This window comes from Leucobacter sp. GX24907, from assembly GCF_053567335.1.
Genome location: NZ_JBSGPD010000004.1, coordinates 1 through 57,671 on the forward strand (window position 1 = coordinate 1; position 57,671 = coordinate 57,671).

The window sequence follows — 57,671 nt, forward strand, 5'->3', positions numbered from 1 at the left end:
ACCATCGCAGGCGTCGCCAGGCCCGTCTGGGCCGGTTGACGCCGATCGAGTTCGAGACCATCATGAACAACGACCTGGCCCTCGCGGCCTGATTAGAACTGTCACCTGTTCCTGCACCAGACCCGCCGTAAAGTCCTCGACGCTTACTACAATGAGGCGATCACTCTCGATGTACTGCAGCAAGAGCTAGAACGTCTGCACTCACAAATCGGTGCTCACTCGAGTGAGTACCGACCTCTCGGTTCTTCCGAGCGCCTCGATCTTGAGGCTCGGGTTGGCCTAGTGAGACGCTACGCGGCTTCCTCGTTGAATGGACGAAGTGCCTTGCACCGGGCCGTCTTTGGCAGCTTCTTACTTCAACGCAGCGAAAATGGAACTCACCTGATCGCAGACAGCTTGGATGTTTGAACATGCAGGGCAGTAACGGTGCTATCTGTTTGGCGAAACGTTCCTTCATGTACGCAGACGAGCCCTGATCAGATCATCGCTCGACCAGACTCCGTAGCAGCGATAGCGGGATAGGCTGTGAGTCAACTAGCGAGGGAAGGAGCGGAGTGGGGAAACGAAACAGGGCCAAGAAGGCAAGGCGAGCCCGATCTAATTCTGCCAAGAGCGTTCCAAAAGATGCTCTCACGATTCAGCTTGGTGAGATGGAGAGCAGTTCGCTCTGGGCGGTGCTGTTCGCTGCAGGTTCCTCTCCTTCCGCTCGTCATCGTTCAGTTTCTATCGGGGTTGCGATCGCCGCTGCGCTCCGAGCTTCGTCCGGACCGGTGCCACAAACAACCTTGCCGACCCCTACCGCGCGGGAACTTATCGACATTGCGGCCCAATCAGCTGGCGTCGGATTTATGCATGAGGACTTTGTGCCCGATGATCCTACCAGGGTTGTCACCGTTCGGGTCGGAGACGAACTGCTGCAATTTATGCCAGGACTCACCGAGAGACCAATAGCAGACCTCTCGCGTGCATTGAGACTTGCTGAAGCCGTAGATTCACGGCTTATCCGCCGCCGACAGTTTGGCGTCCTCAACCTAGTCCGCGTCTGCGTAAAGTACATGGACTTTTGTGCTAAGAATCTACTGTCAACTTGGAAACCGGTACCCGAGATAGATTTTGAGGACGAGGTGACTATCCCGCGAGATGAGCTCGTTGCGGCTCAGCATTTCACTACGTTAGATCCGACTGACCACCTCGATCTCAACGACGCTGATATACGAGCTCTGGAATGGATGACATCCTCGCTTGTCTCAGCGAAGTATCAACTTGAGAGTCCCACAAGCCCTTTTGGAAGGTACGTTCGGTACCGGAATCCGACAACAGGTCAGCCAGATCGCTGGCTGCCACCTATGTATATTCCAGAGATACTTGGGCATGCAACCTCCGAGCTGATCTCGATTCTTGAACGGGACAACTCCGCACAGCGCGCCTTGAGATCGTCCTACGTGCAGCAAGCCCGGCGAGCATTGTGGAGATTCTCGAGCAAGTTGATAGAGCCGCCGCTAGATGGTCGAGACGAGAACCGACGCCTGCTCGGTTCAGACATTCACTGGCTGCTACCGGTGAACCAAACAACGTTCATTGCGGTCTCGATCATCAACATCGATGACATTCCTTCAACTGGAATCACATCGTTCGGCTGCCTCCGACTTGCTGAACAGATTCGACTAGACAGAGCCTCACCCGCTGCTGTTCCGATGGTCGGAGGACAAAGCGGTACCTTGAAACCTGGCGCTCAGGTTTTCCCTCTGGCGATCTTTGCCGGCACCGCACATCTCGCAGCACCTCAGCAACCAGGGTGCGCTGCCGTTTCTCTTGAGGATCTCACCTGGATAGCAGAAACCGCAGATAGCCGAGATGATCTGTTTCAGTTTGTCAAGGCATTGAGTTCCCCTGATCTACCCGAGACCTTCGGCTGGGAAACAATCGACTACTGGGAGTCTTGGCGAGCCAACGGAAAATCCCTCTTCAAAGGAGGAGCGCAGATTTCAGCGCTCTTTGTAGAACCGCATGCTGGTGCCGCAGAATGGGCGCGAGCTTTGGAACTTTCTCCGCTCGAGGTGGCACTACACGGTGCCGGTCTTCCCGCACTTCGCGATACCCAACTAGCAGAGGCTTCTTCTGGCACGGTCGCAAACGTTGGCGTCCTCGATGTGAACGGTGAGTACGATCGTTCTTCAGGTCAGCACGAAGCTCCGGACCTCAAAGGATGGTCGATTTCGCTACTAACGCCTCCGGTAGCTATCGTCAGATCCGACCCGGACTGGCCAGACGAAGGAAAAGCGCGCGATTTCTTGTTCGATACAAGCGGTGGCCTCGTGTTTGGCTTTGCCGCAGTTCGAGACCTTTGGGAAGCGACACACGCCGACGGACAGGTTCAGGGTTATCAACTGTTCCTCGATCTGCTTCCATCGGGAGAGATGACTTCTCAGAACCGATTGGTAACGCATATGCCGATCACCGTGAATCCTGAAATTGACGCGCAGGTTAGCGGTTGCTGGAAATTCCAGCTGGAAGAATTCGTAAAAGAAGCTGATGGGCGACCAGACGCACCAAACAAGCTGACTGCCGATACCCTCTTCGACCTATTGCGACAAGGCGGCATGCCTGCTCCTCAAGCAGAAACACTGCGAGACGCCTGGTTAAATGCGCCGCCGTTCCTGATAGTAGAAACAAAATCTGCGCGCACAGCGCACAACAACCTTCCAAGCCCCTGGCCCCTCAACGGAGCTGACGAGTCGGCAGCAGTCGCAGCCTTTGCGCGCAAACTCCACGATGCAGGAGTCAAACCGGGGCAGTATCGAGGGCGCGAAGCCAACGACCTCGTCAAACAACATCTAGCTCCGGCAGCTCTCGCGAGCTTGACCGAACTCATCAGCGAGCATGATCCGAACTCAGTGATCGTCGCCGGGATGGAACAACTCAATCGTGTCGTCGATAGCAGCATCTCCCAGCAAGAAGACCTAGCAAGAGTCGCTGCCAATCTGAAGACCACCTGGGATCCTCTCACAAGCATGGCGGACTCGGTGCAGGAAATGGTGCAATTACGGCAGTGCAACCAGATCATCGTTGAAGCAGCACTGCGTAACCAAGTGCGTAAGAGTGGGAATCAACCCATCAACCCCCAGCGATGGAGCGCAATGCTTGCCGCTGCGGACGCCTACAACTCGGTCACAACCCTCAGCGAAAAGCTCCACCATCGTGTTGCGCCAGAAACAATCGATATCAGCTCGGCCTACGAACTCACTCTTCAAGATGGAAGCCCCTACGAAGAGGAGGTCTGGCCATTGAATGCCCAAGCGTTGAGCCTCTCTAACGCAAGTCTCCGTTTCGGCAAGAATCAGAACGACCAATCTGATGACAGCGTTCTGGAAGATGAGGTTCTTTCGTCCGCTGCGCTAGAAACAATCGGTGCGACACTTACCGACATCTTTTATGCGCTCATTGCGAGTGCAAAATGGGAAGATTTCGAAGATGGTAGAACCGCGGCGGTAACGACATCAGATGCACTCGTGGACTGGGTGTGCTTAGCGATCGACGCGAAAGAAGAGTCTGAGCGGCAAAGAATTAGTAATGCGATCAGTCTCCTCACTATCACCTCGGACGAGCTGTCTTCAAGCGATTGGAGCCCCTGGTTAACGCGTACGCGGAGACATCGGCTTCTGGTCCAGCCCTTCGTAGGCCTAAGCGAGAAAGAGATTCTTCTTGCTCCTCACTACCTACTTGCATCTCTGAACGTCTACAACAACTACTTGACGCAAGGCATGTTGCCCTGGAGCGAAGCTGCACCGAAATTGCTTGAGGCTGCGCTCGCCGCACGTCGAGCAGCACGCAATTCTGACTTCGAGCGCATACTGGAGCAACATCTTGAAAACCGAGGGTTCAAGACCATTTCGCGGGTAAAGCCCGGAGATCACGCCCGGCTCGGCGTGCCAGCTGTATCGACAGAGATTGATCTCGTATGCGCACGCCCTGGCGAGCGAGTCATTTGGCTCATTGAAGCCAAAGATCCAGCCTCTGTATACGGCATCGCGGAAACCGCGCGTCAGTTGCGGACGTTCTTCCGTGACGCGGAGAGCAAAGGCCGTCTGAAACCCTGTTATGCGACTCAGCTAGCGCGTAAGGAAGCAGAACTACGCCCTCACCTTGGGGCAGTTGCCGCAAGGCTCGAAATGGAGGGCGCACTTCGGGGAGGCACATACGAACTCCGCACGGTATTTGTAACGCGCAACCTCGTTCCGGCTGGATTCGTTGACGAACGCTTCGACGTCCTGTCGATGGATACCTTTTTAGCCGCTATCGACGAGACTTCAGGCGGAGACGAAGCCTTGTAGCTGGATGGTCGTTGAAGACAATAGTTGTGCCAACTGTTCCGTAGAAGTCACCGTTGTTTCAGAGCGAGTGCTCCTCCCCACTGCCACAAGGCCATGCGAGTGACAGTCAACGCTACTGTTCCCGTGCAACAGTCAGGACCGAACTACTGATAATCAACACGGTGGCTTGCTCGGAGCTCATGCTCAAAGCATGGTGAGAGATTGTTGTGGCCCTTGATAGTTCTCATGCCGCATCCAAGATCATGAATTCGGTATGGGAGAACGTCCTCTCGGCCGAATCGGTATCCCGACGGCCTTGATCGCCGTTTTGGCCGCGGCTTGGCTGACTCCAAATCGACGCCCCACCTTGGCAAGAGTCATGCCTCTCTCATAGAGTTTGGCAGCCTCTGCTGCGTCCGCAGGCTGAATCCGTCGATGACGTTCAACGTGCTTGCCTCTCTTGATGAGATGAGCCGCGATTGTGCGGCGATGTGCCCGAAACGTTTGACCAATCTCTTCCATGCTCATGCCGCTCGCGTAGAGCTCGACGACCTGGTCGATCTGGGCTTCAGTGAGGAGAGTTTGAGCTTTCCCAATCGATCTGACGACTCGACCTCGTTCGTCTCGAACGGTCGGTTCGAGGGGGCGCTTGTCCTTCTTGTAGAGGCCGCGCCTCCACCGCGAGACAACGGTTTTCAATGCGGGGGCAAAGTTCTCAAAGTGTCTACTATGGGGCACAAAATTCAGGGCGGAACGCGGAGCGTTTCGCATTTTGTGCCCGGGAGCTTACAAGCTCGCCAAAATTCAGGGCGGAACGCGGAGCGTTTCGCATTTTGTGCCCGGGAGCTTACAAGCTTCCCGAAATTCAGGGCGGAACGCGGAGCGTTTCGCGTTTTGTGCCCGGGAGCTTACAAGCTCGCCAACATTCGGTGCGCCCGCTACTGGGCGGCGCGGAGCGCGACCACAGCGTCGAGCAAGCCGTCGGCGGCATCGCGTTTGCTGCCAGAGGCCGTCGCGATCACTTGGTCGGTGACATCCACGATGTGCAGGGAGTTCTGCTCGGTGTCAAAACCTTCAGTCCAGCCGACGGCGTTCACTGCGAGCAGGTCGACGCCCTTGCGCCGCCGCTTCCGCGCGCCCCGCTCCAAGAGCTCTTCCTCTGACTCGACGGTTTCTGCTGCGAAGCCGACGAGAGTTTGACCAGGGAGGCGACGCTCTACGAGTCCGCGCAGAATATCGGGGTTCTCGACCAGTGTGAGGGTCGGAGCCTCGCCAGGCGAATCCTCTTTACGGATCTTGCCTGCACCCACGTCGGCCACGCGAAAGTCCGCGACCGCTGCGGCCATGATGATGACATCCGCCTCGGCGGCTGAGCGCTCGGCCGCCGCGGCGAGATCGGCGGTACTGCCGACATTCTCGATGCGGATCGCCGGATGCGTCGTCGCTGCATCCAGAACGGCGGATTCGATGTTGGCGGCGAGCAGTACGACCTCGGCGCCGCGGTCGGCCGCTGCGAGTGCGACGGCGACACCCTGCTTGCCACTCGAGCGGTTGCCGATATAGCGCACGGGGTCGATCGGTTCGCGTGTGCCGCCGGCAGAGACCATCACTCGGACGCCGGTGAGATCGGCGGTGGGGCGATCCTGAACAGAACCATCTGTCGCCGACCGCAGCAGACTCTCTGCCGCAGCAAAGATGCCGTCGGGCTCGCTCATGCGACCGGGGCCGCTGTCGTCTCCTGTGAGGCGGCCGCTCTCGGGCCCGATGAAGTGCACTCCGCGCTCGCGCAGCGTCGCAACGTTGTGCTGTGTCGAAGCGTGCTGCCACATCTCGGTGTGCATGGCGGGTGCGACCAGCACGGGGGCGCGTGAGGCGAGCAGGGTCGTGCCGAGTAGGTCGTCGGCCAGCCCGGCAGTCATGCGCGCGAGGGTGTTTGCGGTCGCCGGGGCGATGATCACGAGATCTGCGCGCTGCCCGAGCGCGACGTGCCGTACTTCGGGTACATCCTCGTGCACCGAGGTGGTCACCGGGTTGCGGCTGATCGCCTCCCAGGTCGGTTTGCCGATGAAGCGAAGCGCCTCGTCGGTCGGCACGACATGCACATCGTGGCCGGCCTCGACGATCAAACGCGCGAGCGCGACAGCTTTGTATGCGGCGATGCCGCCGGTGACTCCGAGCACGATGAACACATCACCATCTTCGCACGACTCCCATTCCGCGCTCCGAAGGTGCAGCGGTAGCTCGATCGGGTCCGCCGAGAGTCGCGGCGGCCGCCGGCTACAGGAGGTGGCCGCCGCCAGTCAGCTTCATGCGGTTCACCAGGTTCTTCACATCTTGGGCGCGGCTCTTCGAAGTCACCAGCAGGACGTCGCTCGTATCGACGACGACTACGTCATCCACGCCGACGAGTGCGACGAGCCGGTCGCCTTCCGAGACGACGATGCCGCTCGAGGCGTCCGAGAGCACCTGTGCGCCGTCACCTAACACAGCAAGATCGCTCGAGCGCCCGCGGGTGAGGAGGGTGGCAACCGAGGCGAAGTCTCCGACGTCGTCCCACTCGAAGTGGGCGGCGACGCAGACCATGCGTCCTTCTGCGGCAGCCGGCTCGGCCACGGAGTAGTCGATCGCGATCTTCGGCAGGGATGGCCAGAGGCGTTCGCGCAGGGTCGCGGCCTTCTTGGTGCCCCACGCGGCGGCGAGTTCGCGCAGCGCCTCGACCATCTCAGGCTCTGAGCGGGCCATCTGGTCGAGCAGCACGGAGGCTTTCGCGATGAACATGCCGGCGTTCCAGAGGTAGTTGCCCTGATCGAGGTAGCCCTGCGCCGTCTCGGCATCGGGTTTCTCGACGAACTCGGTGACCTCGTACACGTCGAACGGGGCGATGTCTCCGAGTGCGTCGCCGCAGGCGATGTACCCGAAGCCGGTGGCGGCATGACCCGGATGGATGCCGATCGTCGCGATGAGCCCTCGATCGGCGGCTTGCGCGGCAGTCGCGACGGCGCGCTGGAAGAGAACGTCGCCACGGATCACGTGGTCGGCGGCGAACGAACCGAGGATCGCCTCGGGGTCGCGCAGTTCGAGGATCGCGGCAGCGAGACCGATTGCGGCGGAAGAGTCCTTCGGCTCGCTCTCGGTGACGAGGTTCTGCTCGGGTAGCTCGGGCAGTTGTCGCTCCACGGATTCTCGGTGGGCGCTGCCGGTGACGACCATGATGCGCTCTGCCGGGACGATGCGTTCGAGGCGATCCCAGGTGGCACGCAGGAGCGAGTCGCCGGATCCGGTGAGATCGAGCAGGAACTTCGGTGCCTTGGCGCGTGACAGCGGCCAGAGCCGTGACCCGACCCCACCGGCGGGGATGACACAGGTGAGGCGGTCGAGGGCGCTGCTGCGCGCTGCGGCACTCGACGGCTGGGGCTGAGGAACCTCGACGGGTTGCTGCGCCCCGTGTCGAGGGTCAAAACTGCTGTCGGACCCAGCCTCAAGGGGAGCGGACGATGCGCGATCGGTCATGGTGTCAGCCTAGCCAGCCGTTCCCGAACCTTCGGTGTGTTCTCGGGCTCGTCGGGAGAGCGGAGGGCCGTCGTAGTTAGGTGAGGCTTAGTCTCGAACGTGTTCGAATGGTGCCATAATGGTTGCGCAGCGAATTCCCAGCTTCGGCTACGCGCGCCCAAAACGTGCGCCGGAATCGCAGCGGAGATCGCCGAGCCACCGTTCGGCGCAGCAGGATCTGAGGAGGATGCCCGTGTCAGCCCACACCACGGAGGCCGCTCCTGCGGCTCAGAAACGGAGAGTGCCGGGCGGTACCCTCTACCGCGGCAACGAGGGCATGTGGTCGTGGGTGCTTCACCGCATCACGGGCGTCGCCATCTTCTTCTTCCTGCTCGTGCACGTGCTCGACACCGCACTGATCCGTGTGAGCCCCGAGGCGTACAACGCCGTGATCGGCACGTACCAGACGCCGGTCATGGGAGTCGGTGAGGTCGCCCTCGTCGGTGCGATCGTTTTCCACGCGTTCAACGGCATCCGCATCATCCTCGTCGACTACTGGAGCAAGGGAGCCAGGTACCAGCGAGCGATGTTCTGGATCGTGATCGTGGGGTGGGTCATCGTGATGATCGGCTTCACGCCGCGTCACCTGATCAACGTGTTCGGACACTAGGAGGCAATCGCGATGGCTACGACAATCGATACTCCGCGTTCACAGGCTGCCCCGAAGAAGGGCAACAACTGGGAGAAGTGGGGCTGGATCTACATGCGCGTCTCCGGCGTGCTGCTTCTCGTGCTCGTCTTCGGACACCTCTTCTCGAACCTCATGGTCGGCGACGGCGTCGCCGCGATCGACTTCGGCTTCGTCGGCGGCAAGCTGGCGAACCCGTTCTGGCAGGTCTGGGACGTGCTGCTGCTGTGGCTCGCCCTGATCCACGGCGCCAACGGCATGCGCACGATCGTCAACGATTACGTTTCGCGTCCCGGGGTCGCGAAGGCGCTGAAGGTTGCGCTGTTCCTCTCGGCTGCGCTGCTGATCCTGCTGGGTACTCTCGTGATCTTCACCTTCGACCCCTGCTTGGGCGCCGATGAGTTCCCCGACCTCGTGCTGTCGACTTGCTCGGCGCTGTGACTTTTTGATCGAAGAATAGGAATTCCGTGACTACCAACACGCACCAGGGCGAGGAAGTGACCGTCAAGGACGGTGTCACCTACCACCAGTTCGACGTTGTGATCGTGGGCGCCGGCGGCGCCGGCATGCGCGCCGCGATCGAGGCCGGCCCGAAGGCCAAGACCGCGGTCATCACCAAGATCTACCCGACTCGTTCGCACACCGGTGCGGCGCAGGGCGGCATGGCCGCAGCGCTCGCCAATGTGGAGGATGACAACTGGGAGTGGCACACCTTCGACACGGTCAAGGGCGGCGACTACCTCGTTGATCAGGATGCGGCCGAGATCCTCGCCAAGGAAGCCATCGACGCGGTCATCGACCTCGAGAACATGGGGCTTCCCTTCAACCGCACGCCCGAGGGGCGCATCGATCAGCGCCGTTTCGGCGGTCACACCCGCGACCACGGCAAGGCACCGGTGCGCCGTGCGTGCTATGCGGCCGACCGCACGGGTCACATGATTCTGCAGACGCTGTTCCAGAACTGCGTGAAGCTCGGCGTCAACTTCTTCAACGAGTTCTACGTGCTCGACCTCGTGATTGCGGGCGAGGGCAAGGATCGCCGCCCGGCCGGTGTCGTCGCCTACGAGCTCGCGACCGGCGAGCTGCACGTCTTCCAGGCCAAGTCGGTCGTCTTCGCGACCGGCGGTTTCGGCAAGGTCTTCAAGACCACGTCGAACGCGCACACGCTGACCGGTGACGGTATGGGCGTGGTGTGGCGCAAGGGGCTGCCGCTCGAGGACATGGAGTTCTACCAGTTCCATCCGACCGGTCTTGCCGGCCTCGGCATCCTGCTCACGGAGGGCGCCCGAGGCGAGGGTGCGATCCTCCGCAACGCGAGTGGCGAGCGCTTCATGGAGCGCTACGCCCCGACGATCAAGGATCTCGCACCCCGTGACATCGTCGCCCGCTGCATGGTGCAGGAGGTGCTCGACGGCCGCGGTGCCGGCCCGCACAAGGACTACGTATACCTCGACTGCACCCACTTGGGTGCCGAGGTGCTCGAGACGAAGCTGCCCGACATCACCGAGTTCGCTCGCACCTATCTCGGCGTGGACCCGGTGACCGAGCCCGTGCCGGTGTTCCCGACCGCGCACTACGCGATGGGCGGCATCCCGACGAACGTCCAGGGCGAGGTGCTCATGGACAACGACACGATCGTCCCGGGGCTCTACGCCGCGGGCGAGTGCGCCTGCGTTTCGGTGCACGGATCGAACCGCCTGGGCACGAACTCGCTGCTCGACATCAACGTGTTCGGCAAGCGCTCCGGCAACCGTGCCGCAAACTTCGCAAACACTGCGAGCTTCGTCGATCTCCCCGACGACCCGGCCAAGGAGATCCGCGAGCTCGTCGATCGCTTCCGCACCGGCACCGGCACCGAGCGCGTGGCCGACCTGCGTCGCGAGCTGCAGGAGTCCATGGACCGCGGCGCCCAGGTGTTCCGCACGCACGACTCGCTGACCGAGGTGCTCGGCGTCATTCACGACCTGCGCGTGCGCTACACCAATGTGGGGGTGCAGGATCGCGGGAAGCGCTTCAATACCGACCTGCTCGAGGCCATCGAGCTGGGCTTCCTGCTCGACCTCGCAGAGGTACTCGTCTTCGCGGCGCGTAACCGCAAGGAGAGCCGCGGCGGCCACATGCGCGACGACTTCCCGAATCGTGACGATGAGAACTACATGCAGCACACGATGGCGTATCTCACGGGCGACCCGCACTCGCCGGACCCCGAGGATCACATCAGCCTCGATTGGAAGCCGGTCGTATTCACGAAGGACGACAAGGGCGAGCTGCGATACCCGCCGCTGGAGAGGAAGTACTAAGCCATGAGCACTGCGACAGTCGCCGAGACCTCCACTGGCCCGGGCGCGGCCGCCGATGAGGCAGCTGTGAAGCCGTTCAACGTCACCCTGCTGATCCGTCGCTACGACCCGGAGTCCGGCCGCGAGGCCTACTGGGAAGACTTCGACGTGCCGATGTATCCGACGGACCGCATCCTCGATGCGCTGCACAAGATCAAGTGGGATCAGGACGGCACGCTGACCTTCCGCCGGTCGTGCGCGCACGGCATCTGCGGCTCCGACGCCATGCGCATCAACGGCCGCAACCGTCTCGCCTGCAAGACGCTGATCAAGGACCTCGACATCACGAAGCCGATCTACGTGGAGGCCATCAAGGGTCTGCCGCTGGAGAAGGATCTCGTGGTCGACATGGAGCCCTTCTTCGCCTCGTATCGCGCCGTCCAGCCGTTCCTCGTGGCGAACTCGAAGCCCGAGCCGGGCAAGGAGCGCATCCAAGACATTGCCTCGCGCGAGCGCTTCGACGACACCACGAAGTGCATCCTGTGCGCGGCATGCACCTCGTCGTGCCCCGTCTTCTGGACCGACGGCCAGTACTTCGGGCCGGCCGCGATCGTCAACGCGCACCGCTTCATCTTCGACTCGCGTGACGACAACGCGCAGGTGCGTCTCGACATCCTCAACGACACCGAGGGCGTGTGGCGCTGCCGCACGACCTTCAACTGCACGGATGCGTGCCCGCGCGGCATCCAGGTGACGAAGGCGATCGCCGAAGTGAAGGCCGCGATCCGCACCGGTAAGACCTCGTAAGCGCGCGGGGCCGATGCCCTGCCATACTGCTGACATGCCGACGCCCCGCGATCCAGACACCCAACAGGGTGAGGATCGCGGGGCGTCGTCCGTTCCGACCGCCTGGGGGCGCGCCTGGGATCGTGCACGGAAGTCTCGGCCCATGCGCACCTTCTTCCACTTCACCGACGTCGGCGGGGCCGTACTCGCGGCCGGGATGAGCTACCAGGCGGTGTTCGCGGTGTTCGCGGCGCTCTGGATCGGCTTCAGTATCTTCGGCATCGTGCTGCGCGGGCGGCCGGAGCTGCTCGATTCGCTGGTCGAGCAGATCAATATGTTCGTGCCGGGGCTCGTCGGATCGAGCTCCCAGAGCCCGGTCGTGTTGAAAGATCTGCTGGAGGGCCGTGCGCTCGACTTCGGTACGGTTATCGCCGGTGCCGCGCTCGTCTACGTGGCCGTGACCTGGTTCACCGGAACGCGGCGCGCGATCCGCATCATCTTCGGTCTCGAGGTGCGCGAGTACCGCAACGTGCTGCTCCTGAAGCTGCGCGACCTACTGCTCGGCATCGGCTTCATGGTCGCGATCGTGATCTCTGCCGCGCTGACGGTGCTCAGCTCGGACCTCACGGAGACGGTGGTGTCGTGGTTCGGCGGAGATCCGAACGGGTGGCTGGTCAGTCGCGTGGGCTCGGTGGCTCGCTACGGGGCCATGATCCTCTTCGATGTCGCGGTGCTGACGGCGATCTTCCGGCTGCTGGCAGAGGTGAAGATCCCCCGGCGAAAGCTGCTGCAGGGGTGTCTGCTGGGAGCCGTCGTGCTGTTCGGGATCAAGGTGCTCGGCACGATGGTGCTGAGCGGTACGTCGAACAATCCGCTGCTCGCCTCGTTCGCGGTGATCATCGGGTTGCTGATCTGGTTCAACCTGATTTGCCGTGTACTGATCTTGACCGGTTGTTGGATCGCGACCGGGCTCGACGCCGACAAGGGTGTGGCGGGCGTCGAGGCCGGGTGACTCGAGCCGCTTGCCGAGTCGACATACAGCCTTTTCGGGGCTCGATCTCGTTCAGCGGTGCGCGCGACGAGCCTGCTCGCCGGTGCGGCGCAGCTCGAGCGTTGCCGTCGGCAGAGCGGCAGCGACATCGCCCGCGGTGATGGGGCGCCCGGTGGGCTGCGCGGCTGTCGTGGTCTGCCCCTGCACGACGCCTGCGGCGATGCGAGCCGCGGTGTCGTGCAGGATTGCGGCACTCGCCGCTATGGCGCCGACAATCTCGGGGTCTTCTCGCACGACACGACTGTGCGCGGCGAGCAGCGCCCCGAGCGCGCCCGCGAGCACGTCGCCGGTGCCGGCGGTGGCCAGCCACGGTGTGGCAGGTCCTGAGACGAGACGTTGGCCGCCCGGAGTGGCGGTAATGGTCTGCGACCCCTTGAGCAGCACGGTGACATCGAGCACGCGCGACAGTTCGGCCGCTGCCTCCGCAAGCGACTGCAGTTCGGGCGAACGCCCCTGCCCGCCACGGTTACGAGCGGGCCATCCGCGTGGCCGAGAGCCCAGACCCGCCGCTTGCCAGAGTCGGAGAAACTCGCCGTGATGCGGGGTGAGTACGATCGGTGTCGCAGCCGAGCGGTCACGATCGAGTACGAGCCCCAGGGCCCCCGCATCGAGAACCACGGGCGCGTCGCCGTTCAGCAGCTCGAGCAATGCCCCGCGCTCTCGATCCGAGCGCTCGGCCGCATCCGTACCCGATCCGAGCACCCAGGCATCGCAGCGTCCGTCGCCGAATACGGTCTCGGGTCGAGCCGCGAGCACGGCCGCCGCTGGCGAGGGCAGGCCGATCCCGCTCGACGCATCGGCGTCTTCATGCGGAGGCACGTAGCGCAGCATGCCGAGGCCCGTGCGCCACGCCGCCTGTGCGCCGAGCACAGCGGCGCCCGGATACCGCGCGGAGCCCGTGCGCAGCCCCAGCACGCCGCGCCGGTACTTGTCGTCGTCGGCCTGCGGCAGCGGCATCCAACCGCCTGTGTGCCTGGGTGTCCAGCGCTGCGGAGCGACGCCCACGGTGCCAGCTTCGGTGGAGATGATCGCCGGCCCTGCGGAGCGACGCGCGCGTCGGGTGCCGCTCGGTGTCGTCACGCCGCACCGTCCGAGGCCTGACGCAAGTAGGCGTGCACGGCAGTTTCGAGCGTCGCGAGCGACCGCTCCGCGCTCGCACGGCGCTCAGAGGCGTTGCCCGTGCGGCTCAGCACATCGAGGTAGATCTTGAGCTTCGGTTCGGTGCCGCTCGGTCGAATCATCACGCGGGAGCCATCGGCGAGGTCGTAGCGGAGCACATTCGCGGGAACGGCCGCACGACCAGGGAGGAGTAGGTCGTCGGCGGAGGCCACATCGACGGCGCCGAAACGGCGTGGTGGATCGGCGCGCACCCGTTGAGACAGTTCGTCTGCGGCGACCATCGAATCGAGCCGCACCGTGATCTGCGAGCTCGCGAAATGTCCGAAGCGTTCGGCGGCCTCATCGAGCAGATCCCAGAGCGTGCGGCCCGCGAGCTTGGCCTCGCGAACCATGGCGAGTGCGTCGGCGCTCGCCAGGATGCCGTCCTTATCGCGCAGCACATCGGGGTGAGTGAGATAGCCGAGCGCCTCCTCGAAGCCGAAGACCAACCCGGGAACGCGCGACACCCACTTGAACCCGGACAGGGTCTCGGAATAGTCGAGCCCGTACTCGCGGGCCACGGCGCCGAGAGCAGGTGAGGAGACCACCGTGCAGGCGAGCGCACCCCGTGGGAGCTCGTCGCCGGCGGCCCGCGCCGCGCGAGCAGCGCGTGAAGCACGCTCGGCGGCACGCCAGCCGAGCAGCAGACCGAGTTCGTTGCCGGAGAGCCGCCGATACCCCGAGGCCTCGTCAGGGTGCGGCAGCGCGACGGCGAGGCGATCCGCATCCGGGTCATGCGCGATGATGACCTCGGCGTCGGTCTCGCGAGCGGTGCGGTACGCGAGGTCGAGCGCCCCCGGCTCCTCAGGATTCGGGAAGGCGACCGTGGGGAAGGCGCCATCAGGCTCATCCTGCTCGGGAACCGGCACGACCTCAGGCAGACGGAGACGTTCGAAGACGCGTCGCGCGGTGGCCGATCCGACGCCGTGCATCGCGGTGTAGACCACGCGCAGCGGGGTACCCGCGCCGAGCGGTCGATCGGGTTGGTCAGGATCGCAGGGCCACCCGGCACGCACCGCCTCGGCGCCAGCGGCCACGTAGGCGTCAGCTACCGCCTCGCCCGCGACGATGTAGTCCGAAGAGCGCGGGAGCTCGGACACGGGTGACTCGGCGACTTGGGCGATGCGTGCAGCGATCTCGGAGTCGGCCGGGGGAATGATCTGGGATCCTCCGTCCGCATCCCCGAGGTACACCTTGTAACCGTTGTCGCGGGGCGGATTGTGGCTGGCGGTGATCATCACACCGGCCGACACTCCGAGCTCTCGCACTGCGAACGCGGTCACCGGCGTGGGCAGTGGCCCGGGCAGCAGCGTCACCGAGACGCCCGCGCCGGCCATGATCTCGGCCGCGTCGCGGGCGAAGACGTCGGAGTTCACCCGCCCGTCGTAACCGATCACGACGGAGGGGGAGTCGGTGCGCGAACGCAGGTATTCGGCGAACCCTGCGCTCGTCTGAGAGACGACGACGCGGTTCATGCGGCGCGGGCCCGGCCCGAGCTCTGCGCGCAGCCCGGCGGTACCAAAGGCGAGGCGGCCCGCGAACGCTTCGGTGAGCTCGGCGAGTGCTGATCCTCCGCCCAATGCGCCCTCGGTGGTGTCATCGGAGGAGCCTTCCGCGCTCGCGGGCTCGCCAGCCGCACTCTCCTGCTCGACGCGAGCGATCAGCGAATGCAGCGCCGCTCGTGTTTCGTCGTCGGGATCGTGCTCGGCCCAAGCGCGAGCGACTTCCAGCGGGGCACGGGGCTCAGCGAGCAGGGCGGGGGACCCGGCGTCGGGTGCCGAGGCGGTCTCCGTCATAGCGGTTCTCCTATCGCGAGGGCGATTCATTGTTACGCTACCACCGCGAACGGGCCCGAGAACGAGCAACTGAGATGCCCCTGCCCGAGTGCCCCTGCCCTGCTTACGCGTTCGGCTCAGGCCTCGATGTCGATGTCACGGGTCTCGCTGCCGATGATCAGCGAGACGAGCGTCAGCAGCGCCGCGCCGCTCAGGTACAGACCCACGTAGACGGGGCTCCCGTCTGCCAAACCCCAGAGCCAGATCGCGATGATCGGGGCGAGCGCGGCACCCAGGATGGACGAGACGTTGTACGCAACGGCGGAACCGGTGTAGCGCACGTTCGTCGGGAACATCTCGGGGAGGAAGGCGCCCATCGGTCCGAACGTGAGGCCCATCAGAGTGAAGCCCAGTGCCAAGAAGAACATGACGGAGACGGTGGATCCGCCACCCAGCAACGGCACGAAGACGAGCCCGAAGAGCACAATCGCGGCGGTGACGACGATGAGGGTGCGTCGTCGGCCGAAGCGGTCGGCGAGGGGTCCGGAGACCATCGTGAAGATGCCGAAGAATGCGACGCCGAAGATCAGCATCATCACGAACTGGTTGTAGGTGTATCCGAGCCCGGGCACGTCGGCATCTGCGGGTCGAGTGCCGAAGCTCAGGGTGTACGAAGTCATCAGGTAGAAGAGCACGTAGGTCGCAAGCATGGCCATGGTGCCGTAGACAAGACCTTTCCAGTGGAAGCGGAATGCGTCGGCGAGCGGCATGCGCTTCACCTCACCACGCTGCTTGGTCTGCTCGAAGGCCGCCGATTCGACGAGACGCAAACGTACCCAGAGGCCGATGATGACCATGACGGCGGAGAACAGGAAGGGAATGCGCCATCCCCAGGTGAGGAACGCCTCGGATGGCTGCCCCGGATTCGCCGGGTCGGCGAGTGCGAAGCTGATGGCGAGGAACAGGCCGTTCGCGATGATGAAGCCGAGCGGCGCGCCCAACTGCGGAAAGGTGCCGAACCAGGCCCGTTTGCCCTTCGGCGCGTTCTCAGTTGCGACGAGCGCGGCTCCCGACCATTCGCCGCCGATCGCGAAGCCCTGTGTGAGGCGCATGATGAGCAGCAGCACGGCCGCCCAGAAGCCGATGCTGTCGTGCGTCGGCAGGAGGCCGATCAGGAACGTCGCGATACCCATCGTGAGCAGTGACGCGACGAGCGTGGTCTTTCGGCCGAGGCGATCGCCCAGGTGCCCGAAGAAGATCGCGCCCACGGGACGCGCGAGCATCGCGGCACCGAAGGTCGCGAACGAGGCGAGCAGTGCGGTGGTCTCGTTATCGGACGGGAAGAAGAGGTGCGGGAAGACGAGCACAGCCGCGGTGGCGTATGCATAGAAGTCGTAGAACTCGATGGTCGTGCCGATGAGGCTCGCGAGTACGACGCGGGAAGTCTTGTTTCGCGGGGCAGTGGATGCCGGTGCGACAGTAGATGATGTGGTGGACACAGCTGGGGCTTTCGATTGTGCGGAATCGCTGGCCACCGAGTCGCGGGTGAGGGCTCGACGCGCGACGATGGGCTGCTCCGTTTTATGACGGGAACCCGTTGATTGTACGCCTCATCGCGGCGCATCTCGAATGCCGTTGGGGGAAACGAGCAGTGCGGGGTGATGCAGGTGACGGTGCGGGGTGCGGTGAGTGGGTTCCTGGAACGAGCGCCTGGGCACCTGAGCGCAGGCTACGGATCAGAGCGCGGCGACGATGCGCTGCAGCAGTGCGGCGAGTTTCGGCTCTGCTGCTTTGCCTGCGTCGATGACCTCCTGGTGCGTGAGCGGCTCGGTGCCGAGGTTCGTCGCCGGGTTCGTCACCAGTGTGAGTCCCAGAACCTCCATTCCGGCCTCCCGCGCCGCGATCGCTTCGAGTGCGGTCGACATTCCGACCGCGTGACCGCCGATCGTGTGCAGGTAGCGGGACTCGGCGGGGGTCTCGTAGTGCGGGCCGGGCATCTGCACGTAGACGCCTTCGCGAAGGGTGGGATCGATTCCGCGCGTGACCTCGCGCAGGCGAGACGAGTAGAGGTCGGTGAGATCCACGAAGTTCGCCCCTTCGATGGGAGAGAGCGCGGTCAGGTTGAGGTGGTCGGAGATGATCATGGCATCGCCGGCATTGAAGGCAGGATCGAGGCCGCCGGCGCCGTTCGTGAGGATCAACGTCTGCGCTCCGGCCGCTGCGGCGGTGCGCACGCCGTGCACCACTGCGCGAACCCCGCGGCCTTCGTAGAGATGCGTGCGCGCACCGATGATGAGCGCGTGGCCCCCATTCGGCAGGGCGATGACGCGGAGCGTGCCCGAGTGACCCGGAACGCTGGAGACGTGGAAGCCGGGCACCTGACCCGCGGGAATCAGTGCGACCGTTTCGCCGATGACGTCGGCAGCCTTGCCCCAGCCGCTGCCGAGCGTGAGCGCCAGATCGATGCGTTCGACGCCGCTGAGTCGCAGTAACTCGGTCGCGGCGGTGGTGGCGAGTTCTCGGGGATCGTCAGTAGAGGGCGTCGACGCGTTCATGCTGCCCAGTGTAGGGCGAGCAGAAGTGTGCAGCCGGGAAATTCGAGGGTACCCATGAGGAACGAACGGGTATATATTAGGCGAGTCTCGCCTACATCTGATGTTTCGTCGCTCTAGGGTCTCGGAACCAGAACAGGACTGAGATCCGCCCGCCGTCAGTGCTTTCGCAGTATCAGAAGGAGTCTCCGCATGTTCCTTGCCTCCTTCTTGATCGGTCTTCGAGAAGGGCTGGAAGCGGCGCTCATCATCGGGATCCTCCTCGCCTACGTGACGAAGCTCAGTCGGGTCGACGTCAAGAGGAAGATCTGGCTGGGGGTATGGATCGCCGTAGGCCTGTGCCTCGTGCTCGGCGCCATCTTCACCTTCGGGCGATACGGACTCAGCTTCGAAGCGCAGGAGATCATCGGAGGCTCGATGTCGCTGCTCGCGGTCGCCATGATCACCTGGATGGTCTTCTGGATGATGCAGGTCGGCAGCAAGCTGAAGAGCGAGCTGCAGTCGGGAGTGGATCAAGCCCTCGCCATCGGCACCGGGTGGGCGATCTTCTGGTTCTCATTCGTCACCGTAGCCCGTGAGGGCCTGGAAACCACGTTGCTGCTGTGGGGTTGGGCGGGAGACCTGCTCGCGTTCGCCGGAGCGATCAGCGGCATCGTCATCGCGGCTGTCATCGGCAGCCTGCTCAATCGCGGAGCGCTGCGGATCAACCTCCGACTCTTCTTCTCCTGGACCGGCGTCTTTCTGGTCATCGTGGCCGCCGGCGTGCTGGCCTACGGCATCCACGATCTGCAGGAGGCCGCGGCAATTCCCGGCCCGTTCTCCGGACGCCCGATCACCCCGTCCGACTTCCGTACCGGAGAGGTGCTCACCGGATTCGAGGGGCCGTTCTGGATGGCGGCCTACCCCTTCGGGTGGGCCTTCGATGTCGAGCATCTGATCGCTCCGAGCGGTGCACTCGCCGCATTCCTCAAGGGGATCTTCGGCTTCGTTCCCATGATGTCTTGGCTCGAGGTCACGGTCTGGGCGCTCTACATCGGGATCGTGCTGCCGCTCTTCTTGCGCCAGGTCATGTTGCAGGCTCGGGCTGCGAAGGCGCGAGCGTCGCGTCCGGCACCTGCGTCGGGCTCTGCAACTGTCGGGGATCCTGCACCTGCGTCGCATCTCGCAGCTGCAGATCACGCGCCTGCACATCACGCACCAACCTCACCAGACCCCGGGAAGCGCGTCGCGCTCCCGTCGATCCGATCAACCTCGGAAGAATGACAAGGAGTGAACATTGAATAAGAAACTGCTCGCGACGACTGGCCTCGCCGCAGTCACGGCGCTGCTGCTCGCCGGATGCACGCAGAACCAACCCGATGACAGTGCAGCGAGCGGCGATGCGCTGAGCGTGAGTTCGACCGCCGACGCGTGTGAGGTATCGGCGGCGACCGCCGAGAGCGGCAACGTCACATTCGAGATCTCGAACGAGGGCGACCAGACGACCGAGTTCTACCTGCTCGGCGATGACGGACTGCGCATCGTCAGCGAGAAGGAGAACATCGCGCCGGGAGCGTCCTCGGAACTCACGGTTGCGCTGCAGCCGGGTGACTACTTCACGGCGTGCAAGCCGGGTATGCGCGGCGAGAACGTCGGGCAGGCAGAGTTCTCGGTCACGGGTGATCCGATCGAGCTCGACGGCGACGACCAGGAGCTGTTCGATCAGGTCGTCGTCGATTACATCAACTTCGTGAAGAACGAGGTCGCCGAGCTCGTTCCGAATGTCGAGAAGTTCGCGAACGCGTACATCGACGGCGATGACGAAGAGGCCAAGGAACTGTACGCCGATATCCGCGTGAATTACGAGCGCATCGAGCCGGTTGCTGAAGCTCTCGGCGTACTCGACCCGCGTATCGACTACCGCGAGATCGACTACCTGGCCGAGGCCGACCTGCTCGAAGAGGACGACTCGACCTTCACGGAGTGGCTCGGCTTCCACCGCATCGAGAAAGATCTGTGGACCCCCGACAAGGATGCGGTGCAGCCCGACGGCGTCTCGGCATGGGACGGCTGGGAGCCGTCGACGCCCGAAGAGCGCAAGGTCATCGGCGAGGCGCTCATTGAAGACGTGAACAAGCTGTATGACGAGGTTCACGCCGACAGCTTCATCGAGGATCACCAGATCAATGTCGGCACAGTGTCGAACGGTGCGATCGGCCTGCTCGAAGAGATCGCCGTCGGCAAGGTGACCGGTGAAGAGAACTGGTGGTCGCATTACGACCTCTGGGACTTCCAGGCCAACCTCGAAGGTGCGCGCATCGCGTTCGACCTGGTGGCGCCCATCGCTGAGCGCAAGGGGGCCGAGGGCGAGGAGCTCGTCGCCGAGATCGATGAGGAGTTCGACGCCCTGCAGGCGCAGCTCGGCGAGTACGGCAACCTCGAGGACGGCTTCGTGCTCTACGACGAGGTCTCGAGCGAGCAGCAGAAGGAACTCGTCGCGCAGATCGACGCGCTGCGCGAGCCGCTCTCGAAGCTGACCGGAACCGTGCTCGAAATCGAGGGTTAGGACTCGGGCTGGGTGGTTCCCTGGGGCGTTCACGACGCCCCAGGGAACCACCCTGTGGGTTTGGGCGTCTGGGATTTGTACGTTCAGGGCTCGAGTTTCCAGCGTTCGAATGACTCGAGTTCGAGTGGCTAGGACTCGAAGAGGGACTGGCCGATGTACTGCCCGTCCGAGATTCCTGGTGGTACGACAAACACGGCCGTTCCCGTCGTCTTGAGGTACTCGACGAAGAGGTCGTCTCGGGCCATGTTCTTGTGTACCCGCGCAAAGCGCGCGGGATCCTTCACGAACGCGATGAAGAAGAGACCGGCGTTGAGCCGCCCCTGATCGTCGTTTCCGTCAACGAAGTTGTACCCGCGTCGGAGCATCCGGATGCCGTCGTTGTTCGACGGATGCGCGCGTGCGACGTGCGACCGCTCGTCGATGCTCAGTTGCCCATCGTCGCCCCGCGCCGTGAAGTCGGGTTCGGTGAACTCGTCGCCGCCCGAGAGCGGTGCGCCGTGCCGCTTATCGCGGCCGGTCACCCGTTCCTGCTCGCCGAGCTGCAGACTGTCCCACACCTCGATCGTCATATTGATGCGTCGCGTGATGAGGTAGCTGCCTCCCACGGCCCAGGCGGGACCCTGTTGCTCGTCGATCCAGACGTGCTCGTCGAGCAGCTCGGGATCCTCCGCCTTCAGATTCGCAGTCCCGTCTTTCTGGCCGAACAGATTGCGTGGCGTCTCCTGCGACTTCGACGTCGATGAGGTCCGGCCGAATCCGAGCTGCGACCAGCGCAGTTGTGCCCGCCCGAAGGCGAGACGGGTGAGGTTGCGAATCGCGTGCACCGCAACCTGCGGATCGTCTGCGCATGCCTGAATGCACAGATCGCCGCCCGAGCGCCCGCGATCGATGAAGTCGTTCACCATCTTCGGGAGGTCGGAAAGCTCGGACGGAACTTGCGAGGCGAGGCCGAATCGATCTTCACCCGATTCGGTCTCGAACAGAGTGCGGCCGAGACCGAACGTCAGGGTGAGGCCGGCAGGGGAGATGCCGGTGGCCTCTCCGGTGTCGTCCGGAGGCATGTAGGCGCCGCCGCCGAACGCGCCGTTCACGCTGATCTCGAGCCCCTGAGTCAGGCGGCTCGCCGCGTAGCTCCAGTCCTGCAGCAGCTCGATCAGGTCGTCACGCGTGAGGTCATCGGCGACGTCGAAGGCGGCGAAGTGCATGCGATCCTGCGCCGGAGTGATGATGCCCGATTGGTGTGTCCCGTAGAACGGGGTGACCGTGCCCGTGGCGCCAGATTTGCCGTTGCCGTTGCTGCCCGAGCCACCGTTGTCTCCTGCAGCCCTCGTGCCGAGGCCGAGACCGTTCGTGGACATGACCGCGGCAGTAGACCCCGCGCCCAGGGCGATGCCGGCCGCACCGCCGCCGAACAGTGCGAGCATGCCGCGGCGCGACAGTCCGCTGCTGCTCGGCGGGCTGCTGCTCGACAGACCGTCGCTGCTCGGCGGGCCGCCGCTGCTCGGCAGGCCGTCCCTGCTCGGCTCCGATGCCTTGTCGGTGTCGTCCCGCATCCGGTCTCCTCGGAGTCGTCAGCGGGCGCGCGTCGCACCGCCGAATTTCGGAGAAGTAGGCCGGTGCGTTGTGATCCGCTTGAAAAGAATCGATCTCATGATAGAACATCGGATGATTGGTGGGCTGGGCCTGGTGCGTGGTGAGTGGTGCGTGGTGAGTGGTGCGTGGTGCGTGGTGCGTGGTGAGTATCGTGTTCGCGCCGTGGCGTGTCTGTCGTGTCTGCGTTGCCTCCTTCGGTGCTGGCCCCCGCCCGCTCCGCCCCGCCCGCGCCGCGCCGCGCCGCCCGCGCCGCGCCGCCCGCGCCGCGCCGCCCGCGCCGCGCCGCCCGCGCCGCGCCGCCCGCGCCGCGCCGCCTGCTCCGCCCCACCCGCGCCGCGCAGCAGTTCAATATGGGATCAGCACGTAGATATGACAAAAATCCTGAATTCCGCATATTTACGTGCTGATCCCATATCTACGTGCTGATCCCATATCTAGATGTCGATGCAGCAGATGCCTCTGCGTGTAGAGCAGTCGCGATCCGTTGCGAATGACTATTACTTCGCGAGATGCAGTCCGCGAGCGACCGCGCGGGTGAGGAGCTCGTGAACCTCAGGCCAGTGGTGCATCACCTGCGCGTACCCGACGCGGATCACGGTGTACCCGCACATCCGCAGCTCAGCGTCGTGCCGATTGTCCTTGATCCGCTGAGCATCGACATGATGCCCTCCGTCGATCTGCAGAACGAGACGCTCCCCGATGAGAAAGTCGACGCGGTGCCCGTTCAGCCACACTTGAGAACGGATGGACACCCCGAGGCCTTGCGTTCTGACTCGCACATAGGTTTCTAGTCCTGAATCAGAGAAGGGGTCTGTGGCCTCGAGAACCCGACGTGCACCGGGTCGAAGTGGGAGCTGTTCGAGCGCTTCCCGATCCACGAGTCGTTGGTTGAGCGCCGAATCCCAGGTCGCTACCGCATCCTCGAATGTCTGGCAGCGTGCGACGGCGACCAGCGTGTTCTCGAGCGTATCTGCGAGCGAGAACGGAGTCCTGGGTGAGATCGGTTCGCCGTAGTGCAGGCGTGCTTGAGGGGGTCTTTTCTCTGCACCAGGGCGAGGTACAGCGAAGTGAGGCTGAGCGGGGTCCCTGACCCAGAGCCCGAATCGCGCCGCCTGGGTGATGCAAGTCAGCACCAAACTGTGCCGGGCGGCGAACAGTAGGGCAGGGTCGGCCTCGGGACGACCGATCCAGCCTCGGGCCACTCGGATGAGGCGTCCGGCCCTGACTTCTTGGTTGAGCCGATGGCGCGTAAGGCCAGCAGCCAGGAGGTCACTCGTTCGGGCGATTCCGTTGCCGTCGCGGAGGACTGTTCGGTACATGCTTCAACACTGCGCTCCCCGGTGCACCTTTGGTGGGGAGTCGCGCGATATGTGGATAGATGGCGGCAAGTGCGAGTTGTGAGGCGGAACCCGGGAGTGAGGGGTGGTGTTGGGTGGGTGCGGGTCTGGTTTGGGCCTGGGCGTCGGTGTGATGCAGGGGCGATTTCACGGGGAGCAGCAGATAGATATGGGATCAGCGCGTAGATATGCCAAAAACCGTGAGATTGGCATATCTACGCGCTGATCCCATATCTACGTGTCGGTGAAGTAGCGTTGAGCTCTTTCGCGGGAGCCCCGGGCGTGACGTCCGCTACTCCTGGGACTTCAGCACGCGGTAGCCGCGCCGAGGATCGTAGCCGTGGATCTCGCGAGTGTCGAGCACTCCCATGAAGTCGAGCACCTCAGCCGTGATGACCTGCCCGGGTACCAGCACGGGGAATCCGGGCGGGTACGGCGTGACAAAGCCTGCGGAAACCGGATGCTCACCGCGATCCACCCGCTTGCGCAACTCATTGTGCAGCACGTGCTCGATCGCTCCGCGCTTCTGTCCGAGGAAGAACGCCGGTCGAATATCGCCGTCGGGCAGCCCGTGCTCGGCATCGTATCCGGGGGCGAAGCGGCTGAAGTCTGGCAGCGGCGGCATGACGTCCTCAGGTGGCCCGGTGAGTTCGGGATCGCTCTGCGCACGTTCTTCTTCGAAGCGCTCGGCGAGTTTCACAAGCACCTCGATGAGGTATGCGATCGCACTGCGAGTGGTCCCGATGTTGGTCATGAACAGCACCGTGTTACGGCTGGTCTTGTTGACCTGGATGCCGTAGCGGTTCATGAGGTGCTCATGCTTGAACGTATCGCCGTCGACACCGGTCCGGGTGATCTCGACTGTGATGCGGCTCGGGTCGATGACGAACTCGTCGGTGTCCCAGGCCTTCCACATCTCGGCGAGGCCGTCGCGCAGCGGCATCGGGCGGCCGACCTCGCGGTTCTCCGCAGGGATCAACTCGCGCGACGTGAGTACGCGGTAGGTGCGGCGCAGCAGCGGATGGCGGATGATCGCCTGCGACAGGCTCGTCGCAAGGTCGAGCTGCTGCTGCACGAGCTGAAAGCCCTCCAGCTCCATCTGCCGGCGGCCGAGGTCGAGCGATGCGAGGATCTGATAGTTCGGCGAGGTCGACGTATGCGTCATGTATGCCTCGTGGAACGGCTCCTCGGCATCCCGCACCCAGTCCTGGTCGTAGATGTGGATCATCGATCCCTGACGCAGCGCGGTGAGCGTCTTGTGCGTCGAATGCGTCGCGTAGACACGCAGCCGGGCTTCGGGGCTCGGGATCAGCCGCTCCTCGAGCCACACCGAGTCTTCCTTCGGGGTGCCGTCTTCGTTGAAGAGCCGGGCTTGCTGCGCGCGGTACTCGGCGGCGTGCAGTGACGTCTTGAACTTCGCTTCCAGGTTTGCGGCGGCGGTCATCGCGGTGCGGCGACGCGTCACGGGGTGGAAGGTGGCGAAGGCGAACCAGGCTTCGTCCCAGAGGAAGACGAGGTCGGGTTTGATCGCGAGGCACTCCGCCATGACGCGTTCGGGATCGTAGACGATGCCGTCGAAGGTGCAGTTGGTGAGCGTCACCATGCGTACTTCGTCGAGGCGCCCGGCAGCACGGTAGTCGAGCAGCATCTGCTTGATGCGGCTGAGCGGCACGGCCCCATAGAAGGCGTAGTCGTTCAGCGGGTAGGCCTCGAGGTAGGCGGCACGGCCTCCGGTGAGCATCATCGCGTGGTGGTGCGACTTGTGGCAGTTGCGGTCAACGAGCACGACATCGCCGGGCGCGACGAGAGCCTGGTGCACGATCTTGTTCGCCGTCGACGTGCCGTTGGTGACGAAGTAGCTGTGCTTTGCACCAAAGGCGCGGGCGGCGAGATCTTGAGCCTTCTTGATCGCACCGGTCGGGGCGAGGAGTGAGTCGAGGCCGCCAGAGGTGGCGCTGGTCTCGGCCAGCAGCAGGTTGAGGCCGTAGAAGTCGGCGAGGTCTTTGATCCACTTCGAGTTCATCACCGATCCGCCGCGCGCGACGGGCAGCGCGTGGAATACGCCGACGGGTCGACGGGCGTGGTCTTGGATCGCGGAGAAGAAGGGGGTGTCGTAGAGGTGCGAGACACGGCGGAGCAGTGTCAGATGCAGCTCGAGTTGATCCTCGCGTCGGAAGACGCGGCGGAAGCGCCGAGTGAGCACACCGGCGAGCTCTTCGATGTGCGCACCTGCGACGAGGTAGAGGTCGAGTTCCGGCCGCAGGGAGGCGAGCGTGTCGGCGAGCCCGAGTACGCGCTGCACGGAGGCGAGTGAACTCCGAGATGAGGCCGGATGCGTGCCTGCCGACTCGCGGGCGATGGAGATCGTCTCTTGCAGTTCGCGGCTCAGGCGCTGACGCGAGGCGTCACTGAACCCGGGTCGCACGACACAGGCGAGGATCGTCGGATTCGTCATGACTGCCGCGATCGCGTCTTCCGCTGACGGTACGACCACGAAGTCGTAGATGAAGTCGTCGGCTGCGCTCCGAAGCCGGAGCGCTTCGCCGTGGAGGCCGTCACGGTCGCTTTCGGTGGTTTCGTCGACGACGAGTACCTCGAATCGGGGGCGAGGATCGTTGTCGTCCTGCCATTCGAGGCGCTCGGCTTCATCCAGCTGATCATCTCGGGGTTCGTCGGGCACCGTGTTGCAGCGCAAGCGGTTGACGACGCGGCCGATGCGCTCGAGCGCAGTGTAGTAGTCGCCTTCTTCCAGCAGCTCGCGTACTCCGCGTACGTAGCGCTGCCCGAAGCCGGCCCAGTACATCTCAATCGTCTCAAGGGCACGCAGCGAACGAGAGACCTCGCCGTCGCTCGACAGCACATCGTCGCTGTCGTTGCCGAGCGCAATGCGCTTCACCGCGAAGCGCAGGTACTCCCAGGCATCGCTGCGCAAGCGCCACGTGCTCGCCGGCATGCCCGGGTTCCGTTCGAGCTGAGAGCCCACGGTCGCGCTCGAATGCGCGAGCTCGGGGCGAGAGGTGTCAGGGGTCAGCATCGACTTCGATGTCCTTCCAGCAGCACGAATCTGATCTCCGCGCCGGTACGCGGAGGTTTCCCACCAGTGTAGGCGGCGTGAATGCCGGGCCGGGTATGCCCGGCCGTGGATGACAGCCTGAGGACCTCTAAGATGACAGGTATGGCGAAAGCGAATGAGCGCAAGCACAGAATCGTCGTTCTGGGCGGAGGCCCGGGCGGATACGAGGCGGCTTTGGCGGGCGCCCAGCTCGGCGCTGACGTGACTGTCGTCGAGCGCGAGGGCATCGGTGGGGCGGCCGTGCTCACCGATGTGGTCCCCTCGAAGAGCCTCATCGCGACCGCCGGTGCGGTGCAGGGCGTACGTGATGCGGGCAAGCTCGGCGTGCAGGCCTTCGTGCCGAGCGGCGATGGCAAGCCGGTGCGCCCTGAGATCGCCGTGAACCTCGCCGCGATCAACAAGCGCGTGGTCGCGATGGCTGCTGCGCAGTCGGTCGACATGCTGACCACCTTGGAGCAGGCGGGCGTGCGCGTGGTGCAGGGCGAGGCGCGCCTCGACGGGCCGAACGCCGTGCTCATCTCGACGGCAGCCGACGGTGCGGGCACCGACTTCGACCGCTGCGAAGCCAACACCATCGTTGTCGCGGTCGGCGCACGCCCCCGTGAACTCGACAGTGCGAAGCCCGATGGTGAGCGGATCCTCACCTGGAAGCAGTTGTACGATCTGGGTTCGATCCCTGAGCATCTCATCGTCGTGGGCTCTGGCGTCACCGGCGCGGAGTTCGCGAATGCGTATGCGACGCTCGGTGCTGAGGTGACGCTCGTCTCGAGTCGTGAGCAGGTGCTGCCGGGTGAGGATCCCGATGCCGCCGCAGTGATCGAGCGCGAGTTCGCGAGGCTCGGTATGAACGTGATGTCGAAGTCTCGGGCGGAATCGGTCGCGCGTACCGACGAGGGCGTGCTGGTCACCCTCTCAGACGGTCGCACGGTCGAGGGATCCCACTGCCTGATGGCGGTCGGCTCCGTGCCGAACACGGAAGGGCTCGGTCTCGAAGAGGCCGGAGTGAAGCTCACGGAGAGCGGCCACATTCGCGTCAACAAGGTGGCCAGCACCAGCGTTCCCTCCGTCTACGCTGCCGGCGACTGCACTGACTTCTTCCCGCTCGCTTCAGTCGCATCAATGCAGGGGCGTACCGCGATCATGCACGCACTCGGCGACTTCGTCCGCCCGATCGACCTGCGCAACGTCGCGGCGAACGTCTTCACCCAGCCTGAGATCGCAAACGTGGGGTGGACCGAACGGGCGCTCGCAGATGCCTCTGCGATGGCAGAGCCCTTCACCACGACGATCCCTCTGAACGTCAACCCGCGCGCGAAGATGCTCGGCATCTCAGAGGGCTTCGTGAAACTGTTCGCCTGGAAGGCCTCCGGCACTGTCGTCGGCGGCGTCATCGTCGCCAGCCGCGCGAGCGAGCTCATCTTCCCGCTCGCGCTCGCCGTCGAGCACGGCCTGACCGTTGACCAGGTGGCCTCGGCCTTCACCGTCTACCCCTCGCTCACCGGCGCGATCACAGACGCCGCTCGGGCGATGCACGTTCGATGATCACGCGTCGTGCGCTGCTGCGCGGGGCCGCGGGCATCGCAGGGCTGACGGCGCTTGCAAGTATTGCCGGCTGCTCACCTTCGAAACCGGAGGTCACGCCCTCTGATGACGATGCGGAGGCTGTCGTCGTCGTGCAGGCGGTCGACAACTCCTACGAACCGGCCGAAGTCACCGTGCGAGTCGGAGAAGCGGTGCGCTGGGAGTTCGAAGGCGCTCAGGAACACGACGTCGTCTCGAACGACCGCAGCTTCGTGAGCGAACTCATGGTCGAGGGCAGCTACGTGCATGTGTTCGATTCAGCGGGAGAGTTCCCTTATCTCTGCAGCATTCACCCTGAAATGCAGGGGCTCGTCACGGTCGTCGAGTAGGCGCAGCGATCCTGATCGAATTCAGCCGTTCCTGCTGCGTGGGAGCCGCGTGCACCGTGATCAGCTCATCGGCATCGGCATGCTGTGCGAACGCCTCCAATTGCTCGGCCACGCGATCCGCACCGCCGACCGCGGTGTGCTTCATCATGCCCCGGATCTCGATGCCGGCAGGGCTGTCGTAGAGTGCGAGCGCCTCGTCATGCGTGAGCTCTTGCTCTCGCCCACGTGAGAGGAACGAACGCACACGACTGACCTCGGTGCGCACGAACAGCTCTTCCGCCTCGCGGTCGGTCTCAGCGGCGACGACGTTGATGCCCGCCGATACGTAGGGTTCCGGGTGCTGCTCGCTCGGCACATAATTGTCGCGATAGTGCCGCACCGCCGCAGTCAGCGCCTGCGGTGCGAAGTGCGAGGCGAACGAATAGGGCAGACCGAACTGCGCCGCGAGGTTCGCGCCGAAGAGACTCGAGCCGAGGATCGTGATCGGCACCCGTGTGCCGCGCCCCGGGTAGGCGTTGACTCGTGTGCGGGGGATGTCGTCACCGAGGTACTGCTGCAGCTCGAGCACGTCATTCGGAAAATTCTCGGCATCGGCGTGCGTGCGACGCAGTGCCCGGAACGTCGCCCCGTCTGTGCCGGGCGCGCGCCCGAGACCCAGATCGATTCTGCCGGGATGCAGCTCCGCGAGTGTGCCGAACTGCTCGGCGATGACGAGCGGTGAATGGTTCGGCAGCATGACGCCGCCCGCCCCGAGCCCGATTGTCGACGTGCGTGCCGCAATGTGGGCGATCAGCACGGCGGTCGCACTCGACGCGATCGACGGCATGTTGTGGTGCTCCGCGTACCAGATGCGCCGGTATCCGAGCTGTTCCGCGGTCTGGGCGAGCTCTTCGGAATTGCGCAGCGCAGTCCCGATATCGCCTCCTTCCGGCACAGTCGCGAGATCCAGAATCGAGAGCGTGGGAAGGGTCATACTCCGGTACAACAGGGCAGAACGAGACTGTATTCCTTGTCTTGTCACGCACATGCAGTTCTGCACCGGGTACGTTAGCGTCGTAGTGTGACAGAATCGACGAACCTCGAACCGGGAGACCCTTCATCCAGCGGGATGGAGTCAGGCTCCTCGAGTTGGCGGGGCCTGCGAGGTTCGCGGAGTTCGCTGGTCGACGCGCACCCGGTCACAGCCCCCGTGAGTATCGTCACGACGAATACGACGCCGATCCGCACCGTGTCGACGGCGACCTCGCCGATCTCGATCGTGCCGCCGATGGACGCCGACCTCGCCGCGCTCGATCTCGAGACCGACGACGGCATGCGTGATCTACGCGATGCGCTCAAGCCGTTCTTGATGCCGTACCGCTTCGCGATCGACGAGGTGCGTACGAAGCTGAGTATTCTCCAGGAAGAGTTCCAGGAAACGGGCGAGTACAACCCGATCGAGCACGTCTCCGGGCGGCTGAAGACCGCCGACAGCGTGATTGAGAAAGTGCGTCGACGCGAGGTGCCGCTCGCGTTCGAGGCGATCCGCGAAGAGATCACCGACATCGCGGGTGTGCGAGTGGTCTGCAGCTTCATCTCCGACGTCTATCGCGTCTTCGAACTCTTGACCGCGCACGACGACGTGCGGGTGCACACCATCAAGGATTACATCGCGAAGCCCAAGGAGAACGGCTACCGCAGCCTGCACGTCATCCTCGAGCTACCGGTATTCCTGTCAAGCGGCGCCGTGCACACGTACGTCGAGGTGCAGATCCGCACCATTGCCATGGATTTCTGGGCGAGCCTCGAGCACAAGATCTACTACAAGTACGAGAAGGAAGTGCCCGACAAGCTTCTTGCGGGTCTGCGCGACGCCGCCGAGCAGGCGGGGCAGCTCGACGCGAGTATGGAGTGGCTGCACATCGCGATTCGGGGTGAGGATCGCGGCATGCTGATCCGCCGCTCCTCAGACGCGCTGCTCGCCGCCGAGCGTGAACTCGAGCGCCGCACCCTCGAATACACCGAGCAAGCACGGCGAGAAGCCGAAGAGCGCTAGCCAGTCTCCGGCGGGTAACTAGGTGACTTGATGGGAATGAGGAGGAAGTCCCTAAGGCCTCGATTGTTGCAGCGGTGGAGTCGAAGCGGCGACAGACACGGGTCTGAGTGGGTCCGGTTCGAGGCGGTTGGTTCTTGAGAGCGCTCCTAGAGACTCACGCCTTCCCCGCTCTTCGTTCAGTTCTCGGGGCGTAAAGTGTTCATTTCTAGTATCGCAAAGTGTTTGCTTCTGTAATGGTTGATTACGTCCCCCGTGTTGCCGATGCTGAGCTTGCCGACCTCATGGGGCCGTAGGTGCGGTACTCATTGAGGGTCCTAAGGCATGCGGGAAGACTGCGACCGCTTCGCGGGTCGCTGCCACGAAGTTCGAGATGGATGAAGACGCCACTGCGCGGGCTTCGATCGAGCTGAACTCTGACTACTTGTTCGACCATGTCACGCCGATCTTGTTCGATGAATGGCAGGCGGCACCCGAGCTTTGGAATCGAGTGCGCCGAGCAGTCGATGCTGCGGAGCATCGACGCGGGCTGTATCTACTGACGGGTTCCGCAACGCCAAAAGACGACACGACCCGCCATTCCGGTGCTGGCCGTTTCGGAGTACTTCGGATGCGCCCGATGAGTCTCTTCGAGTCGGTCATTCGACCGGGGAAGTTTCACTCGAAGCACTTCTTGGAGGGGCCACCCAGACCGGGAGGGGCAACGGGATGACGGTTCCCGGTCTCATGGAACGCGCCGTCATCGGTGGATGGCCTGATCTGCTCGACGCCGAGGAGCGGGAGGCGCGCAGCTGGCTATCGGGCTATCTCAAACAGATCATCGAAGTAGACATCCCGTCGTTCATCGGGAGGCGTGATCCGCGCACGCTCGGGCGGGTGCTTGCATCGCTCGCTCGTTTCGTTGCACAGAGCCCCGCGACGCGCACAGTCGCGGCAGATGCTGGTGGGGAGCGCGGACCTGTTGCCCCGGCGACTATCTATAGTCATCTCGATGCGCTTGAGCGCCTGCAACTGCTAGACAACTCTGAGGCCCGGCAGCCTCACATGCGTTCGCGTGCAAGGCTGCGCATGGCCGCAACTCGCTATTTCGTCGACCCCTCAATCGGAACTGCAGCCCTAGGGATCGGCAGCTCGGACCTCTTGAACGATTTGGAAGCCGCGGGGTATTACTTCGAGGCCCTGGTTGTTCGAGACCTACGCATCTTTGCTCAGCGGCTCGGCGGTCGTGTCGATACGTGGCGAGATGAATACGGCAATGAGGTCGATGCACTCATCACCTTGCCCGGTGGTCGTTGGGCTGCTGTAGAAATCAAGATGAGTCAGAGGGAAGTAGACAAGGCTGCGGCTGGCCTACTGAACTTCGTCCAGCGCGTTGATTCTGGGAAACAGGGGGAGCCCGTTGCCCTTATTGTCATCACTGCAACCGGTAGTGCGGGGCGCCGTTCAGATGGTGTGCATGTCGCGCCCATTACCGCACTGGCTCCCTGAACTGTGGCCAACCCTGTGACCGGTTGCGTTACTGACTCGTCTGGAGCAGCGATTCCATCATGCGACCCGCGGCATCCGGATCCTGCATCAGGTCTGCGAAGCCGGGAATGCCGAGCATAGCGACGATGCTGACCGCGATAACCACGACGATGGCGACCACTCCCGCGATGAGCGGCACGAAGAACGTCAGCTTCCGTGCGCGCACTCGCTGCACCGAATAGATCAGCGTCACCGCGTAGAGCGCGAGCGTTCCGATCGCTGAGATCGTACTCATCGTGCCGATCCAAGCCGGCACCGACGCGTCGCTTCCCAGAGCGGTGAGGATCAACTCCATGCTCGCAGGCAGCTGCATCAGCGACAGTGCGTTATACAGTGCACCGAAGCCGCCGATCACCAACAGGATGATCGTGATGATCCGGTCACCGCGGCGGTCATTCTGCGCCGGGACTCCCGCGGCCGAGGCCTGAGCGGCCTGCATCGCACGGGCCTGCGAAGGAGCGAGCGGCTGCGGGGCGTCAGCTCGGTAGGGGGCCGGATCACCGCCTCGGTCTGCGCCCGACGACTGTGCGTGGTGGCCAGCGGAATCCGCGGAGCCCGGCGCGACAGCACCGTTCGAGGGTGAGGCGCTCGAAGACGGGGTACTCGAAGGCGTCGTGCCGGTCGGCGTGGTGCGTGCTGCGGGCGCAGCGGCCTGCGGCAGCTGATTCGCTGCACCCTTGACGCCGAGATTGTGCGGCACTCCCGCGACCGGGCCGGCGGAGGAAGAAACTCCCGACGACGCGTGGGGGCTCGGCACCGCAGCGCGGTCTCCGTAGCCCGTGGCAGGCCGCGAGTCGCCCGAGTCCCGCCCGTCGGCCGGCCGTGCGCCGTCTGGCTCCTGCCCGCTGGGCTCCTGCTCGTCGGACTCCGGCTTCCACTCCCAGCCTTCGGGAGCGTACTCGCCGTACTCCGGGCGGGGGCGGGGATCGTTGCTTTCGCTCATCAGGCGCTCACCGAGCGGCCGGCCGAGCCGAGCTGTTCTGCGGCCTCGACGAGGCGCGCAGCCATCGCGGTCTCGGCGACTCGACCCCACGCGCGGGGGTCGTACTGCTTCTTGTTGCCGACCTCGCCATCGACCTTGAGCACGCCCTCGTAGTTCTTGAGCATGTAGTCGGCAACCGGGCGTGTGAACGCGTACTGCGTGTCCGTGTCGATGTTCATCTTCACGACGCCGTTGCGCACAGCCTCAGCGATCTCTTCGGCAGAGGATCCCGAGCCGCCGTGGAAGACCAGGTCGAGCGGTTTCTCACCGGTGTTGTACTTCTCGGCGAGCCCCGACTGGATATCGGCGAGAAGCTCGGGGCGCAGCTTCACGTTGCCCGGCTTGTAGACACCGTGCACGTTGCCGAAGGTGAGCGCCGTGAGATATCGGCCCTGTTCGCCGAGGCCGAGCGCCTCGACGGTCGCGACCGCGTCGTCGAGCGTCGTGTAGAGCTGATCGTTGATCTCGTGCGAGATCCCGTCCTCTTCGCCGCCGACGACACCGATCTCGACCTCGAGCACGACGTCGATCACTGCGAGGCGGGGGAGCAGCTGCTTCGCGATCTCGAGATTCTCATCGAGCGGGATCGCCGATCCGTCCCACATATGCGATTGGAAGTAGGGGAGACCACCCTGTTTCACCCGCTCCTCGCTCGCGGCGATGAGGGGCATGATGAAGGACTCGAGGTGCTCCTTCGGGCAGTGGTCGGTGTGGAGGGCGACGGTCACGCCGTACGACTTCGCAACCTCTTCGGCGTACTTCGCGAAGGCGAGGGATCCGGCGGTGCGGTTCTTCACGGTGTGGCCCGAGAGGTAGTCGGCGCCGCCGAAGCTGATCTGGATGATGCCGTCGGAACCTGCCTCCTGGAAGCCCTGCAGTGCCGCATTGAGCGTCTGCGAGCTCGAAACGTTGACCGCGGGAAATGCGAATCCGCCGGTCTTGGCGGTGTCCAGCATCGCTGCGTACTGTTCCGGGGTGGCGAGGGGCATCTTCGTGGCTCCTAATACGAGTCGTCGAATCCGGCGTTCGGCCGGTTTGGCTGACAGTCTACGCGGTAGGCTTGCGCTATGACTCAACCTGATTCGCTTGGCAACTGGCAGCCCGACCGCAACCTCGCCATGGAGCTCGTTCGGGCCACCGAGGCCGCGGCAATTCGCGCGACCCCCTTCATCGGGCGCGGAGACAAGAACGCTGCCGATGGTGCCGCGGTCGACGCGATGCGCCGGTTCCTCTCGACCGTTTCGATGAGTGGCACCGTGGTCATCGGCGAGGGTGAGAAGGATGACGCACCCTGGCTGTACAACGGCGAGCGAGTCGGCAACGGCATGGGTGCAGCCTGCGATGTCGCGGTGGATCCGATCGATGGCACTCGCCTGACCGCTGAGGGGCGCCCCGGCGCGCTTTCGGTGATCGCGGTGGCCGACCGCGGCAGCATGTACGACCCGTCGGCGGTCTTCTACATGGACAAGCTCGTCTGCGGACCGGAGGGCGTCGGGGTGGTCGACATCCGCAAGCCGATCGGCGAGAACGTTCGGGCACTCGCCAAGGCGAAGAACATCGACGTCTCCGACCTGCGCGTCGCGGTGCTCGACCGGCCGCGTCACGCACAGTTGATTCAGGAGATCCGTGAGGCTGGCGCCGGCACGCGTCTGCTCATGGATGGCGATGTGGCCGGCGGAGTGAATGCTGCGCGTTTCGATTCGCGCATCGACCTCTGCGTGGGCATCGGCGGCACCCCCGAGGGCATCATCACGGCCTGCGCTGTGAAGGCGCTCGGTGGCGTGATCCAGGGGCGTCTGTGGCCCAAGGATGACGATGAGCGTCAGAAAGCGATCGATGCAGGGCATGACCTTGATCGGGTGCTCGAGGCCGACGATCTGGTCGCGAGCGATAACTGCTACTTCGTGGCGACCGGGATCACTGACGCCGACTTCGTCGACGGGGTGCGGCGCCACGGTCCGTTCGTCCGGGCGGAGAGCGTGGTCATGCGTTCGCACTCGGGCACGATCCGCCACGTCGTGAGCGACATGCTCGCCGACCGCTGGGACTGAGCCCGCACGGCGCTGAGCGCCGCCCCGTCGCAAGGTCGGCGCCCGCGAGGGTAGAGAATCTTACGCAAGAATCGATTCTTGCGTAAGATTCTCTACCCTCGCGGCGTTCGCGGACGGGGCTGCCGGGCGAAGCGTGGGCGGGGCTGCCGGGCGAAGCGTGGGCGGGGCTGCTGGGCGATGCGTGGGCGTGGGCGGCGTTCACGGGCGGGGCTGCTGGGCGAAGCGGGTGCGCGGCGTCGCACTGGTTCAGCTTTCGGCAGGATCCTCTGTCGTGAGCTCCATCGTGGGTTCGGGCGTGGGATCCGGCGCCAGCTCGGCGGCGACGAGCGGGCGAACGGCATCTTCGAGCTGTGACGGTTCAGCGAACTCGGCTCCGTTCAGCGCTCCGATCTTGCGTGCGGTGGGAAGCACCTGACGTTCGAGCGACCCCACATAGGCGTTGTAGCTCTGCACGCCGCGTGAGAGCGAGCGGCCCAGCTTGTCGAGATGACCCGCGCTCACGCCCAGGCGTTTGTGGAGTTCGCGACCGAGTTCGAAGAGTTGGCGAGCATCTGCGGTGAGCGACTCCTGCCGCCAGCTGTAGGCGACAGATTTCAAGATCGACCAGAGACTCACCGGCGATGCGAGGGCGACGCGACGCTCGAACGCGAACTCGAGGATGACCGGATCGGCATCGAGTGCGGCGGAGAGCAAGGACTCGCTCGGGACGAATGCGATCACGAACTCGGGCGAATCACCGAGTGCGGAGGCGTAGTCGCGGTTGCTCAGTTCGATGATGTGGTCTCGGAGCGCTTTCGCGTGCCGCACGATCAGTGCCTTCCGCTTCGACTCCCGAGCTGCGTCGTTCTCCACATCACCGCCTGTTTCGCTCAGATGCTGTGCTTCGAGGTAGGCGTCGAACGGCACCTTCGCATCAATCGCGATGGCCTTGCCACCGGGCAGTTTCACCACAAGGTCGGGGCGCACTGCTCCGTCATCCGTTGCAATGCGCTGTTGCACCTCGAAGTCGACGTGCTCGATCATGCCGGCAGCTTCGATGATGCGGCGCAACTGCGTTTCACCCCACAGCCCACGAGTGTTGTTCGAGCGCAGAGCCGCAGCCAGCGATTCGGCAGTACCGCGGAGTTTCTCTTCCGCCCGAGCCGCTCGCCTGAGCTGCTCGGTGAGTTCGCCGTGATGATTCGCACGCTGCTGCTCGATCTCCGTGACAGTGCGTTCGAGTTTGCCGAGGCTGTCTCGCAGCGGAGCGAGTTGTTGCAGCACACGCTGTTCCTCGCGGTCGAGCGCCGAGCGCTGCTCGGCGCTGCGATGTGCATCGCGCAGGCGCTCAGCGAGCCCCTGTGCTTGAGCCTCGGCCCGTGCGAGGTCCTCGCGCAGCGATCGGGCACCCGCCTCAGCTTCGAGCCTCGCCTGCTGCACTGAGAGCTTGCGCTCACGTGCGGCGAGCATCTGCGCTTCTTGCGCGTTTCGCTGTGCGATCGCACGGACGATGATCGTCGCGGCGACCGCTCCGATCAGCAGTGACACGAGCACAACGATGACGAACAGGGGAGGTGGGATGGACATGGTTCCATCGTGCCATCGAGGTCCGACAAACGACGGTGGCCTCGTTCGCGAGTACTACGCGAACGAGGCCACCGAAGACCGAGCGAGGTCAGAGCACCTTGCTCAGGAACTCCTGCAGGCGCGGGGTCTGCGGGTTGTCGAAGACCTTCTCAGGCGGGCCCTCTTCGCAGACGACGCCATCGGCCAGGAAGACGACCTTGTCGCACACCTCGCGGGCGAACCCCATCTCGTGCGTGACCAGCACCATGGTGATGCCAGTCTTGGCGAGCTCACGGATCACCTCGAGCACTTCGCCGACCATCTCGGGGTCGAGCGCCGAGGTCGCCTCATCGAAGAGCATGATGGCGGGCTCCATGGCAAGAGCTCGAGCGATGGCGACACGCTGCTTCTGGCCGCCTGAGAGCTGAGAGGGCCGAGCATCGGCCTTCTCCTCGAGACCGACTCGTTTGAGCAGCGCGAGCGCCTGCTTGCGCGCTTCGGCCTTCGTTCGCTTGCCCGTCTCGACCGGCGCGAGCATCACGTTCTCTACGACCGACATGTTCGGGAACAGGTTGAAGTGCTGGAACACCATACCGGCGTGACGGCGCACCTCATTGATGTCGACGTTCGGGTCCATGATGTCGTAGCCATCGACCACGACGGTGCCCGCGGTCGGCACGTCGAGCTTGTTCAAGCATCGCAGGATCGTGGACTTCCCCGATCCTGATGGCCCGATGAGGGAGACGATCTCACCCGGGGCCACTTCGAGGTTGATGTCTTTCAAGACCTCGTTCGATCCGAATGATTTCCGCAGCCCCTGCACGCTGATGCCTGCGCCGCTTACGACCACCGGCACAGTTCCGGAGGTGATCTTCTCGTTCACTTGTTCACCTTCTTATCCACGATGTTGGCCACCCAGGTCAGCAGGGTGATCACCACGAAGTACATGATGCCGACGATGATCAGCATCTCGGTCGTGCGGTAGTTGGCCGCGTAGATCTGCTGCGCCTGGTACAGCAACTCGGCGAAGCCGATGGTCAGCAGCAGCGAGGAGTCCTTCAGCGTGATGACGAACTGGTTGATGATCGCAGGCGTCGAGATCTTCACAGCCTGCGGCACCACTACGCGTCGCATCGATTTGCCCCAGCCGAGGCCTAGTGAACGCGAAGCCTCCATTTGGCCCGGGTCCACGGCTTGCAAGCCACCGCGCACGATCTCAGTGAGATACGCGCCAGCATTCAGCGAGAGCGTTGCGACACCCGCCCAGAAGATATTGCCTGTGGCTCCGGTCAACTGCGGCAGACCGAAGTAGAACAGGAACGCCCACACCAGCACCGGGGTGCCGCGGAAGATCGCGACGAAGGTCGAGGAGATTCCGCGCAGGATCCGCGAGGTCGAAATCTTCATGAACCCGAAGATGAGACCGAGCACGATCGCGATCACGAACGACGTGACCGTGATGAGCACGGTGTTCCACAGGCCCTTTCCGAGAGCGGGCATCGAGTCGGTGAGCAGCTGGAAGAAGCCGGGCTTGGCTGCGGTTTCTCCCGCGCCGGAATCAGAGGAGTCCTCACCGAGGTAGGTAGTGAGCACCTCGTCGTAGCTGCCATCGGCCTGCATGCGTGCGAGGCCGTTGTTGAACGCTTCGAGCAGGTCGGCGTTCTCGCCCTTGGCGACCGCGAATCCGTACTGTCCGCCGGGGATCTTGTCGGTGACGACCTTCAGGCCGTTGCCCTGCTCGATGCCGTATTTCAGCACCGGGTAGTCGTCGAAGACCGCGACTGCCGAGCCGTTCTTGACCGATTCGATGAGACTCGTGGACTGGTCGAGTGCCTTGACGGTGAAGTCGTACTCCTCGGACAGCTTCTTGGCCTCGGCTTCGCCCTCGGAACCACCCTTGGCGACGACGGTCTCTCCCGCGAGATCCTCATATCCCTCGATCTCCGTGTTGTCTTCGGACACGGCCATCTGCACGCCGGAATCGAAGTAGGGATCGGAGAAGTCGAAGGTCTCCTTGCGTTCGTCGGTGATCGACATGCCCGCGATCACGCCGTCGGCCTGCCCGGAGGTCACAGCTGACACGGCCGCTTGGAAGCCGAGTGACTGGATATCGACCTGGAAGTTCTGATCCTCAGCGATGTGGTTCAGGATGTCCATATCGATACCGACCAGCTCGCCGCCCTGACGGAACTCGAACGGTGCGAACGTGGTGTCCGTTGCGATCGTGAACTTCTTGCCCTCGAGATCGAGTGCCTCGGGTGCGTCACCCTGCGATGAGTCCGTGCTGCCCTCGCCCAGGTAAGTCGTAAGAATCTCGTCGTAGGTACCGTCTTCCTTCAGCTCGGCGAGCCCGTCGTCGAATGCCTGCAGCAGGTCGGCGTTTTCGCCCTTGGCGACTGCGAATCCGTACTGTCCGGCGGGGATCTTGTCGGTGACGACCTTCAGGCCGTTGCCCTGCTCGATGCCGTATTTCAGCACCGGGTAGTCGTCGAAGACCGCTGCCGCGGAACCGTTTTTCACCGACTCGATGAGGCTGGTCGACTGATCGAGTGCCTTGACGGTGAAGTCGTACTCCTCGGCAAGCTTCTTCGCCTCGGACTCGCCCTCGGAACCACCCTTGGCGACGACGGTCTCTCCCGCGAGATCCTCGTAGCCTTGCACGTCGCTGTTCTCAGCGACCGCCATCTGGATGCCCGAATCGAAGTACGGGTCGGAGAAATCGAACGTCTCCTTGCGTTCATCGGTGATCGACATGCCTGCGATCACGCCGTCGGCCTGACCTGAGGTCACCGCTGAAACAGCGGCCTGGAAGCCGAGCGACTGGATGTCGACCTCGAAGTTTTCCCTCTCAGCGATCGCCTGAAGCAGATCCATGTCGATACCGACGAGTTCGCCGCCTTCGCGGAACTCGAACGGGGCGAACGTGGTGTCGGTCGCGATGACAAACTTCTTGCCGTCGAGATCGCCGGCCTTGGCCGGGCCGGATGAAACCGCCTGGCTCGGCCCCGCTGCCGGTGTTGTCGCCTGCAGCGCCGCCTGTGCGGGAGATGCGACGACAAGCATGAAGAGACCCATGAGGGCCGCTCCTGCCGCCAGTCTGAATTTGGACAGTAGTTTTCTCTGATGCACTGAGCGCCACTCCTTCGTTGGAGGCTCCACATGATGCGAAGCGGACTGCTCCAGAGTAAGCACATTCCCGGCGCCGGGCGAACAGAGTGTCGATTCGACCACAGAATGGAGATGGAATCGTGATGCGTCCGAGCCTCGTCTGGAGCGGGCTACAGCTTCAGAGGAATCGCCTTCAGCGTCTGCAGTTTGAGACCGGTCTTCTTCGCCAGAGATGCGATGTCGGGTACCTCGTGCCGGCGCGCCGCGTCGATGATGATTGCCGCACAGGCCTCGGAGTCGGCGAGCGCGTCGTGATGGGCGAACTCGCCGAATCCCGCGGCCGCAGCCGACAGCGGAAGGCGGTGCGACGGAATGTCGTAGGTCTTGCGCGAGACCTGCACACTGCAGAGATAGCGCAGCTTCGGCACCGGAGTCACGGTCTCTGCGCAGGCACCGCGGAACACACCCATGTCGAACCCGGCATTGTGCGCAACGGCGACATCTGAGCCGATGAAATCACGCAGATCTGACAACTGATCTGCCCACTCGCGAGCTTCGGCGACCATGTCGGGGGTGATTCCGTGGATCTTGATGTTGAAGCTCAGAAACTCGCCGCGCGACGCAGGGGGTCGGATCAGCCACTCCGCGCGATCCACCACGACACCACCACGCACCCGCACGAGACCCACGGCGCACGCCGAAGCGGGATGGCTGTTCGCGGTCTCGAAATCGATGGCGGTGAAGTCGACTGGCACCCGTCTACCCTGACACACTCGACCGACAACGAGGTTCGGGGTTGACTGCCGCGCCCGGGCCCTGATCCGGCCTGACCCGGAGGCCCGGACGCCTGCCCGGCTGCAATGCGGCGCGAAGTGCTGCCACCGGAGTGAGATGACGACAGTTCGTGACGCATTGCGTAAGGATGACGGGCGAGGAATGCGGGGGACGGTCCAGAGGAGGAGGCAGCGCGCGGAAGGTAGACTGAACCCTCGTGGCTCTTACTATCGGCATTGTCGGACTCCCCAACGTGGGCAAGTCGACGCTCTTCAACGCACTCACCCAGAACGACGCGCTTGCGGCCAACTACCCGTTCGCGACGATCGAGCCGAATGTCGGAGTGGTGAATCTGCCCGACGAGAGGCTCAATAAGCTCGCTGAGATCTTCGGGTCGGAGCGGATCCTGCCAGCCCCCGTCAGCTTCGTCGATATCGCGGGCATCGTGCGCGGCGCCAGCGAGGGCGAGGGCCTCGGCAACCAGTTCCTCGCAAACATTCGTGAAGCCGACGCGATTGCACAGGTCGTGCGCGGCTTCGAGGATCCGGATGTCGTGCACGTCGACGGTGCAGTGAACCCCGCGGGCGACATGGAGACGATCAACACCGAGCTGATCATCGCCGATATGCAGACGCTCGACAAGGCGCTCGTGCGATTCGACAAGGAACTGAAGAACCGCAAGATCGACATTTCCGTCGTTGAGACGGCGCGGGCTGCTCGTGCCGCCCTCGACGAGGGCAAAGTGCTGTCGCACGCGGGCATCGATCTCGAACCGATTAAGGAACTGGGTCTGCTCACTGCGAAGCCCTTCCTGTACGTCTTCAACGTCGACGAGACGGTATTGCAGGATCGCGCTCGTCTCGACGAGCTCGCCGCGCTTGTCGCCCCCGCGAAGGCGATATTCCTCGACGCGAAGATCGAGAGCGAACTCATCGAGCTCGATGCTGAGGATGCTGCGGAACTGCTGTCTTCGATCGGACAGGAAGAGAGCGGGCTGGATCAGCTCGCCCGCGTCGGCTTCGACACGCTCGGCCTGCAGACGTACCTGACCGCGGGTCCGAAGGAGGCTCGCGCCTGGACGATTCGCAAGGGATCGACGGCGCCCCAAGCCGCCGGTGCGATTCATACGGACTTCGAGAAGGGCTTCATCAAGGGCGAGATCATTTCCTTCGAAGATCTCGTTGAGGCAGGGTCGGTGGCCGAAGCCCGCGCGAAGGGTAAGGCGCGCATGGAGGGCAAGGACTACGTCATGCAAGACGGCGACGTCTGCGAGTGGCGATTTAACGTGTAGAACGTTGAAATCTCGCGGTTTCTAGGTCCAATTTGACACAAAAAAGTGTGTCATACCACGATCTGCGTCAAGTTTGTGTCGCACCTCCCGACATGTCTCGATGGGAAGGCGTGAGACCTTCTCCCAGGATTCGATCTCACACGAGGGCTAGACCTGGCTGCATGGTTCGACGCGTCTTCGCGCTCCATGCGCTACTAGTCTCGGATTCCGGCTAGTTCGAGAATGGAGTTCCATACTGTGGCGTACTGGTTGACGAGCCCGCAGACGATCAGCGCGTACCGTGCGGGAATCGTTCATACCGCACAGATCGCTTGGCACCTGACCAGTGAGTATCGGTGGGAGGTCGTTGCCTCATGCCCTGCGTTCGGCACCGTCGCAGAATCAGCTGACGACGCATTCGAAGCGTTGTGCCTCGTGCGTGAGCAACTCGAACCCTATGGCTGGCGACTCGGCGTGGCCGGCGCCCAGGTAGACGTGTGGCCCAGTGGCCAAGGGCGTGACCAAGGCGGTGGCCGCGTCGCCTACCGTCAGGGCTCGCCGGACCTGGTCGAGGTTTTCCAGCCTGTGGATCCTGAGACCGTGACGACGGTAGCTCGGCAGTTGGAAGCTGCCGAGATTCATTACGGCGGGCAGATGCGAGCGACGCCCAGAACTTGAACGTATTCGGTAGCGCCATGAGCCAGAAGCAGCGCACCCTCGTCGCACGCACGACGGCCGGGCATCGGTCCACGCGCCACGCGGAGTCGGATCCCCTCGGCCGTGACCGACGTTGGTACAGGGACCAGGCCGTTACTCGAACTTCGGCTTGAGGTCCTCACGGAACACCTTGCGGTTCTTCGGGGTTATCTTCCACCGTGTCGAACTCGGCTGCGCCCTCCGGGGTAGGCCCTTCTGCCCATGGGCAGTGGGCGACGCATGCGATGAACTGTCGGATCCACAGTTGCGTGATCAGACCCGCAACGCGGAACTCCCAGGTGCCCTACCGGGGCTTGACCGCTTCGACGCCTCCGGATAGTTCATGCTGACCAACAGGATTCGCGCGCACGCATATCTCGCCGTTGTCGCGAAGGCGCGCGACGAGCTTGCGGCGCGAGCAGCGGGGCGCCTCAGTACTCTCGTGCCGGGCTGCTCGCGCAGGTGAACCTCGCGGGGCATATCCCGATCAGTCTGCAACCGTTATCTGATCAGCGGTCATCAGCCTGAGTGTCCGTGCCTTCTGCAGCTTCTTTCAGCCAGGCATCGAGCAGCGGACCCGCAGGGTTCAGACGCCGAGCGAATACCACATCAGATTCATCGGGCGGCATCGTCGCGACCAGAAGCAGTATCCTGCTGCGCGCTTCGCCTCTGCCGAAGAGCCCTCCGTCGTCTAACCGTTGCAGGGCTGCCTCCATAGAGGCGAGACGTCGCCAGTACTCGGCTTCGGCATCCGCCGGATCCATGTCGTACAACTGGCCGCGCTCCGAGAACGCGGGTTCTGCCTGGGCGAGCACTTCGTCGCAGACGAGGTCGTATGGGCTGTCGGCGAGATCCCACCGGGAGTCGCCGTGCACCGTTGCTGCGAGGTACGGGCGGTACGCCTCTCCCGTCGTGACGAGCGCGTAGACGCAGAAATCCTCGGAATGCTCTGCTCGAAGCCGCCGGACCGCCTCCTCCGTTGCCTCGGCCACGACATCAACGAGCTCAGGTACAGGCTCCACGATCACACTGCCAGCGTGAGCAGCAGGTGCGCGTCGGTGACCGCTTCGACCTCGTGCAGTTCGCTCGGCTCAATAGTCATCAGCGCCCCGGTGGGCATCGAGACCTCTTGGTCTGCGACGCGCATGAGAGCGGTGCCCGCAAGCACCTGCACCGCGAGCGGTGAGCTCGTCGAGTGCTCGCGCATGACCTGTCCCGCGGCGAGCGTCAGTCGAATGATCCGGAACCCCGCGCCCTGAAACACGCGCCTGATCTGCAGCTTCTCGCTTGACACTGGTGCCTCGGCGATCAGCGCGTCGAGATCCGGTGACACGAGAGTGAACGGTTCAGCCCCTGAGTTGCTCATGAGATCACGCCACCCTGCGGAATCGTCTGCCCAGCGAGCTTGGAAACGTCGTCATCGTGCTCGACATCCTAGTGCATATAGGTCGAGGGCATCGGTTCGTATCGTGCGGATTCCGCGTGCGGTGTGGATCAGCTTCGCCCTCTGCTATCTGCTCGCGATGGCTTCGTTCATGCCGATCATGTGTGTCGCGATGCGGGCGCAGCGCCTGGCCAAGCAGGTGTGACGGGAGGCGCAGGGATTGACGCAGTAGGCTTCGCCCCAGCAGGAATTCTCAGATCGCGAGCAGAGGAGCTCAGCATGGCACAGCACCGCATCTTCCGCCTCGCGTGGCGTGACCTCTACCCGAACTACACGCAGAAGGCCGAACGCAAGGGGCGCACCAAGGAAGAGGTCGACGAGATCATCCGGTGGCTGACGGGGTACGACCAGGACCAGCTCGACGCTCTGCTCGAGACTGACACCAACCTCGAACAGTTCATCGCAGAGGCACCGCAGCTGAACGAGAATCGGGATCAGATCAGAGGAGTGATCTGCGGGGTGCGCATCGAGGAGATCGAGGATGACCTCATGCGTGAACTGCGCTACCTCGACAAGCTCATCGATGAGCTTGCGAAGGGGCGGCCGATGGAGAAGATTCTGCGCGCGTAGCTCGGTCCGTTCGAGTGCGTGAGTCGGTCCGTTCGGTCGGCCCGGTAGGGTCGAAGGCGTGAACGCACAGGCTGCAAGCGAGATCCACTCGAGCGTCGCGGGCGACCCGTCGGCCGCAAGACGCGTCGTCTTTCTTCACGGCCTCTTCGGTCGTGGGCGGAACTTCGCGTCGATCGCGGCGGGCCTCGCGCCCGAAGCGCAGAGCCTGCTCGTCGACCTGCCGAACCACGGGGCATCGCAGTGGACCGAGCACTTCGACTACGCCGAGTTCGCGGACCTCGTCGCCGCTCACCTGCGTGCGGATTTCGCAGCGAACGGCCCGGTCGACGTCGTCGGGCACTCCATGGGAGGCAAAGCCGCGATGGTGCTCGCGTTGCGTCACCCTGAGCTGGTGCGGCGGCTCGCGGTCATCGACATCGCGCCGGTCGCGACAGGATCATCGCGCGGAGAATTCAAGCACCTGCTCGATTCGCTGGCCGCGCTTGACCTCGCACAGGTCTCGCGTCGTGCTGACGCCGATGCGGCGCTGGTCGAGCCGATCCCGAACCCCGGCGTACGCGGGTTCTTGCTGCAGAACCTGAGACGCGGAGACCATGGCTTTGCCTGGGAACCGAATCTGCGCATGCTGCGCGCAGAAATCGAGACGGTCATGGGATTCCCTGATGTCGGCGATGCGCGGTTCACGGGGCCGGTGCTCTGGATCGCGGGGGAGCGGTCCGACTATGTCACGGACGAAGATGCGCCCACGATGCGGGCGTGCTTTCCGAAGACGCGACGCATGACCGTGCGCGGGGCAGGGCACTGGGTGCACTCGGAGCGGCCCGCTGAGACCATCGCAGCGCTCCGCGCATTCCTGCTCGCAGATTGAGATACCCAGAGATGCGAGAATCTCGGTCGCGCTGATCGGGCGCCGCGGAGATTCGTCGAATGGGGTTCCGCTGATACTGGCGCTCCCGCATACTGAGTCGTGTCGGAAGACCCAACCGAAGGAGCCGATCATGACCGCCTCACTTGCCTCGTATATTGCTCTGCCAGGTACTACGGCCGAAGCCATGCAGCACTGGTACGACGTATTCGGAGGAGAGCTGCAGATCATCCGCTACGGCGACATGTCTCTCGAAGGCATGCCGTTCGAGCCGGATCCCGAGGCCGTCGCGCACGCGACTCTGGTGCTGCCGAATGGGGCCGGCACCATCGCGGGTGGAGACGCCATGGATGCTGAGGGCGACTATCCCGTGCAGGGCACGGCGTACTCGCTGCTCTACACGACCGACACCCCCGAAGAGGCGCGAGGCATCATCGACAGCTTTCTCGAGAATGGCGGATCGGTCGGGATGCCATTCGAGCGCGCCCCTTGGGGCGACTGGTACGGGCAGATCTTCGACCGCTACGGCGTCATGTGGGCGCTGTCTTGCGAGCAGGCCTGATCCCCTCGGCAGTTCGGGCGCCGCGCACCGCACGGTGGCGCCCGCCGACAGTGCATTCATGTGGAACGCGAAGGGATCAGCATGGCTGAGCAGGTGAAAGGCCCGAAATCGTACTTCCCCTCGATCGAGGCGAAGTACGGCAAAACAGTCGACGAATGGTTCGCAGCGCTGCGTCCGCACGCGGGGAAGAAGCACATGGAGCAGGTGCAGTTCCTGAAAGATAAGGGAGTGGGCCACGGGCACGCAAATGCGCTCGTGCACGTGTTCCGTGCAGAGCACGACGGAGCCTGAGAGGTTCCGTGTCTGAACGGTTCAGATCCTGAGCAGTTCAAATCCTGATCGGGTCTCGCGCGCGAAGGTCGGTGCCTCTCAGATCACCGATCCGAACGGCCCCATTCGGCGATCGTCTCCGCGAGCGAACGCTCGAGTAGCGCGCGCAGCGCGCTGCGATCCACGCCGGTCAGTCGCGTGAGATACAGGCAGGCCTTACTCGCCCGATGCCTGCCGAGTTGTTCGATGAGGTCGGGCCAGCGCTCGGAGAAATCGTTCGCAAGATAGATCGTGTGCCGTGACCCGCCCGGGGCAAAAGCGAGGAGCGGCGCGCGACCGCTGTGCCCGCTCTCGTAGCGATACTCGTACTCGCCGAAACCGAGGATCCGCCCGGCCCAGACCACCGGATCCTCACCACTGATCTCGCGATGCAGCGCGAGCAGTTCCTCGGCCTCTTCGCGACGTGGCCCGGTCGCGCGGTCGAGCACGTCGGTAACGGGCATGTCTGAGGGCGACATTGCGGGAGCTTTGGCTGCGGACATGGCTGTGTCTCTCTGCGTTCTACACGCGGAATGTGTGTCAGATAAATCGACGCCGCATCAGGCCTGGCAAAGGCAGAACGGGTGGCCTACGGGGTCGACGAGCACGATGAACGTGCCTGCCTCACTGGGCTGGTGGGAGTGGCGCGTCGCGCCGGCTGCTTCGGCGATCGCCGTACTCGCGTCGAGCGACTCGACGTAGAAGTCGAGGTGCGCTTGCTGGGGGATCGGCCCATCAGGCCACTCGGGGGCACGGTAGCTTCCGATCTCCTGGCAAGCGATCTCGAAACCGGTCTCCTTGCCCTCCGGCGGGACGACCGATACCCAGTCCGAATACTCGGGAGTGATCACCGTGCGCCAGCCGAGCAGTCTCGCGTAGAACTCACCGAGAGCCTGAGCATCCGGGCAATCGAGGGCGTAGACGTATTTGTGGGATTGGATCGAAGACGGGGCCGACTCGTTCATGCGAGGAGTCTACGCGCGGGCGCCTGTGATAGGAACAGCTACGGTTCGGGCGGATTCGCAGAGGACCCGCAGGAGGCGCTCGAAGTGACGCGATAGGCTGCAATTCGTGAGCAATCAGTCATTGCACGAGCTGTTCCAGGGGCTCCCCGACGATGAGCCCGGGGGTCAAGAACCGCAGCGCGAGCCCCGGGAACCTCGCGAACCCCGTCAGCGACCCGCAGCGCTCGTCCCGTGGATCATTGTCGGAGCCGTCACCGTGGTCGCGCTGATCGTCTCCATCATGATCGTGACCACCGTCCGCGGCACCGACGAAGCCGAACCCGAGCCGAGCCCGGTGCCGACGACGCAAGCACCGGTCGGGCCTACGGCAGACCCTGAGCCGAGCCCCGATCCTGAATCTGAGGACCCGGGAGACGAAGTGCCGAGCGTCGAGGTCGGTTCGACCTTCACCATGCCGATCGATGCGTGGGGCGTCTCAGCCGAAGTCTCGAACAAGCTCGGCAGCGTGAACTACCAGTTCTCAGGTGAGAACAACGACACGCTTCTGCTGAGTTCTGAGCTCATCCAGTCCCTGCCCGATTCCTGCGCTGCGATGCGATCGCAGTGGGGTGTGCGGAAGAGCGGCAATAGCTACGAAGTGGTGAAGCCGTCCGAGCGCTGCGAAGACGCGTCGGCGGTGTACGACGAGATCTGGGGGCTCATGGACGCGATGGTCGGCACGATCAGCTGAAGACGCCTGGCCACCAGGCCAGAGCGAGTGCGTAGCCTGCGAAGCTCACGATATCGAGGATCCAGTGGGCCACGATGAGTGGCAGAGAACGTCCGTAGCGCTGGTAGCACCACCCGAAGACGAGCCCCATCACGACGTTGCCGATGAACCCGCCGAAGCCCTGGTAGAGGTGGTAGCTGCCGCGCAGCAGCGCACTTGAAACGATGATCGCGACGGGCCCCGCCCCGAGCTTGCGCAGGCGGTCGAAGACGTACGCAACCACGATGAGTTCTTCGCCGAGCGCAGCGCGTAGGGCTTGCAGAACCAGCACGGGCGCCGTCCACCAGTAGGCGTCGAGCGCGGCCGGGATCACCGTCGTATTGATACCGAACTCGCGAGCGAGCAGGTAGAAGCCGAGACCGGGGATGCCGATGAGTGCGGCGAGCAGCACGCCTCCACCGGTCTCGCGCAGCCCCCACAGGCGCCGGGCATCGATCGGTCGGCCGAGCCCGAGCGCACCGAGGTGCGGTCTGCGATCGCGCCAGAGCAGAAACACGACGAGTGCCACGGGGGCGAGGCCGAAGGCGATGCCCAACAGTTGGTAGACGAGGTCGAACACTGGGCGTTCCGCGAGTGAACGATTGATCGTCGCGGTCTGCTCGGAGAGCGCCGCCTCGCGGGTCAGACGCTCCACGATGTTCACGATCGCGTAGATCCCTGAAGCGCCGAAGGAGAGCGCCAGGACGATTCCGATCTCCCAGCGGAGTCGCGTGCGCTCGGGCTGCGTGTTCACGGACACAGGCTATCGCGCTGCGGCTGCGCAAGGATCGCGATCATCAGGTAGGCTAGAACGTCGGCTTTCGGGCGCCACCTTCGTGCATTGCGCCCGGCGAACCGCGCCGCCGGCGCTCACGCCCGTCTCGTTAGGACTCACCTCTATGGCTCAGGCCACCCGCGAAGACCTCCGCAACGTCGCCATCGTCGCTCACGTCGACCACGGCAAGACCACCCTCGTCGATGCCATGCTCAGGCAGACGAACTCGTTCGAGGCGCACGCCGATGTCGATGAGCGCGTGATGGATTCGAACGACCTCGAGCGCGAGAAGGGCATCACGATCCTCGCCAAGAACACGGCGATCACCTACGAAGGCGCTCACGCGAAGAACGGCCCGATCGTCATCAACGTGGTCGACACCCCCGGTCACGCCGATTTCGGCGGCGAGGTTGAGCGCGCCCTGTCGATGGTGGACGGTGTCGTGCTGCTCGTCGACGCGTCGGAAGGCCCGCTGCCGCAGACTCGTTTCGTACTGCGCAAGGCGCTCGAAGCCAAGCTGCCGGTGATCCTCGCCGTCAACAAGACCGATCGACCCGATGCGCGTATCGAAGAGGTCGAAGGCGAGGCGCAGGATCTCCTCCTCGGTCTCGCCTCAGACCTGTCCGAGGAGCACCCCGACATCGACGTCGACGCCGTGCTCGACGTACCGACCGTCTACCTTTCGGGTCGCGCCGGAGCCGCATCGCACGAGCGCCCCGCCGACGGATCGCTTCCCGGCAACCCCGACCTCGAGCCGCTGTTCGAGACCATCCTCGACCAGGTTCCCGCTCCGAAGTTCGACGACGCGCACCCCCTGCAGGCGCACGTCACCAACCTCGACTCGTCGCCGTTCCTCGGCCGCATCGCGCTGCTGCGCGTGCACCACGGCTGGATCAAGAAGGGCGAGACCGTCGCCTGGGTGAAGCAGGACGGCAGTGTGCAGAACGTGCGCATCACCGAGCTCATGCTCACCAAGGCGCTCACGCGCTTCCCCGCTGAGCAGGCGGGCCCCGGCGACATCGTCGCGATCGCCGGCATCGAAGACATCACTATCGGTGAGACCATTGCCGATGCGGGCGATGTCCGCCCGCTCCCGACCATCACCGTCGACGAGCCTGCGATCTCGATGACGATCGGCGCGAACACCTCGCCGCTGGTCGGTAAGGTCAAGGGGCACAAGCTCACCGCGCGCATGATCAAGGATCGACTCGATCGCGAGCTCATCGGCAACGTCTCGCTGCGCGTGCTCGACACCGACCGCCCAGACGCTTGGGAGGTGCAGGGACGTGGCGAGCTCGCGCTCGCGATCCTCGTCGAGAACATGCGCCGCGAAGGATTCGAGCTCACCGTAGGCAAGCCTCAGGTGGTGACCCGCGAGGTCAACGGCAGGGTGCACGAGCCATATGAGCACCTCACTATCGACACCCCCGAGGAGCATCTCGGCGCGATCACGCAGCTGCTGGCTGCGCGCAAGGGACGCATGGACGGCATGGTGAACAACGGCACCGGTTGGGTGCGCATGGAGTTCATCGTTCCGTCGCGTGGTCTCATCGGCTTCCGTTCGGAGTTCATGACCCTCACCCGCGGTACCGGTATCGCCAACGCCATCTCGCACGGCTACGACGAGTGGGCCGGCGTCATCACCACGCGTAACAACGGTTCAATCGTCGCAGACCGTGCGGGCGTCGTGACCCCGTTCTCGCTCATCAACTTGCAGGAGCGCATGTCGTTCTTCGTGCAGCCCACCGAGGAGGTGTACGAGGGCATGGTTATCGGTGAGAACTCGCGTTCCGAAGATATGGACGTGAACATCACCAAGGAGAAGAAGCTCACCAACATGCGCTCGGCGAACGCCGACACCTTCGAATCGATGACCCCGCCGCGTCGCCTGACGCTCGAGGAGTGCCTCGAGTTCGCGCGCGAGGACGAGTGCGTCGAGGTGACGCCCGAGCACGTGCGCATCCGCAAGGTGCAGCTCGATGCGACTGCGCGCGCTCGTACCGCGTCTCGCCTCAAGAACCAGAAGTAGCTGCGGCGGTTCGGGAGCGGACCCGAGCCGCCCGCGGCGGCCTGGTTTCCGCCTTGCCGCCCGGCTGCGAAAGTTTGGTTGAGTTTGGTGCACTATCCCGCGGGATAGTGCACCAAACTCAACCAAAGTTCGCGTATCTGCGCGGTCCCCGCTCCGAGAGGTCGGGCCCCGACGGTCGCCGGTGCCAGTGCCAGTGCGGTCGCGGGCACGGGCGCCGACCTCGGCTCGACTGCCGTGGACTGGAGCTCCCGTCTACTCCGAGTCGAGTGAGGGCAACGCCGTCGAGTTCGCGTAGAAGCGCACGTCGACGCGCTCGAGACCGTCGCCCTCGAAGACGATGCGGTAGCTGCCGGGCTCGGTGATCCTCGCCTCTGACAGGTCGAACACCATCGGCACATAGCCGTAGGCGTCGCTGCCGCCTCCGAGTGAAAAATTGCCTTCGATGTTGAAGATGTCGGCTCCGCCGATCGTCGGTTCGCACCGGGCGCGGAAGGGGCGTTCCGAGCTGCCCCGACGCGCCTCGTCTTCGTCGTACTCGACCACGACGACGAGCGTGGCGCCGAGCGGTGCAGGGAACTCTTCGCGGTGGATGTTGTTGATGAAGCCGGAGAGGACGCTCAGCGTGCCTTCCCGAACGTTCGCCGCATCCGCTAGAAATGCCGCCGCTACTCGCATGTTCGCCTCCGGTCCGGGATGTGCCGTGTTCTACTCTTCCACACCATCCGGAGGTCTTGTCGGTGGGCGCGGGTAGCATTGACCCGTGGTCACCGCTCTCTATCGCCGATACCGGCCCGAAGACTTCTCCGAGATGATCGGACAGTCTCAGGTCACCGAACCCTTGATGACTGCGCTGCGCACGGAGCGGATCGGCCACGCCTATCTCTTCAGCGGCCCGCGTGGCTGCGGTAAGACGACATCTGCGCGCATCTTGGCGCGCTGTCTGAACTGCGTCGAGGGCCCGACCGATGCACCTTGCGGGCAGTGCCCGAGCTGCATCGAGCTCAGTCGTAACGGTGGGGGATCGCTCGACGTCGTCGAGATCGACGCCGCGAGTCACGGCGGCGTCGACGATGCCCGTGATCTGCGTGAGCGCGCGGTGTTCGCACCGGCACGCGATCGCTACAAGATCTTCATCATCGACGAGGCGCACATGGTCACCGCGGGCGGCTTCAACGCTCTGCTCAAGATCGTGGAAGAGCCGCCGCCGCACGTGAAGTTCATCTTCGCGACGACCGAACCCGACAAGGTCATCGGAACGATCCGCTCGCGCACGCACCACTATCCCTTCCGCTTGGTGGCGCCCGGCCCGCTGATCGATTACGTGCAGTCACTGTGCGACAGCGAGGGGGTCGAAGTCGAGGCCGGCGTGCTCCCGCTCGTGGTGCGGGCCGGCGGTGGGTCGGTGCGAGACACGCTCTCGATTCTTGATCAGCTCATCGCAGGCTCCGAGGCGGGGCGGGTGGCGCTCGACCGCGCCTCGGGTCTGCTCGGGTTCACGCACACCGAACTGCTCGATGACGTCGTGGCTGCGATGGGCGTGCGCGATTCCGCTGCTGCGTTCGTGGCGACCGATCGGGTGGTGCAGACAGGGCAGGATCCGCGACGCTTCGTCGAGGATCTCTTGCAGCGGCTCCGCGACCTCATTGTGGTCGCCGCGACGACCGTGCAGGGCGCGGCGGCGGTGTTCCGCGGGGTTCCGGAAGATCAGCTGCAGCGCATGTTCGAACAGGCGCAGGCCTTCGGCCCCGGAGAGCTTTCACGGCTCGCCGATACCGTGAGCGCCGCACTCGACCGCATGACGGGCGCGACTGCTCCGAAGCTGCAGTTGGAACTCATGATCGCAAGGTCGCTCGTCACGCTCGAGCGGAACGCCTCAGCTTCCGCAGTGCCGAATCCGGGGGCCCGGGCTTCGTCGGCGTCGGCTCCGGTTACGCAAACTTCGTCGGCGCCGACTTCGACGCCACCAGCATCGTCTCCGGCAGCAACGTCGCAGGCTGCGCGACCCGGGGGCGCCGCGCCGGCACCGCAGAACCAGGCTCCGTCGACAGGTTCACCGGCACCGACCGCTCCCGCGCAGTCCGGTGGAGCGCAGGATTCCCAGCCGGGTGCTGCTCAAGAACCCGCCCCGGCGATGAATGCTGCGGAGGCTGCCCGGGCGGCGCGCGAGTTCCTACGTACCGATACTGCTGGGGCGGCTTCGTTCGGTCGTCCGGTCACCGATGTGCTCGGCATGATGGGTGACGCCGAGTCGGGTAATGGGGCAAACGATAAGTCTCAGGGGCAGGCGGCCCCGCAGCAGGCATCGTCGGTGACACAGACGCCTCCGGCGTCTGTTTCGGGGGAACGTACTCGGCAGGAGCCGTCCGCTCCAGGTGAGGCTGCTGCTTCGGTTGTGGAGCCTGCTTCATCGACTCCCGCGTCGTCTGCGCCTGCTTCGTCTGCACCCCAGGCGGACTCGCCCGGTGCGACGTCAGCTTCCTCTTCCGCCGTGCCTGCATCGGAGGGGGCCGATCTGACCGAGCTCGAGCAGCTCTGGCCCGACCTGCTCGAGGAGCTGCTCGAGAGCGATCGCGATGCCTGGAACGCCGTGCGGGTCGTCACTCCGCTCGCGCTGGAGGGTGACCTCCTGACCGTCGGCATCGCTTCGCGATCAGACCTCGAAGCATTCAAGACGCGCGGCGCCGGTCCGCTGCGCGAGACGATCCTTGCCGCACTCGGTGTGCGCGTGCGCTATGCGCCGAAACAGGTGTCCTCTCCGGCGCAGACCGGACCGGCACCCACGGGCACCGAAGCGCTCAGCGGCACCGCCCAGGCCCCAGGTGCCGCGCCTCGTGACCGGCACACCCCGCCCGCCACTCCGAGTGAAACGGGGGACGCTGACGGCGACCCCGACCCTGCCGGCGATCCCGACCAGGACGGCCGCGGTGCCCAGGCGGCAGGTGATCCTGCATCTGCGATGAGAACCGAGACGGCGCCCGCAGCTGCTTCCGAGCCGGAGCATGACCCGATCATGGAGCGTGCAGCCAAACTCGCCGCACTCGCACAGCGACCGCAGACTCCGGCCCAGCCGCAGACCCAGCCCCGACCCCAGGCAGACGATGCTGCTCCACAGCCCTCACCGCAGCCATCAGTCCCTGCTGCGACAAGCGTGACAGGAGCGGCGACAGGAGCGGCAGACGCGACCGCGGGGCGTGCCGCACGTGCGGCCGCACTCGGGCCGGTGGGTGCCGGTCAGGCATGGGCCGACTACGAACCGCCGGAGTCGACCGATCCCGATGAAGATCCCTACGCTGAGGCAGGGGAAGATCCGTACCTCACAGACGATGCCTCCCAGGAAGACCGCGTTGCGGACGCACGACGCGACAATTCGGTGGACCCTGGCAACGCTGCGGAGCTCGGGACCGCTGCGGCATCCGGAAACACAGCGGATCCGAAGAGCACTGCGAGATCCGCGAAGCCAGCGGAGCCGGGAAGGTCAGCAGAGGCTGCGACTGTCGCTGAGTCAAACGGCGCCTCGCAGCAGCAGGAAGCGGAGAATCCTGCGCCGCGGCCGTCCCCGACATTCACCCGCTACGGGGAAGCAGTCGTTCGCGAGGTGCTTGGCGCTAAGTTCATTGAAGAACGACCGTTGACCGCGGGCGGAGAGGGGTAGACCATGTACGACGGCATCGTGCAGGAGCTGATCGACGAGTTCGGTCGCCTTCCCGGAATCGGCCCGAAGTCGGCTCAGCGCATCGCATTCCACATTCTGCAAACGCAGAACTTCGACGTGTCCCGGCTCTCTGAGTTGCTCGGAGAAGTGCGTGAGAAAGTGCGCTTCTGCGAAGTATGCGGCAACCTCACCGAACAGGAGCTCTGCTCCATCTGCCGCGACCCGCGGCGAGACTCGGCAATCATCTGCGTCGTGGAAGAGCCCAAAGACGTGGTCGCGATCGAGCGCACCCGGCAGTTCCGCGGGCGCTACCACGTGCTCGGCGGGGCAATCAGCCCCATCGACGGCATCGGCCCCGATGACCTCAGCATCCCGCAGCTCATGAAGCGCCTCGACTCCGGAGAAGTCACCGAGGTGATCCTCGCCACTGATCCGAACCTTGAAGGCGAAGCCACCGCGACCTACCTCTCCCGATTGCTCACCGCGATCGAGGTACCCGTCTCACGCCTCGCCTCAGGGCTCCCGGTCGGTGGAGACCTTGAGTTCGCCGACGAGGTCACCCTCGGCCGAGCATTCGAAGGCCGCCGCAAAGTCGATTGAGTGGGCAAGCACGACGCGCGGTGGTCCTCCCAGCCACATACACCGAGCCGTTCAGACACATGCGAGCCTCGGAGAAGCCGGTCGGATAGACTGGCGGTTGGTACATATCGCAGAGGAGGATCCGCGTGGCATTGATCGTGCAGAAATTCGGTGGGTCCTCGGTCGCCGATGCCGAGAGCATCAAGCGGGTCGCCAAACGTATCGTCGAGACGCGTCGCGCAGGCAATGAGGTCGTTGTCGCAGTCAGTGCGATGGGCGACACCACCGACGAACTGCTCGACCTGTCGGCCGAATGCACTCCGATTCCCGCGCCGCGCGAACTCGACATGCTGCTCACCGCGGGCGAGCGCATCTCTATGGCGCTGTTGGCGATGACCATCAAAGGCATGGGCGCTGAGGCCTACTCCTTCACCGGGAGCCAAGCCGGCATGATCACGACCGCGGAGCACGGCTCCGCAAAGATCGTCGATGTCACTCCCGGGCGCATCCGCGAGGCCCTTGATGAAGGCGCGATCGCGATCGTGGCGGGCTTCCAAGGCTTCAGCCGCGACTCCCGTGACATCACCACCCTCGGTCGGGGCGGATCCGACACCACCGCCGTTGCGCTCGCCGCAGCGCTGCACGCCGACGTCTGCGAGATCTACACCGACGTCGACGGAGTTTTCACGACCGATCCGCGCATGGTGCCACGCGCCCGCAAGATCGATGCGATCTCCGCGGAGGAGATGCTCGAGCTCGCCGCATCCGGTGCGAAAGTGCTGCACCTGCGAGCCGTCGAGTACGCGCGCCGACACGGTGTCGAACTGCACGTCCGTTCCTCGTTCACGAGCGAGCCCGGCACGATCGTCTACAACCCCGAGAAGGGGCATCCGAAGGGAGCTCAGGTGGAAGAGCCAGTCATCACCGGAATCGCCGCCGAGAAGAGCGAGGCGAAGGTCACCGTCGGCGGTGTACCCGACGTTCCGGGCAAGGCCGCACAGATCTTCGAGATCGTGGCGAAGACCAACGCCAACATCGACATCATCGTGCAGAACGTGTCCGCCGCGAAGACGAACCGCACCGACATCTCCTTCACCGTTCCGCTCGGCGACGGCCGACGCGTCATCGAGGCGCTCGAAGCCGAACGCGAGGCGCTCGAGTTCGAGACGCTGCAGTACGACGACCAGATCGCGAAGGTCGCTGTCGTCGGCGCCGGCATGCGTACCAGCACCGGGGTCTCGGCGCAGCTCTTCCGAGCGCTCTCCGAGGCGGGCATCAACATCGAGATGATCTCGACGTCCGAGATTCGAATCTCTGTCGTCGTGCGAGCTGACCTGCTCGACACCACCGTTCAGGTGCTGCACTCGGCATTCGGCCTCGACGCCGACGCAGAGGCCACCGTCTACGCCGGCACCGGCCGCTGAGAAAGAGGAAGACATCATGGCTGCACAGCAGGGCTTCAACGTCGCCATCGCCGGTGCCACCGGACAGGTCGGCGCGGTCATGCGCAAGCTGCTCGCAGAGCGGGACTTCCCGATCGCGAGCATCCGCTTTTTCGCGAGCGCACGCTCGGCGGGGCAGACTCTCGAATTCAAGGGCGAGCAGATCGTCGTCGAAGACATCGCGACCGCAGACCCTGCAGGGATCGACATCGCGCTCTTCTCCGCAGGCGGTGCGGCCTCGAAGGAATTCTCGCCCAAATTCGCCGCCGCCGGCGCCATCGTGATCGACAACTCGAGTGCCTGGCGCCTCGATCCCGAGGTTCCGCTCGTCGTCAGCGAGGTCAACCCGCATGCACTCGACGCCATCGTCGAGGCAGGCCACGGCATCGTCGCGAACCCCAACTGCACCACCATGGCCGCGATGCCCGTGCTGAAGGCGCTCGATACCGAAGCCGGACTCGCACGCCTCATCGTGACGACCTTCCAGGCTGTGTCGGGATCGGGCCTCGCCGGAGCTCGCGAACTCGCCACCCAGGCTGTCGCCGCAGTCGAGTCAGGCGACCTCGAGAACCTCGTGCACGACGGATCATCGGTGCAGTTCCCCGAACCCGGCGTGTACGCGAAGACCATCGCATTCAACGCGCTGCCGCTCGCCGGCTCGATCGTCGACGACGGTGAGGGCGAGACGGACGAAGAGAAGAAGCTCCGCAACGAGAGCCGGAAGATCCTCGAGCTGCCGGACCTGCTGGTTTCGGGAACCTGCGTGCGCATTCCGGTGTTCAGCGGGCACTCACTGGCAGTCAACGCAGAGTTCGACCGAGACATCACTCCTGAGCGCGCCGCCGAGGTGCTCGCGAGTGCGCCGGGCGTTGAACTGAGCGACATTCCGACGCCGCTCGACGCGGCCGGTCAAGATCCGAGCTTCGTGGGTCGCATCCGTGCCGATCAGTCGGCCCCCGCGGGTCGCGGGTTGACCTTCTTCGTTTCGAACGACAACCTGCGCAAGGGCGCCGCGCTCAACACCGTGCAGCTGGCCGAGGTCGTCGCGAACAAACTGGCCGCTTAGGTTCTCATCGCGAGAGCGCACTTCTTCGATCAGCGGAGGAGTCGCGGACTCGCTGACCGCCGCCAAGACCCTGCGAGGGTCGAGCCTGTTCCAGTTCGGCCCTCCGCAGGGTCTTGGCGCGTGCTGAGTCTGGC

At 64.2% G+C, this 57,671-nt stretch carries 48 protein-coding genes; 26 read left to right on the plus strand and 22 right to left on the minus strand.

Annotated elements, in window-relative coordinates; all coding sequences use genetic code 11:
* Positions 1–650 precede the first annotated feature (650 nt).
* The gene (locus ACUYV6_RS06885; RefSeq protein WP_449277924.1) at positions 651–4,331 is read left to right on the plus strand and encodes a hypothetical protein; all 3,681 of its coding nucleotides are present in this window, start codon (positions 651–653) and stop codon (positions 4,329–4,331) included.
* A gap of 917 nt (positions 4,332–5,248) precedes the next feature.
* Here the strand turns inward: ACUYV6_RS06885 and coaBC are convergent.
* Together coaBC and ACUYV6_RS06895 are read right to left on the minus strand one after the other, a co-directional pair.
* The gene (coaBC, locus tag ACUYV6_RS06890; protein WP_449277925.1) at positions 5,249–6,499 is read right to left on the minus strand and encodes a bifunctional phosphopantothenoylcysteine decarboxylase/phosphopantothenate--cysteine ligase CoaBC; all 1,251 of its coding nucleotides are present in this window, start codon (positions 6,497–6,499) and stop codon (positions 5,249–5,251) included.
* A gap of 88 nt (positions 6,500–6,587) precedes the next feature.
* Entirely contained in the window at positions 6,588–7,820 is a 1,233-nt protein-coding gene (locus tag ACUYV6_RS06895) for a mannose-1-phosphate guanylyltransferase (protein WP_449277926.1), read from the minus strand.
* Between the two features lie 226 nt (positions 7,821–8,046).
* On the opposite strand from ACUYV6_RS06895, the gene sdhC reads away from it, so the two are divergent.
* Genes sdhC through ACUYV6_RS06920 form a run of 5 tightly spaced genes read left to right on the plus strand, consistent with a single transcriptional unit; the run spans position 8,047 to position 12,564 of the window.
* Positions 8,047–8,469, plus strand: coding sequence for a succinate dehydrogenase, cytochrome b556 subunit (gene sdhC, locus ACUYV6_RS06900; RefSeq protein WP_449277927.1), 423 nt, complete (start codon positions 8,047–8,049; stop codon positions 8,467–8,469).
* 12 nt (positions 8,470–8,481) lie between these two features.
* Complete coding sequence (locus ACUYV6_RS06905; RefSeq protein ID WP_449277928.1) at positions 8,482–8,928, plus strand: succinate dehydrogenase hydrophobic membrane anchor subunit; 447 nt, start codon at positions 8,482–8,484, stop codon at positions 8,926–8,928.
* A gap of 26 nt (positions 8,929–8,954) precedes the next feature.
* A complete protein-coding gene (sdhA, locus tag ACUYV6_RS06910; protein WP_449277929.1) occupies positions 8,955–10,787 on the plus strand; it encodes a succinate dehydrogenase flavoprotein subunit in 1,833 nt (610 codons plus the stop codon).
* A gap of 3 nt (positions 10,788–10,790) precedes the next feature.
* Complete coding sequence (locus tag ACUYV6_RS06915) at positions 10,791–11,573, plus strand: succinate dehydrogenase iron-sulfur subunit (protein WP_449277930.1); 783 nt, start codon at positions 10,791–10,793, stop codon at positions 11,571–11,573.
* 34 nt (positions 11,574–11,607) lie between these two features.
* Complete coding sequence (locus ACUYV6_RS06920; RefSeq protein ID WP_449277931.1) at positions 11,608–12,564, plus strand: YihY/virulence factor BrkB family protein; 957 nt, start codon at positions 11,608–11,610, stop codon at positions 12,562–12,564.
* A 51-nt stretch (positions 12,565–12,615) separates the two neighbouring features.
* Here ACUYV6_RS06920 and ACUYV6_RS06925 read toward each other — a convergent pair whose 3' ends face one another.
* The 4 genes from ACUYV6_RS06925 to ACUYV6_RS06940 form a co-directional block, all read right to left on the minus strand.
* Entirely contained in the window at positions 12,616–13,683 is a 1,068-nt protein-coding gene (locus ACUYV6_RS06925; RefSeq protein WP_449277932.1) for an ADP-dependent NAD(P)H-hydrate dehydratase, read from the minus strand.
* Entirely contained in the window at positions 13,680–15,557 is a 1,878-nt protein-coding gene (locus ACUYV6_RS06930) for a phospho-sugar mutase (RefSeq protein ID WP_449277933.1), read from the minus strand. Before ACUYV6_RS06930 ends, ACUYV6_RS06925 begins: the two co-directional genes overlap by 4 nt.
* A 116-nt stretch (positions 15,558–15,673) precedes the next feature.
* Entirely contained in the window at positions 15,674–17,035 is a 1,362-nt protein-coding gene (locus ACUYV6_RS06935; RefSeq protein ID WP_449277934.1) for an MFS transporter, read from the minus strand.
* A 237-nt stretch (positions 17,036–17,272) separates the two neighbouring features.
* On the minus strand, positions 17,273–18,091 hold the full coding sequence (locus tag ACUYV6_RS06940) for a purine-nucleoside phosphorylase (RefSeq protein ID WP_449277935.1): 819 nt from the start codon (positions 18,089–18,091) through the stop codon (positions 17,273–17,275).
* Between the two features lie 189 nt (positions 18,092–18,280).
* On the opposite strand from ACUYV6_RS06940, the gene efeU reads away from it, so the two are divergent.
* Entirely contained in the window at positions 18,281–19,351 is a 1,071-nt protein-coding gene (gene efeU, locus ACUYV6_RS06945) for an iron uptake transporter permease EfeU (protein WP_449277936.1), read from the plus strand.
* Positions 19,352–19,364: 13 nt separating this feature from the next.
* A complete protein-coding gene (gene efeO, locus ACUYV6_RS06950) occupies positions 19,365–20,633 on the plus strand; it encodes an iron uptake system protein EfeO (RefSeq protein WP_449277937.1) in 1,269 nt (422 codons plus the stop codon).
* Positions 20,634–20,761: 128 nt separating this feature from the next.
* Here efeO and efeB read toward each other — a convergent pair whose 3' ends face one another.
* The 3 genes from efeB to ACUYV6_RS06965 form a co-directional block, all read right to left on the minus strand.
* Positions 20,762–22,186, minus strand: a complete 1,425-nt coding sequence (efeB, locus tag ACUYV6_RS06955; protein ID WP_449277938.1) for an iron uptake transporter deferrochelatase/peroxidase subunit — start codon at positions 22,184–22,186, stop codon at positions 20,762–20,764.
* Positions 22,187–22,723: 537 nt separating this feature from the next.
* Positions 22,724–23,545 (minus strand): DUF559 domain-containing protein, encoded by an 822-nt coding sequence (locus ACUYV6_RS06960; RefSeq protein ID WP_449277939.1) that lies wholly within the window; start codon positions 23,543–23,545, stop codon positions 22,724–22,726.
* 310 nt (positions 23,546–23,855) lie between these two features.
* Positions 23,856–26,597 (minus strand): aminotransferase class I/II-fold pyridoxal phosphate-dependent enzyme, encoded by a 2,742-nt coding sequence (locus ACUYV6_RS06965; RefSeq protein WP_449277940.1) that lies wholly within the window; start codon positions 26,595–26,597, stop codon positions 23,856–23,858.
* A 141-nt stretch (positions 26,598–26,738) separates the two neighbouring features.
* On the opposite strand from ACUYV6_RS06965, the gene ACUYV6_RS06970 reads away from it, so the two are divergent.
* Together ACUYV6_RS06970 and ACUYV6_RS06975 are read left to right on the plus strand one after the other, a co-directional pair.
* The gene (locus ACUYV6_RS06970) at positions 26,739–28,178 is read left to right on the plus strand and encodes an NAD(P)H-quinone dehydrogenase (RefSeq protein ID WP_449277941.1); all 1,440 of its coding nucleotides are present in this window, start codon (positions 26,739–26,741) and stop codon (positions 28,176–28,178) included.
* On the plus strand, positions 28,175–28,546 hold the full coding sequence (locus ACUYV6_RS06975) for a cupredoxin domain-containing protein (RefSeq protein ID WP_449277942.1): 372 nt from the start codon (positions 28,175–28,177) through the stop codon (positions 28,544–28,546). Before ACUYV6_RS06970 ends, ACUYV6_RS06975 begins: the two co-directional genes overlap by 4 nt.
* Here the strand turns inward: ACUYV6_RS06975 and ACUYV6_RS06980 are convergent.
* Positions 28,530–29,519, minus strand: a complete 990-nt coding sequence (locus tag ACUYV6_RS06980) for an LLM class flavin-dependent oxidoreductase (protein ID WP_449277943.1) — start codon at positions 29,517–29,519, stop codon at positions 28,530–28,532. The two genes, ACUYV6_RS06975 and ACUYV6_RS06980, sit on opposite strands and share 17 nt — an antisense overlap.
* Before the next feature lie 87 nt (positions 29,520–29,606).
* Between ACUYV6_RS06980 and ACUYV6_RS06985 the strand changes: the two genes are divergently transcribed.
* The 3 genes from ACUYV6_RS06985 (at position 29,607) to ACUYV6_RS06995 (ending at position 32,066) form a co-directional block, all read left to right on the plus strand.
* Positions 29,607–30,581 (plus strand): GTP pyrophosphokinase, encoded by a 975-nt coding sequence (locus ACUYV6_RS06985; protein WP_449277944.1) that lies wholly within the window; start codon positions 29,607–29,609, stop codon positions 30,579–30,581.
* Positions 30,582–30,885: 304 nt separating this feature from the next.
* Complete coding sequence (locus ACUYV6_RS06990) at positions 30,886–31,290, plus strand: AAA family ATPase (protein ID WP_449278230.1); 405 nt, start codon at positions 30,886–30,888, stop codon at positions 31,288–31,290.
* Entirely contained in the window at positions 31,287–32,066 is a 780-nt protein-coding gene (locus ACUYV6_RS06995; protein WP_449277945.1) for an ATP-binding protein, read from the plus strand. Before ACUYV6_RS06990 ends, ACUYV6_RS06995 begins: the two co-directional genes overlap by 4 nt.
* A gap of 28 nt (positions 32,067–32,094) precedes the next feature.
* On the opposite strand, the gene ACUYV6_RS07000 is transcribed toward ACUYV6_RS06995, so the two are convergent.
* Positions 32,095–33,048 (minus strand): DUF6264 family protein, encoded by a 954-nt coding sequence (locus ACUYV6_RS07000; protein WP_449277946.1) that lies wholly within the window; start codon positions 33,046–33,048, stop codon positions 32,095–32,097.
* Positions 33,048–34,076, minus strand: coding sequence for a class II fructose-bisphosphate aldolase (gene fbaA / locus ACUYV6_RS07005; RefSeq protein ID WP_449277947.1), 1,029 nt, complete (start codon positions 34,074–34,076; stop codon positions 33,048–33,050). Before fbaA ends, ACUYV6_RS07000 begins: the two co-directional genes overlap by 1 nt.
* Positions 34,077–34,154: 78 nt before the next feature.
* On the opposite strand from fbaA, the gene glpX reads away from it, so the two are divergent.
* On the plus strand, positions 34,155–35,138 hold the full coding sequence (gene glpX, locus ACUYV6_RS07010) for a class II fructose-bisphosphatase (RefSeq protein WP_449277948.1): 984 nt from the start codon (positions 34,155–34,157) through the stop codon (positions 35,136–35,138).
* Between the two features lie 246 nt (positions 35,139–35,384).
* On the opposite strand, the gene rmuC is transcribed toward glpX, so the two are convergent.
* From rmuC to ACUYV6_RS07030, 4 genes are all read right to left on the minus strand, one after another.
* A complete protein-coding gene (gene rmuC / locus ACUYV6_RS07015) occupies positions 35,385–36,704 on the minus strand; it encodes a DNA recombination protein RmuC (RefSeq protein ID WP_449277949.1) in 1,320 nt (439 codons plus the stop codon).
* Between the two features lie 88 nt (positions 36,705–36,792).
* A complete protein-coding gene (locus ACUYV6_RS07020; RefSeq protein WP_449277950.1) occupies positions 36,793–37,566 on the minus strand; it encodes an amino acid ABC transporter ATP-binding protein in 774 nt (257 codons plus the stop codon).
* Complete coding sequence (locus tag ACUYV6_RS07025) at positions 37,563–39,758, minus strand: ABC transporter substrate-binding protein/permease (protein ID WP_449277951.1); 2,196 nt, start codon at positions 39,756–39,758, stop codon at positions 37,563–37,565. The genes ACUYV6_RS07020 and ACUYV6_RS07025 overlap by 4 nt, the downstream gene beginning before the upstream one ends.
* 203 nt (positions 39,759–39,961) lie before the next feature.
* The gene (locus ACUYV6_RS07030; protein ID WP_449277952.1) at positions 39,962–40,546 is read right to left on the minus strand and encodes an exonuclease domain-containing protein; all 585 of its coding nucleotides are present in this window, start codon (positions 40,544–40,546) and stop codon (positions 39,962–39,964) included.
* A gap of 236 nt (positions 40,547–40,782) precedes the next feature.
* Between ACUYV6_RS07030 and ychF the strand changes: the two genes are divergently transcribed.
* The gene (gene ychF, locus ACUYV6_RS07035) at positions 40,783–41,856 is read left to right on the plus strand and encodes a redox-regulated ATPase YchF (protein ID WP_449277953.1); all 1,074 of its coding nucleotides are present in this window, start codon (positions 40,783–40,785) and stop codon (positions 41,854–41,856) included.
* A gap of 222 nt (positions 41,857–42,078) precedes the next feature.
* Complete coding sequence (locus ACUYV6_RS07040; protein ID WP_449277954.1) at positions 42,079–42,513, plus strand: hypothetical protein; 435 nt, start codon at positions 42,079–42,081, stop codon at positions 42,511–42,513.
* 527 nt (positions 42,514–43,040) lie between these two features.
* On the opposite strand, the gene ACUYV6_RS07045 is transcribed toward ACUYV6_RS07040, so the two are convergent.
* Positions 43,041–43,559 (minus strand): DUF4303 domain-containing protein, encoded by a 519-nt coding sequence (locus ACUYV6_RS07045; protein ID WP_449277955.1) that lies wholly within the window; start codon positions 43,557–43,559, stop codon positions 43,041–43,043.
* The gene (locus ACUYV6_RS07050; RefSeq protein WP_449277956.1) at positions 43,556–43,897 is read right to left on the minus strand and encodes a hypothetical protein; all 342 of its coding nucleotides are present in this window, start codon (positions 43,895–43,897) and stop codon (positions 43,556–43,558) included. The genes ACUYV6_RS07045 and ACUYV6_RS07050 overlap by 4 nt, the downstream gene beginning before the upstream one ends.
* Before the next feature lie 297 nt (positions 43,898–44,194).
* Here ACUYV6_RS07050 and ACUYV6_RS07055 point away from each other — a divergent pair, with 297 nt between their 5' ends.
* The 4 genes from ACUYV6_RS07055 to ACUYV6_RS07070 all read left to right on the plus strand — a co-directional run bounded on the left by ACUYV6_RS07055 (position 44,195) and on the right by ACUYV6_RS07070 (position 46,263).
* Entirely contained in the window at positions 44,195–44,545 is a 351-nt protein-coding gene (locus ACUYV6_RS07055) for a DUF2200 domain-containing protein (protein ID WP_449277957.1), read from the plus strand.
* A gap of 58 nt (positions 44,546–44,603) precedes the next feature.
* Positions 44,604–45,413 (plus strand): alpha/beta fold hydrolase, encoded by an 810-nt coding sequence (locus ACUYV6_RS07060; protein ID WP_449277958.1) that lies wholly within the window; start codon positions 44,604–44,606, stop codon positions 45,411–45,413.
* Between the two features lie 130 nt (positions 45,414–45,543).
* Positions 45,544–45,972 (plus strand): VOC family protein, encoded by a 429-nt coding sequence (locus ACUYV6_RS07065; protein WP_449277959.1) that lies wholly within the window; start codon positions 45,544–45,546, stop codon positions 45,970–45,972.
* An 81-nt stretch (positions 45,973–46,053) separates the two neighbouring features.
* Positions 46,054–46,263, plus strand: a complete 210-nt coding sequence (locus tag ACUYV6_RS07070; protein WP_449277960.1) for a DUF4287 domain-containing protein — start codon at positions 46,054–46,056, stop codon at positions 46,261–46,263.
* An 83-nt stretch (positions 46,264–46,346) separates the two neighbouring features.
* On the opposite strand, the gene ACUYV6_RS07075 is transcribed toward ACUYV6_RS07070, so the two are convergent.
* Entirely contained in the window at positions 46,347–46,760 is a 414-nt protein-coding gene (locus ACUYV6_RS07075) for a DUF1801 domain-containing protein (RefSeq protein WP_449277961.1), read from the minus strand.
* Between the two features lie 81 nt (positions 46,761–46,841).
* Positions 46,842–47,246 (minus strand): VOC family protein, encoded by a 405-nt coding sequence (locus ACUYV6_RS07080; RefSeq protein WP_449277962.1) that lies wholly within the window; start codon positions 47,244–47,246, stop codon positions 46,842–46,844.
* A gap of 106 nt (positions 47,247–47,352) precedes the next feature.
* Between ACUYV6_RS07080 and ACUYV6_RS07085 the strand changes: the two genes are divergently transcribed.
* Entirely contained in the window at positions 47,353–47,976 is a 624-nt protein-coding gene (locus ACUYV6_RS07085) for a hypothetical protein (protein WP_449277963.1), read from the plus strand.
* On the opposite strand, the gene ACUYV6_RS07090 is transcribed toward ACUYV6_RS07085, so the two are convergent.
* Positions 47,969–48,748: a CPBP family intramembrane glutamic endopeptidase gene (locus ACUYV6_RS07090; protein WP_449277964.1), complete on the minus strand. Its 780-nt coding sequence runs from the start codon at positions 48,746–48,748 to the stop codon at positions 47,969–47,971. The two genes, ACUYV6_RS07085 and ACUYV6_RS07090, sit on opposite strands and share 8 nt — an antisense overlap.
* A 145-nt stretch (positions 48,749–48,893) precedes the next feature.
* On the opposite strand from ACUYV6_RS07090, the gene typA reads away from it, so the two are divergent.
* Positions 48,894–50,798, plus strand: a complete 1,905-nt coding sequence (gene typA, locus ACUYV6_RS07095) for a translational GTPase TypA (protein WP_449277965.1) — start codon at positions 48,894–48,896, stop codon at positions 50,796–50,798.
* Between the two features lie 252 nt (positions 50,799–51,050).
* On the opposite strand, the gene ACUYV6_RS07100 is transcribed toward typA, so the two are convergent.
* A complete protein-coding gene (locus ACUYV6_RS07100) occupies positions 51,051–51,473 on the minus strand; it encodes a DUF6941 family protein (RefSeq protein ID WP_449277966.1) in 423 nt (140 codons plus the stop codon).
* A 133-nt stretch (positions 51,474–51,606) separates the two neighbouring features.
* Here ACUYV6_RS07100 and ACUYV6_RS07105 point away from each other — a divergent pair, with 133 nt between their 5' ends.
* The 4 genes from ACUYV6_RS07105 to ACUYV6_RS07120 all read left to right on the plus strand — a co-directional run bounded on the left by ACUYV6_RS07105 (position 51,607) and on the right by ACUYV6_RS07120 (position 57,537).
* Positions 51,607–54,450 (plus strand): DNA polymerase III subunit gamma and tau, encoded by a 2,844-nt coding sequence (locus tag ACUYV6_RS07105; protein WP_449278231.1) that lies wholly within the window; start codon positions 51,607–51,609, stop codon positions 54,448–54,450.
* Between the two features lie 3 nt (positions 54,451–54,453).
* Positions 54,454–55,050, plus strand: coding sequence for a recombination mediator RecR (recR, locus tag ACUYV6_RS07110; RefSeq protein WP_449277967.1), 597 nt, complete (start codon positions 54,454–54,456; stop codon positions 55,048–55,050).
* Between the two features lie 125 nt (positions 55,051–55,175).
* Positions 55,176–56,453 carry an aspartate kinase gene (locus tag ACUYV6_RS07115; protein WP_449277968.1) on the plus strand — a complete coding sequence of 426 codons (1,278 nt, stop codon included), beginning with the start codon at positions 55,176–55,178 and terminating at the stop codon, positions 56,451–56,453.
* Between the two features lie 16 nt (positions 56,454–56,469).
* Entirely contained in the window at positions 56,470–57,537 is a 1,068-nt protein-coding gene (locus ACUYV6_RS07120; RefSeq protein ID WP_449277969.1) for an aspartate-semialdehyde dehydrogenase, read from the plus strand.
* Positions 57,538–57,671: the final 134 nt, after the last annotated feature.

What these genes read in the sequence shown, in the direction of transcription:
- ACUYV6_RS07120 (WP_449277969.1), top strand. Translation starts at nt 56,470, where the DNA reads ATGGCTGCACAGCAGGGCTTCAACGTCGCCATCGCCGGTGCCACCGGA.
- ACUYV6_RS07065 (WP_449277959.1), top strand. Translation starts at nt 45,544, where the DNA reads ATGACCGCCTCACTTGCCTCGTATATTGCTCTGCCAGGTACTACGGCC.
- ACUYV6_RS06915 (WP_449277930.1), top strand. Translation starts at nt 10,791, where the DNA reads ATGAGCACTGCGACAGTCGCCGAGACCTCCACTGGCCCGGGCGCGGCC.
- glpX (WP_449277948.1), top strand. Translation starts at nt 34,155, where the DNA reads ATGACTCAACCTGATTCGCTTGGCAACTGGCAGCCCGACCGCAACCTC.
- ACUYV6_RS06965 (WP_449277940.1), bottom strand. Translation starts at nt 26,597, where the DNA reads ATGCTGACCCCTGACACCTCTCGCCCCGAGCTCGCGCATTCGAGCGCG.
- ACUYV6_RS06960 (WP_449277939.1), bottom strand. Translation starts at nt 23,545, where the DNA reads ATGTACCGAACAGTCCTCCGCGACGGCAACGGAATCGCCCGAACGAGT.
- ACUYV6_RS06930 (WP_449277933.1), bottom strand. Translation starts at nt 15,557, where the DNA reads ATGACGGAGACCGCCTCGGCACCCGACGCCGGGTCCCCCGCCCTGCTC.
- ACUYV6_RS07050 (WP_449277956.1), bottom strand. Translation starts at nt 43,897, where the DNA reads ATGAGCAACTCAGGGGCTGAACCGTTCACTCTCGTGTCACCGGATCTC.
- efeU (WP_449277936.1), top strand. Translation starts at nt 18,281, where the DNA reads ATGTTCCTTGCCTCCTTCTTGATCGGTCTTCGAGAAGGGCTGGAAGCG.
- ACUYV6_RS06905 (WP_449277928.1), top strand. Translation starts at nt 8,482, where the DNA reads ATGGCTACGACAATCGATACTCCGCGTTCACAGGCTGCCCCGAAGAAG.
- ACUYV6_RS07080 (WP_449277962.1), bottom strand. Translation starts at nt 47,246, where the DNA reads ATGAACGAGTCGGCCCCGTCTTCGATCCAATCCCACAAATACGTCTAC.
- ACUYV6_RS06970 (WP_449277941.1), top strand. Translation starts at nt 26,739, where the DNA reads ATGGCGAAAGCGAATGAGCGCAAGCACAGAATCGTCGTTCTGGGCGGA.
- ACUYV6_RS07075 (WP_449277961.1), bottom strand. Translation starts at nt 46,760, where the DNA reads ATGTCGCCCTCAGACATGCCCGTTACCGACGTGCTCGACCGCGCGACC.
- ACUYV6_RS06895 (WP_449277926.1), bottom strand. Translation starts at nt 7,820, where the DNA reads ATGACCGATCGCGCATCGTCCGCTCCCCTTGAGGCTGGGTCCGACAGC.
- ACUYV6_RS07070 (WP_449277960.1), top strand. Translation starts at nt 46,054, where the DNA reads ATGGCTGAGCAGGTGAAAGGCCCGAAATCGTACTTCCCCTCGATCGAG.
- ACUYV6_RS07055 (WP_449277957.1), top strand. Translation starts at nt 44,195, where the DNA reads ATGGCACAGCACCGCATCTTCCGCCTCGCGTGGCGTGACCTCTACCCG.
- ACUYV6_RS06975 (WP_449277942.1), top strand. Translation starts at nt 28,175, where the DNA reads ATGATCACGCGTCGTGCGCTGCTGCGCGGGGCCGCGGGCATCGCAGGG.
- rmuC (WP_449277949.1), bottom strand. Translation starts at nt 36,704, where the DNA reads ATGTCCATCCCACCTCCCCTGTTCGTCATCGTTGTGCTCGTGTCACTG.
- ACUYV6_RS06885 (WP_449277924.1), top strand. Translation starts at nt 651, where the DNA reads ATGGAGAGCAGTTCGCTCTGGGCGGTGCTGTTCGCTGCAGGTTCCTCT.
- ACUYV6_RS07000 (WP_449277946.1), bottom strand. Translation starts at nt 33,048, where the DNA reads ATGAGCGAAAGCAACGATCCCCGCCCCCGCCCGGAGTACGGCGAGTAC.
- sdhC (WP_449277927.1), top strand. Translation starts at nt 8,047, where the DNA reads ATGCCCGTGTCAGCCCACACCACGGAGGCCGCTCCTGCGGCTCAGAAA.
- ACUYV6_RS07100 (WP_449277966.1), bottom strand. Translation starts at nt 51,473, where the DNA reads ATGCGAGTAGCGGCGGCATTTCTAGCGGATGCGGCGAACGTTCGGGAA.
- recR (WP_449277967.1), top strand. Translation starts at nt 54,454, where the DNA reads ATGTACGACGGCATCGTGCAGGAGCTGATCGACGAGTTCGGTCGCCTT.
- ACUYV6_RS06940 (WP_449277935.1), bottom strand. Translation starts at nt 18,091, where the DNA reads ATGAACGCGTCGACGCCCTCTACTGACGATCCCCGAGAACTCGCCACC.
- fbaA (WP_449277947.1), bottom strand. Translation starts at nt 34,076, where the DNA reads ATGCCCCTCGCCACCCCGGAACAGTACGCAGCGATGCTGGACACCGCC.
- ACUYV6_RS07040 (WP_449277954.1), top strand. Translation starts at nt 42,079, where the DNA reads ATGGAGTTCCATACTGTGGCGTACTGGTTGACGAGCCCGCAGACGATC.
- ACUYV6_RS06995 (WP_449277945.1), top strand. Translation starts at nt 31,287, where the DNA reads ATGACGGTTCCCGGTCTCATGGAACGCGCCGTCATCGGTGGATGGCCT.
- ACUYV6_RS06980 (WP_449277943.1), bottom strand. Translation starts at nt 29,519, where the DNA reads ATGACCCTTCCCACGCTCTCGATTCTGGATCTCGCGACTGTGCCGGAA.
- efeB (WP_449277938.1), bottom strand. Translation starts at nt 22,186, where the DNA reads ATGCGGGACGACACCGACAAGGCATCGGAGCCGAGCAGGGACGGCCTG.
- typA (WP_449277965.1), top strand. Translation starts at nt 48,894, where the DNA reads ATGGCTCAGGCCACCCGCGAAGACCTCCGCAACGTCGCCATCGTCGCT.
- ACUYV6_RS07025 (WP_449277951.1), bottom strand. Translation starts at nt 39,758, where the DNA reads ATGGGTCTCTTCATGCTTGTCGTCGCATCTCCCGCACAGGCGGCGCTG.
- ACUYV6_RS07105 (WP_449278231.1), top strand. Translation starts at nt 51,607, where the DNA reads ATGATCGGACAGTCTCAGGTCACCGAACCCTTGATGACTGCGCTGCGC.
- ACUYV6_RS06920 (WP_449277931.1), top strand. Translation starts at nt 11,608, where the DNA reads ATGCCGACGCCCCGCGATCCAGACACCCAACAGGGTGAGGATCGCGGG.